The sequence below is a fragment of the Thermoanaerobacter siderophilus SR4 genome (assembly GCF_000262445.1).
Lineage (GTDB): Bacteria > Bacillota > Thermoanaerobacteria > Thermoanaerobacterales > Thermoanaerobacteraceae > Thermoanaerobacter > Thermoanaerobacter ethanolicus.
In genome coordinates this window covers 1,344,302-1,401,530 of record NZ_CM001486.1, presented here as the reverse complement: position 1 = coordinate 1,401,530, position 57,229 = coordinate 1,344,302, and the positions used below count along the sequence as shown (strand labels likewise).

Genomic DNA, 57,229 nt, shown 5'->3' with positions numbered 1-57,229 from the left:
AAAAGGCAGTGAAAAAAATTTATTCCTTTTAGTCAAGGGTTTTACATACTCTTTATTTATAATTATTTCATCTCCTTTTCGTACAGCTGTCGCTACGCTATTGTGTCCTCTCATCATAACTCCTTCAATTACTGCTTGACCACCTATATCGGTTTTCTTCATCTCTACACCTCTTTTCTATGTACGGGGAACTTCATGGCATTTTCGACACCTTGCTTCATAGGTTTCATGGGCCCCTACTAAAATGATTGGGTCATCGTATTTTGCAGGTTTCCCATTGATAAGCCTTTGAGTTCGAGTAGCAGGATTGCCACATTTCACACATATAGCCGTCAGTTTATCTACAGACTCCGCAATTGCCATTATATCAGGAGTAGGGCCAAAAGGTTCCCCCCTAAAGTCCATATCTAAGCCAGCACAAATGACTCTTTTGCCTAGATCTGCAATTTCTCTTACAACATCCACAATCGAATGGTCAAAAAACTGAATTTCATCAATTGCGATAACCTCTGTGTCTTCTTCTAAAAGCTCAATTATTTCAGAAGCCTTTACTACACTAATAGCATTTATATTAGTGCCATTGTGAGATACCACCTTGTCAATAGAATATCTATCGTCAATAGCCGGTTTAAAGACTTGTACTTTTTGTTTGGCAATTTGGGCTCTTTTAATCCTTCTTATGAGTTCTTCACTTTTACCGCTAAACATAGGACCAACTATAGCCTCTATAAAACCATGATCCAAAGAACCGTATATCATAAAAACCACCTTTCTTAATGTCAAATTAAAAACAAAAGGTTAGAGTCTTCACCACTCTAACCCCCAAATTATTTTTCTTCTAAATTAAATCTCTTTCTAAATCTCTCGACTCTTCCACCTGTATCTACAATCTTCTGCTGGCCTGTAAAGAAGGGATGGCATTTGGAACATATTTCTACTCTAATTTCTTTCTTTGTAGAACCTGTTATAAAAGTATTTCCACATGCACACCTTACAACCGCATCATGATAATAGGTAGGATGTATATTCGGTTTCACAGCTTTCACCTCTTTCAACCAAAACTCATACGGAGAAATTATAACACAAGTTATACACAATATCAAGATTTATATAATTGTGCCCTTATCATATTTATAAACTCCGCATTAGATTTAGTTCGTATTAATTTTTCAATTAACATCTCTGTAACCTCTGCAGGCGGTAAATTTGACATAGCTTTCCTTAATATCCACATGGCCTCCAATTCTTCTTTTGTAAGCAGCAATTCTTCTTTTCTTGTACCCGATTTGTATATATCAATAGCAGGGAATATCCTTCTTTCTTGTAATTTTCTGTCAAGATGAAGTTCCATATTGCCTGTTCCTTTAAATTCTTCAAATATAACTTCATCCATACGGCTTCCCGTTTCAATCAAAGCAGTAGCAAGGATAGTTAAACTTCCACCCTCTTCTATATTTCTGGCTGCTCCAAAAAATCTTTTCGGAGGATGTAATGCAGAAGGGTCAATGCCACCAGAAAGAGTTCTTCCTGAAGGAGGTGTAATAAGGTTATAAGCTCTTGCCAGCCTGGTAATACTATCTAAAAGAATTACCACATCCTTTTTATACTCCACAAGTCTTTTAGCGTGCTCTAATACCATTTCAGCCACTTTAGTATGGTGTTCTGGGAGTTCATCAAAAGTAGAATATACTACTTCTCCTTTTATAGAACGTTTCATGTCAGTTACTTCTTCAGGGCGTTCATCAATTAAAAGCACAATGAGAATAACTTCTGGATGGTTTTGTGAAATGCTATTGGCAATTTGCTTAAGTAAAGTGGTTTTTCCTGCTTTTGGCGGTGCAACAATCATACCCCTTTGCCCTTTACCTATAGGAGCAATGATATCTACCAATCTCATGGAAAATTCTGTAGGTGAAGTCTCTAATCTCAATTTTTCATTTGGGAAAATAGGAGTTAATTCATCAAAGGGAATCCTTTTTTTGGCATTTTCGGGATCTTCACCATTTATAGATTCCACATAAAGAATTGCAGAATATTTTTCCCCTTCTCTAGGAATCCTTGTAATACCTCTTACTTTGTCGCCAACTTTTAAGCCAAAGCGCCTTATTTGCGATTGAGAAATATATATATCTTTGGGTCCTTGGACAAAGTTTTCCACTCTTAAAAATCCGTAACCATCTGGCAAAATATCAAGAATGCCTTCTGCCACTACATCTCCTTGTGTCTGTATAAGTTCTTTCAACGGATCGGAAAGTTCTTTAGCAATTGGCAAGTTCCCTTTTGAAGAAGTTGATTGAGCTTGTAAACCATTTGCGCTATTTTCAGTAACAATAGACTTTGCATAACCATTTTTCGATATGTTAGAATTAGTATTTGAAGTATCATCTGTACTTTTCTCTATCGTACTTTCTTGTAATCCTTCTGTTTGCCCTTCATTTAAACCTTCCTCTTTTTTGTTATCCTCTTGAATTAAATTTTCTCCATTTAATTTACTAGCTTTTTCCAAAATTTTTTCTCTCAGTTCTTGTTTTCTGTATTTCGTAATACTTTTAATGCCTAGCTCTTTTGCAATTTCTCTTAGTTCCATCAAACTCAAATTTTCCAAAGTATTAATATCAAAACGCAAAGGTACACCTCCCAAAAGTAGAATTTTAACAAACTAAGTCCTCATTACCTCATTTTTAAAAAAGTATAAGAGGGAACTTACCTGGAGGATAAAAATGAGAATTTCTGCACAACACACTTCTCGCAAAGGATACTATTAAAAAGCACAAAAAGAAAATGCTAAAAGAAATGAATACGTATAATCTTACTCTATTTTATTTATATTTTTTTGGAATGTCAAGTAGTTATTTTCAGTCCCAAAATTTATAATTGACAATTTATAGAAAATTTATACATAAAATATAAAAAGCGGGTGAAACCCCGCTTTAACTTATGCTTTTCCTGCTGCTCCAAATAAAATCATCTTTTGTTTAATTACTTCTTTCATCGCATCTTTGCAAGGACCTAAAATTTTTCTTGGGTCGTATACTTCTCTATCTTTTTCTAACAAATCTCTTAGCCTTCGTGCAAAAGCTTGTCTTATATCTGTATCTATGTTTATCTTATTTATGCCAAGGCTTACAGCTTTTTTTATAGCCTCTTCAGGAACTCCTGAAGCTCCATGTAAAACTAAAGGAATATTGAGCATTTCTTTTATCTTTTTAAGTCTATCAAAGTCCAGCTTAGGTTCCCCTTTGTAAGGTCCATGAGCCGTCCCGATAGCTATAGCTAAATAATCTACTCCTGTTTCTTTTGCGAATTTTAAAGCTTCTTCTGGATCTGTCATGGCCGCTTCTCTTTCATCTACTGTGATATTATCCTCCGTACCACCGATTTTTCCGATTTCAGCTTCAACAGAAACTCCCATTCCGTGAGCAATTTGCACCACAGTTTTCGTCACTTTTATATTTTCTTCGAGAGGCAATTTAGAAGCATCCATCATTACAGAAGTCCAGCCATTTCTCAAGCATTTCATGACTGTATTGAAATCTGTACCATGGTCAAGGTGTAGAGCAATTGGAACTGATGCCTTTTCAGCCATTGTCCTGACGATCGCAGAAATCGTCTCAATACCAGCGTATTTCAATCCTCCCTCACTAACTTGTATTATAACTGGTGATTTAGTTTCTTCTGCCGCCTCCACAATGGCTTGGGTAATCTCTAAATTACTGGTGTTAAAAGCTCCAACTGCATATCCTTCTTTGTGGGCTTTTTCTAATATCTCTATACCTGTTACTAACATTGCCAACAACTCCTTTATTATAACTGGTTTTCAAAATACTACCTATATTATGTAACTTTTCTCTTTCATTATAACATTTGTTTAAAGTTAGCTCAAGGAAATTATAAAAAAAGGTACAAACGTACCTTTTTACACAGCCATTTCTTGCCTTAGATTATCATAAACTAAATTTTTTAGCGCTGTTATGTCAAAAGGTTTAGATATAAAAGGAAATTCCGTAAAAGGCTCTTGTGGCTCTTCCGCTGACATTATAATACTCTTCATATTGGGATAAATTTTTTTAATCTTTCTGATAATTTTTAACATATCGCTTGCCATGTGTAAATCAAACAAGCCTATATCAGGTCTAAATTTTTCTATCTCTTTGTCAAAATGGCTAATATCACTGTAAGTTCTCACTTCATGTCCATCCATCGTGAAAATTTCTTCTATTAAATTACAGATTCCCTTATTATCATCTAAAACTAAAATTCTACTCATTTTATGCCACCTTTTACACCCATAAATCTTTCTTTAGCACACACAATAATTAATATTCTACAAAAAAATAAATATTCCTCTTTTTAAATTAAAAATTTATTAAAAAATTTATGAATTAGTTTCCCCACTTACTTTAAATTCCTGTCTATCTCCTTCCATATTTCTCATCAAATTCCTCTTTTAATATGCTCATTATATACTCGTCGTAATATTTGCCATCTCTAAAAAGTCTCTGCCTCAACACACCTTATATCTCCTGTCCTACAAGCAGTTTAGCATATCCTAGGAAGCAGTTCCCCTATAGGTCTATCTATAATTCTCGAAGTTCCATAAACTGTATTGATTGTGACAAGTTTTGAATCATTCACTTCACCTATTATCGCTGCATTTTTTCCATATTTGTCTGATTTCATGATTTCTAGAGCTTCCTCCGCATATTTCCTGTCAACAACCGCAATTAACTTTCCTTCATTTGCTAAGTGCAAAAAGTCAAATCCCATCAAATCACAAGCAGATTTTACACTTTCTTTTACAGGCAACTTATCTTCGTATATTTTAATACCAACACCACTCATTTTTGATATCTCATAAAGAACTTCCGCAACGCCACCTCTTGTAGGGTCCCGCAATACCTTAACGGCTTTCCCCAAAGTCATGAGCTTTTCTATCAACTTGTTAAGAGGTGAAACGTCCGACAAAATAGGAGGGTCAAATTGCAATTCCTCTCTCGCACTCATAATAGCCATCCCGTGGTCTCCTATTGTTCCAGAAATTAACACTACATCTCCAGGTCTGGCATTTTTAATTGACACATCTACATTTTCATACACTACACCTATACCAGAAGTGTTTATAAATACCCCGTCAATTCCACCCTTTTCTACTACCTTTGTATCCCCTGCAACTATTTTCACACCTGCTTCTTCTGCTGCTTCAGCCATAGATTTTACTATTCTCTTCAAATCCTCAATAGGATAACCTTCCTCTATTATAAAAGCTGAAGTCAAATATAAAGGCTTTGCTCCTCTCATAGAGGCATCATTCACTGTACCACACACTGCAAGCCGCCCTATGTCTCCGCCGGGAAAGAAAATAGGTTTTACTGTAAAGCTATCAGTAGTAATGGCAATGTTTCCAAAGAGCAATGCTGCATCTTCCATTGCATTTATATGCTCATTGTCAAAGGCTTTGGCAAAAACTTCTTCAATTAATCTTTCCATCATTGTTCCGCCGCCGCCATGGGATAGCAAAACTTTGTCCATCCTTTTATCATCCTTTCATTAAGCACCGTACTTATAGAAAGCCGCACAAGAGCCTTCTGAAGAAACCATACATGGTCCCGCAGGATTTTCTGGAGTACATACTCTTCCAAAAAGAGGACATTCATTAGGATATATATTCCCTTTTAAAACATCGCCACATCTGCAACCTTTTATCTCGATTTCTTCTCCAATCGGTCTTATATCAAATTTTAACGCTGCATCAAAGTCCTTATACTTATCTCTTATCTTAAGTCCTGAACCTTTAATCTCTCCAAGACCTCTCCAAGTGCTGTCACAAGGTTCAAAAATCTCCTCAATTATTTTTTGTGCTTCAAGATTTCCTTCTTTTCTTACCACTCTTTTATACTGAATTTCAATAGCAGGATTTTTATAATTTTTAAGAAGCATTATAATGCTCATCAGAATATCCATTGCTTCAAAGCCAGAAATTACACCACCAACTCCAAATTCTTTAGGAATAAACTCATATATCTTGCTTCCAGTTATTGCACTCACATGTCCTGGAAGTAAAAAACCTTGTACGTTTGAACCTCCTTCAAGAAGTGCTCTTAAAGCTTCAGGCATTGTCTTATGAAGGCAGTATACACTGTAATTTTTTATATTTTTCTCCTTCGCCTCCTTTATAGTAACAGCAACAGTCGGAACAGTTGTTTCAAATCCTATTCCTATAAAAACTACCTCTTTGCTCGGATTTCCCTCAGCGTATTTTAAAGCATCAAGAGGTGAATAAAACACTTTTACCTCTTTGCCTGCTGCTCTCTCTAACTGCAATGATGACTTGCTACCTGGCACCCTTATAAGGTCCCCGAAAGTAGCAATTACAACATTTCTATTAGCAAGTTCTACTACACTATCTATTTCGTTCTGCGCTGTCACGCACACAGGACATCCTGGGCCTGATATAAGCCTTATATTTTTAGGCAAAAGCTGTCTTAATCCAAATTTTGAGATAGCCATTGTATGGGAACCACATACCTCCATGATATTAAAAGGACCACCCGGATTTAACGCTTCAATTGCTCTTTTTGCCTTTTCAATCATTTCTGTCTGCTGCATCATTTAAAACCTCCATAAGCTCTTCCCAAAGCTCCCTTTCCATCTCCGCTTCTTCTTTATCCACAATGCTTATAGCAAGACCTGCATGAACCATTACATAATCTCCCACTTTGACCTCTGGCACCATCTCTATTGATACCTTTCTGATGACACCGCCTAACTCTGTCTCTGCAACTTTACCTTCAATTTTTATCACTTTTGATGGAACTGCAATGCACATTTTTATCCCTCCAACTTTTTATTCGCAATAACAGCCTGACCTAAGGAAATCCCTCCATCATTGCAGGGAACTTTACTATTAGAAAAGGCTTCAAACCCTGAAGCAGTAAGCTTAGCCAGTAGTTTTTTTAATAAATACCTGTTTTGGAAACTTCCACCGCTTAATACTACTTTATTTATACCAAATTCCTTTCTCAACTCCAATGCCAAATAGTGTGTAAACTCTACAATAGAATTGTGAAATTTCGTCGCAATTATTTTTCTGTTAATTCCCTTTTTATAATCTTCATAGAGTTGGTGCAATATTACTTCTGGATTTATTATATATTCCCTATCTCGATAAACTTCAAAATCATAAAAATCATCATTCTCAACTATTAAGCTTTCTAATTCCATTGCACCCTGTCCTTCAAAAAGTACTTGGTCTCTCAGGCCAAGTAAAGAAGCTGCCGCATCAAAAAACCTTCCCATACTAGACACATAAGGTGTATTAATCTTTCTCTCAATTTGCTTTAAAATTATATCAATCTCTTTAGAATCAAATTTTTCTACAAAATCTTTATAAAAATTTATATCCTTTGAAATAAACCCCAAAGCTGTTCTGTATATCTTTTTTATTGCCAGTTCACCGCCGGGAAGCGGTTTATATTCTAAATGCCCTACTCTTAAAAAATCCTTTAAATCGCATATCAAAAATTCGGCACCCCATATGTTGCCGTCTGTGCCATATCCAGTCCCATCATAAGCTATTCCTATAACTTTTTCCTCAAGATTGTACTCAGCCATACAGCTGACAATATGGGCATGATGGTGTTGGACCTCAACTCGGGGCAAGTCACATGACAAGGCGTACTGAGTAGAAAGATAACCTTTATGCATGTCATGAGCTATTACCTCAGGATTTACTCTAAAAAGCCTCTTATACCTTTCTATTTGCTCTTTATAATATTCAAAAGTCTTTTCATTGTCCAAATCTCCTATGTGATGGCTTATAAAAGCATATTGACCGCGAGTCATGCAAAAGGTATTTTTGTAAAAGCCACCAACCGCCAGTACATTTACTTTGGCATCTTTTTTCAATAAAATTGGCTGAGGAGCATATCCCCTCGCCCTTCTTATAATCCTCTCAGCACCTCCATTAAAAGAAGTAACTGAATCATCTATTCTATTGACTATGTCTCTATTATTTAAAAGAAAAGCATCAGCTATATCCTTTAATTTTTCTAAAGCCTCTTCATTGTCTTTGCAAATAGGCTCTTCACTAACATTTCCACTTGTCATCACAATAGGAAAATCAATTTGATCCATTAAAAGATAATGAATTGGAGCGTATGGAAGCATTACTCCTAAAGTATCTAAGCCATCAGCAACGCCTTTCGCAAGTTTTTCTCCTTTTTTCTTCAAAAGCACAATCGGCCTTCTCTGGCTTAGAAGAAGCTTTTTTTCTTCATCACTTACAAAACAATACTTTTCTACTTGATTTATGTCTTTCATCATAACAGCAAAAGGCTTTCCATATCTTTTTTTCGGCTTCTCAAAGTAAAAACAGCCTCATCACTTAAGGCATTTACTGCTAAATGAAAGCCTCCGATTCCCTTAATAGCTACAATTTTACCTCTTTTGAGAGCATCAGCAACACACTTTATTTCATCCTCTTCGCAATTTCCTCCTACAAATTCCAATTTGGGTCCACAGTCAAAACAAGCAACTGGCTGTGCATGAAATCTTCTGTCATGAGGGTCGTTGTACTCTTTTTCACATTTTTCACACATAGGAAATACCTTCATAGAAGTCTTAGGCCTGTCATAGGGAATATCCTCTATTATAGAAAATCTAGGGCCACAATTAGTGCAATTTATAAAAGGATATTTGTACCTCCTGTCATTTGGGTCATTCATTTCTCTCAAGCAGTCCTCGCAAACTCCCATGTCAGGAGATACAGGTACAAATCCATCATTTTCTTGACTGGATATAATTTTGAAATCCTCATAATTCTTAATTTCTAAATCTTTCACTTTTATTTCATCTATGACGGCAAGTGGAGGAGGATTATCTTTCAGTTCCTTTATAAAACTATTTATATCCCCCTCTTCCCCCTCCACTTCTATATAAACTCCCGAAGAGGTATTATAGACTATACCCCTTAAATTATATTTTTGTGCAGTTGTAAATACAAAAGGGCGAAAACCTACGCCCTGTACAATACCAAATATATCTATTTGTTTTGCCTGAATTTTTGATACTCTTCTTCTAACCATTTTGCAAACTCACCAAATCCTTCTCCAGTCCTTGCAGAAACTTCAAAAATTGGTGCATCCGGATTTAAAGCCCTTATCCCATCATAGAAGAATTTCTTATCAAATTCAAAATAAGGAAGCATGTCAATTTTATTCAAAACTACAGCTTTCGCTTTAGTAAAAAGTGCTGGATATTTATAAGGTTTATCATCACCTTCTGGAACGTTAGCCATTGCCAATTTGAAGTCTTCGCCTAATTCAAATTCTGACGGACATATAAGGTTACCCACATTCTCAATAAACACTATGCCATTGTCAAAAGATAAACTCTGAAGCGCTCTGTTTACTGAGCCAGCATTTAAATGACAAGAGCCTCCTGTATTTATTTGAACGACAGGAATTTTTTTCTCCGCCATCTTTTTAGCGTCAATGTCTGAAGTGACATCTCCTTCAATAACACCACAAGGTACTTTGAGATGTTCTATTGCTCTTAAGATAAAGCTGGTTTTCCCTGCTCCTGGTGAACCTATTATGTTCACCATCAAAATATTTCGCTCATCTTTTATAGCTTTGTTCTCACTGGCAACATTGTTGTTTGCCTCGAGAACATCTCTAATAATTACAATTATTTCCTCCATACTACTCCACCTCTATACTTTCTATATAAAATTCTTTTCCCTTGTCCACTAATACCCCTGTTGCACCGCATACAGGGCAATTAAAAGTAAAATTTGTACGTTCAAAAATATTGCCACACTGTCTGCATTTAAATTGTGCCTTTATCATTTTAAATACTAATTCAGCTCCCTCTGCCACTGTGTTTTCAGAAAGTACATCAAAGTAAAACCGTATGCTTTCACTTTCAAGTCCTGTAAGCTCTCCTATCACAACAGTGACTTTTGTAACTTTTTTTACATTTCTTTTTTGTGCTTCTTCTAGCAAGATGTCTACCAAACTTTGAGTTACAGATAATTCATGCACTTTTATGCCCCTTCCTTTTTATCCTTATTAGGAGGGTTTTGTACCTCTTTTTTCTGCACTATTTCATACTTTTCATTAGAAATAGGTCTATATTCTTTTGCCATAGTCAAAGACTTTGTAGGACAACTTTCAACACATACACCACAAATTATGCACTCAAAGGGTTGAAAAGCCCACGTACCCTCTTTTCTGTTAACCTGTATGCAATTGGAAGGACAAACTCTTTGGCATATACCACATAAAATGCATTTGTCTATATCATTCTCTATATGTCCTCTTGCTTTTTCAAAGGGCTCTCGCTTTTCAAAAGGGTACTTCCTTGTAACAGGTTTGTGGGTAAGATTGCTGACAACATTTTTGAGCATATCTAACACCTATACCACCTACCTTTCAGTACAACTTATACAAGGGTCAATAGTTAACACTAACACTGGCACATCTGCAAGAGTACTGCCTGGCAGCATGTGCAAAAGGGATGCCAAATTCGCAAAGGTAGGAGTTCTTATTCTAAGTCTATCTAAGTTCTTGCCTCCACTAGATTTAATGTAATAAAACACCTCTCCTCTTGGCTGTTCTACCCTTGTTATAACTTCTCCAGCAGGTAGATTTGGTTTTACTTTTACATTTATTTCACCTTCTGGCATTTTATTTAGAGCCTGTCTCACAAGGTCTATGGACTGGAACATCTCTCTAACTCTAACAATCGTCCTCGCATAGGTATCTCCGTCAGTCTCTACAACTGGCTCAAAGTCTAAATTTCCATAAGCTGCATATCCTGTCGTTCTCATATCTATAGGAACACCACTTCCTCGTAATGTAGGCCCTACTGCTCCAAACATATAAGCATCTTCTTTAGAAAGTACACCAATTCCTACTGTCCTTTGCTTAATTGTATAATTGTTTTTTACTATTTTTTCTAATTCCTTTAACCCTTCTTCAACTTCCTTAAGTTCATTTAAGAGCCATTTTGCTTGTTCAGTGTCTATATCTCTTCTCACACCACCAACGATGTTTACAGAGATAATAACCCTGTTCCCTGCAGTAGCCTCAAGTATATCCATAATTTTCTCTCTTATTCTCCAAGACAACATAAAGAGATTTTCAAAGCCAAAAGCATCTGCTAAAAGACCAAACCAAAGTAAATGGCTGTGGATTCTGTGAAGTTCAGCCCAAACAACTCTCAAATATTTTGCTCTCTCTGGTACATCAATGCCAATCAATTCTTCTACTGCTTGGCAGTACGCCTGACCATGCATTGCACTGCAAATACCGCAAATATGATCAACAACATAGACCATTTGATTAAAATCTTTTCTCTGAACTAACATTTCAAGTCCTCTGTGAACAAATCCAAAAGAAGGATATGCTTCTACCACTTTTTCATCTTCAACAACAAGTTTTAGATGTATAGGTTCTGGCAAAACTGGGTGTTGTGGCCCAAACGGTATAGTACTTTTGTCACTCATTCTTATCACCTTTATCCCTTCTCATAATTTCTATACTCGCTTGCGGAGATATAGGAGCGTATTCTCCTAAAAATAATAATCCTTCAAAATCTATAGCCAAGTTTTTAAACTTGACGCCAAACAACTCTTGTATCTCATTTTCTACTAAAAGTGCAGCAAAGTATATTTTTGAAATGCTAGGCACTTCTTCTGCAGGATTTACATATACGTGGAAATTCTCCAATTCATATTCTCTTTCAAAAGTATAAATTATTTTGAATTTACCATCTTCTTCAAGGCATGTTTCTGTAACAAATCTATAACCATTGTCATAATAGTATTTTGCTTCTTTTTCAATCTCATCAACTTTTACTTCTCTACTGTTAATCATTTTAACACCTCTTCAGCTTTTCCCATTTTCTCATATTTTTCTTTTAAAATTTCCGCAGCTTTATACAATCCATCTATTATTGCCTCCGGTTTTGCAGGACAGCCTGGCACATAGACATCTACGGGAATCACCTTATCAATACCGCCTAGCACATTATAAGCCTCTCTGAAAATGCCTCCTGTAGCAGCACAAACTCCAACAGCTACTACCACTTTAGGTTCAGGCATTTGGTCATATATATTTTTCAAGACCTCTTTATTTTTGTGGTTTACAGTGCCTGTAACTACTAAAATATCCGCATGTTTTGGATTTCCTACATTTACCATTCCAAACCTCTCCATGTCATAGAGCGGAGTCATACAAGCTAAGATTTCAATATCACAACCATTACAACTGCTGCAGTTGTAATGCAAAACCCACGGTGACTTTTTAAAAGATTTTTCTACAAATTCTTTTAAACCCATACCAATCATCTCCTAAAATATATATAAGCTATATTCACAATTGTAAATAGAATACTTATACTCCAGCTAAAAGCTAACATCCATTTTACTGTCATTCTTGCTGTTATATTATCTATAACTATATCCACAAAGAATGCCGCCAAAGCAATAAGAGCACCTATTACAAGATTTTGAGACCATAATATAGCAATCATAGCTAATATCAAAACCAACTCATACCAATCAGCAATATGAATCAAAGCAAGGTAAGGACCTGAATAGTCCGTCAAAATGCCTCGTACCAACTCTTGATGAGCGTGTTCTGAAGCTGATAAGTCAAAAGGTGATTTCTTTAACTTGATTGTCAAAACCAAGCCCAAAAGTATAAACATCAAAGGCAAATCTAAAAGCAATTTGCCATGGGTCATTATTTGAGCTAAATTAAAGCTTCCGGTCACATTGTAGACTGCTATAGCAAAAAATATCAACATCGGTTCATATGCTAACATCTGCATAAGCTCTCTTTGAGCCCCAACTTGGCTGTAAGGAGATTTTGTTGAAAGAGCTCCCGCTATATAGAACACAAGTCCTACAGACATTATAAACAAAATCATCAAAAGGTCTGCTTTTATAGCAAAAAGCCCCACAGAAAGAATCGCTGATAAAAGATACATATAGGCAGAAAACACTTGAAAGTCATTTACTAATAGTCTTTGCTTGTATAAAAGTTTTATTACATCGTAAAAAGGCTGCCAGATGGGAGGCCCATATCTTCCTTGTATAAATGCTGTTAGTTTTCTGTCAATCCCTGATAAAAAACCGCCGATTAAAGGAGCTAAAATCACTGCAACAACAAATATCCCAATTTCTTTTATCATAGGATAGCACCTCCCAGAATCACAGCAATTAAAGCAACAGAAATATAATTAAAATATTTTGTCAATATCCCTTCAGTTGCAAAAGTCGTGAGATAGTAGTTTTTTACATCATACCCATCCTCTTCTACATAAGTAAGTCCTGCTGTATAAGGAGTAGTTTTTACAGCAACTCGTGTAGATTTTCTTATGGAAATTAGTGATAACACTATCGCTATACCAATTGTTATGAAAATAGGATAAATGGTAAATCCTCCGTTTGAAGTATATAAATAGCCTTTAACAGCTTTGAGAGCCACATCCATTTTCATATTCAATATTTGAGGCATTACTAACATATTATATAAAGTTGAAATTGCAAAACTTAATACAATAGCTATAGCTGTTAAGCTGTAGAGAGAAACACCAATTGTGGTATTCATATGCTCCTCTGAGCGCTTACTAAAATACGTTCCCGATAAAAGATTTCCTATCCATCTGGTGTAATAAAGTACTGTCAAAGCACTTCCTATCGCTAATATGACAGAGATCCATATTTGATTAGCTGCTACTTCTATTATAAGCCATTTAGATACAAGCATTCCAAAGGGTGCTGCCATAAGAGTTAAAATTCCTATAAAAGTTATTGCCGCTGTTACAGGCATCCTATTTACCAAACCCTTCATATCTTCAATATCTCTACTTCCAATATGTTGCTCTATCGTTCCAACGCACAAGAACAACAAAGCTTTAGACACTGCATGGAATATCAAAAGCAATATAGCTGCAGCAATAGCACTTGAAGTATTAATTCCAATGCTTGCTATCATAAGCCCTAAATTTGATACAGTAGAATATGCCAGTATCCTCTTGGCATTGCTTTGACTTATAGCAAGGAAAGCTGTAGCTAGAAAAGTAAACGCACCGTATATCGCTATAAAGTCGCTTAACAATGTACTCCTAAAAAGCGGTGAAAATCTCAATAAAACGTATATACCTGCTTTAACCATTGTACTGGAGTGCAAAAGCGCAGAAACCGGCGTGGGAGCCACCATTGCCCCAAGAAGCCAACTCTGGAAGGGCAGTTGCGCAGATTTTGTAAAAGCTGCAAATGCTATAAAGAACATTGGCAAAAGTATATACGCAGTATCTTTTATGCTTAATACATCAACTAAAGATATAGTGTTGTAGTTAGTGTAAATAAATATTATCCCCAGTAAAAGTGCAAAACCACCCATCATGTTAATCCATAAAGCTCTTGCTGCATTTCTAATAGCTTCTTCTGTTTGGTCATGGCTTATCAGCATGAAGGAACTTAATGTAGTTACTTCCCAGAAGAAATACATCCACATCAAATTATTAGAAAATACTACTCCATTCATTGCCCCTAGGAATATAAGTATAATAGCAAAAAATCTCGGCTGTCTTGTGGGTGATACATGTTTCTCTTCTTCATGATGGTCCATGTATCCAAAGGCATAAAGAGCTATTAGAGAACCAACAATTGATATAATCAAGTTCATTATAATAGACAGTTCATCTACTAAAAACATTGCAACTTCGTGTTCCTTTAACATAAAAAACTCAAAGTATATTAAAGGAACAAGTTGTAATACTGCAAAAAAAGTCGCTCTCCATTCTTTAATTTTAAAAGAAATATAAAGAACATAAAGCAAAAGAGCAAAGTCCCCTATCTTGATGGCCACATCCATACCATTGTAATAAGCCGGGGAATTAAAAATATCAGGTACTTTTAAGGTCGCCAACATAATTAAAGATAGTAAAACGATTACACCTAAAGATGCAGCAATAAAAGCCTTTCTAATAGAAGATTGCCTCAAAAAAAGAACAATAATACCCGCTATAATAGGAAATATAATGCTTAGCAGTAATAAATTTGACTGCATAAAAACACCTCTCTTAAAAATTTAACTAACTGCAACTTACATATTGTATACAGAATCCTAATTAATTGATAAACCTTCTACAATGATTATACGGTTTCATGTGTATAAAGTCAATAACAATAGATAATATTTATCATGAAATAATGATAATTTTTTCTGTTATTATTTTAACAAATTAGGCTTCTTCCTTTCTTAACTGTCTTTTAAATCTCCACTTATTAGAATTCATAATACTCTTATTTTTTCTTATGATTCGTTTTATTTTTATCATATAAAAGAAGCGCCTTTTATCAGACGCTTCTTTTATGCAAATCAAGCTATAGCAACTTCCTTTTCACCTATCAGTTCTCTTAGTTTCTCTCCTGATATAGTTTCTTCTTTTCTTAAAATATCTGCAATCGCTTTTAATACTTCCAGTTTTCCCTCTAAAATTTCTTTTACTTTTCCTTCTTGGACCTGAATAATTTTATTTACTTCCTCATTGACCTTTTCCTTAGGAACATCTTCCTTACTTACTATCCCTAAATCGGACAATCCAGTGTATACCATCTTCTTTGCAATATCAACCGCCTGTTCAAAGTCATTAGCAGAACCAGTACTTCTATTGCCCAAAACCAAAAGCTCAGCTACTGTACCGCCTAAAGCCACCATTATATCTTTTTCCAACTGTTCTTTTGTATAAATGAGCATGTCTTCTTTGTCTGTCTGCCTCACAAATCCAAGTGCTTTACCTCTTGGTACAATTGTCACAGTCGCAACAGAACCTGGATTTACTGTTTCGCTTATTATAGCATGTCCCGATTCATGAACAGAAACTCTAAATATTTCTTCTTCTGTAGGTTTTCTATCACTTTTTTCTCCCAATATAACTTTATCTACAGCCTCTTTAAAATGCTTTTGTAAAATAACTTCTGAATTATCTCGCATAGCAAGAATTGCTGCCTCATTGCAAAGGCTCTCTAAATGAGCTCCAGAAAAACCAAAAGTATCTTCAGCTATTTCTTCAAGATTAACATCTCCCCCCAAAGGCTTATTCTTTGTATGAATTTTTAAAATCTGCAGCCTTCCACTTTTATCAGGCAAGTCCACAACTACTTGCCTGTCAAATCTGCCAGGTCGCAAAAGAGCAGGATCTAATAAATCTGGCCTGTTTGTTGCAGCAATTACTAAAATATTTATTTCTCCATCGCTTTTAATCCCATCCATTTCCACTAGCAATTGATTAAGGGTTTGGTCGTATTCATGATGGCTTTCATTAGTTCCTCTTTTAGCACCTAATATGTCAATTTCATCAATAAATATTATTGCACTGTTTTTGCCTTCTTTTCTAGCAAGATTTTTTGCTGTTTCAAAAAGATTTCTAACTCTTTGAGCACCTACTCCTGCATACATTTCTATAAATTCACTACCTGAAGTAGCTATAAAGCTGGAATTTGTATATTTTGCAGCTGCTTTAGCTAATAAAGTCTTACCAGTTCCAGGAGGTCCTGTCAGTAATATGCCCTTGATAGGCCGTATACCCATTTTAGATATTTTCTCCCTATTTATTACAAAATCCAAGGCTTCTTTTAACTCAGAAATAGCAGTATTTTGTCCTCCAATATCTTCAAAGGATATTTCCGATTCGGGTTTTATAATATTTTTGCTCCCTGGTATTAACCCTTTATTTTCCATAATATAATTAAAAAGCAAAAAAGCACCTGCCAGAAAGAGTAAAGGAGTAACATTTATACCAAGAAAAGCTGCAAATATAGCAAACGCGATAGTTATTCCCAGTAAAATTTCTTTGACCATCTAGCTTTCCCCCTTGTAAGCCTCACGCGGTATTATTTTATATAAATAATGAGAACCATCTCTTAAATCTAAATAGATGTTTTGCTTATCAATATATACATAAGATATTACATTATTTTTACTTGAAATCTCTTTTATTGTATCATACATCTTCATATAATCGCCTTTTTGTATGCCTTCGTAAATTGAAAACTGACAGTTATAATAAACATTATTTAACTTCTCATTAGGATTGTCAATAAGTAAAATATTTATTTTAACAGGATATTTATTTACCTTATTTTCTATTTCTTTATAAGTTTCCATTAAATTTTCTACTTCTCCTAATCTAACTTTTATAGTATATCCATTGGTATCAGTTGAAATTGTTGCCATTTTAACAAATTTAACTGTACTTACATCTTTTGAAATCTTATCGGGCAGAATTTTATTTTGATACAATTGAAAGCTGGCAAATAAAAATCCAAAAACTACCACAAAAGTTATCAAAACAATCTGCCATTTTATCCCCTTGAGCAAAACTCTCACTCCTTGTCTATGATATACTTTATTATATCATAGAATATATATCGAGTACAATATTAAAAATTTTGTTTTCTCTCTTATAAGGAATATAATTAATTTATAGAAAATACGTAAAAAATAAGGAGGCAAATTTGTATGAGAATAGCTGCTACAATAACAGAGGAGGGCTATATTGAAAAACTTCCCGACGGGCCATATATAATTATTTTTGATACACAAAAAGAAAATACTGAAAAGTACGATAATCCGGGATACTTTCTAAAAGAAGGAAGAAGAAGTGCTATTGTAGATTTTCTCCTTGACCAAAAAACCGATGTAGTAATAACTGTGCCTGAAGCTTTTTGCAGTCTTTCTTATGGAAAGGCAAAGCAAAAAGGGCTAAAATTTATACGTCTTGAGAAAAGTTTGCCTTATGAAGAAGTTATAAAGAACCTCTCAAAATATGTTGAAAACTTGACTGATACAATTCCTGAAGATGAACTTGCCAAATAAAAAAGCCTCACAAAGAGGCTTCAGTTTGTCGACAAAGTTATTTTCTTTGAAGGAGGCATTTTGCATTGTTCGCTCCAGAGTTACAAAGCGACTAAACATAAGCTTCCCCTCGGACTCCGGCAGGGTTCCGGGCACATTCGGCGTCCTTGCCTCAGGTGCCCGCCTCCGCCCTCCTTGGCTTCGGCCCTGCCTCCGTTCCTCGGTCTCGCTAAGTTTAGTTGCCGCTTTGTAACAAGTCGCTTAGCCTATGCAAAATGCCTCCTTTATAAAAAAGTTTTGTCTACAGTCTGGCGCCTTACAAAGAGGCTTTTTATTTGATAGGCCTTACTTTCTCCACAACTTTTTCCGCCAGCTCAATATAGGGCAATCCCTCTGGTCCATCATCAAGAGCAGGTGGTATACCTACATCGCTTAATTCTCTGACTTTAACCATCATTGGAATCTTTACAAGTATTTCTGTTCCTAAATCTTGCGCTAATTTTTCTGTTTCCCCTTCACCAAAAATATTATATCTTTGGTGGCAGTTAGGACATTCAAAATATGACATGTTTTCCACAATACCTATAACTTCTAAATTAACTTTCTTAGCCATATAACCGATTCTTCCTGCTACGTGAGAAGCTGAAGCTTGTGGAGTTGTCACAAGCACAAATTTTGACTCGGGTAATTTTTGCATCACTGTAAGAGGTATATCTCCTGTTCCTGGTGGTAAATCCAATACTAAATAATCTAATTCTCCCCAATACACATCATTGAAAAACTGATCAAGCACTCCTGACAAAAGTGGACCTCTCCATATTAAAGGTGTATCTTCGTCAGTAAAATTACCCATCGAAATCACTTTTACCCCGAATCTTTCTAATGGCAAAATAGTATGCTCATCCAATGCATAAGGTCTTTCATCCACAATACCCAAAAGCCTTGGAACACTAAATCCTAATACATCAGCATCCAAAAGCCCTACTTTGAAACCTAATCTAGCAAGGCCCACAGCCAAATTAACTGCAACAGTTGATTTACCTACTCCACCTTTTCCACTACCTACTACTATTACTCTCGTATTTTCAAATATAGGTTTTCTGCCACCGCTAAGCTTTCTTGCTAAATTTTGTCTTTCTTCTTCTGTCATGCTACCTAAATTTACTATTACTTCTGAAACTCCTTCAAGTTTGGATACTTCTTCGATAGCATCTTTTTTAATAGTATCTTGAAGAGGGCAACCTTTCACAGTAAGGTTTATGTCAATTGTAACTTTATCCCCTTCTATTTGAATATTTCTCACCATATCAAGGTCAACTATACTTCTTCCTATTTCTGGGTCATAAACCTTTCTTAGAGCGTTTAATACTTGTTCTTTTGTAAGCAACTCTATACCTCCCATTGGTATTTTTTGTTGACATTTATATTATAATATATAATCATTATTAATAGAATACCCTCAAAAAATTTTGTCGATGCGAATAATATAGTGGGGTGGTTAAGTTGGATATAAACGACAGAGTATACGTAGCTAAAAAAGACCCCTCTGAAAGAGAAAAATTAATTGAGGAATATACCCCCTTTATCATAAAGCAATTGTCTTTATTTACAAACAAATACATAGATGAAAAAAATAGTGATGAATTAAGCATAGGACTTATAGCTTTTAACGAAGCCATAGACAGCTTTGATGATACAAAAGGCTCATTCTTAAGCTTTTCAAGTTTGCTTATTAAAAGGCGACTTATAGATTTTTTACGGCAAAATCAGCAAAATACTATTCCTTTAGAACTATATGTAGAAAAAAGCACTGATTATGAAGCGGAAAATAGAAAACTAGAAATGATTTCTTTTGTAAACTTGCTAAGTCTTTACAACATAACTTTAGATGATTTAGTCAAACAATCTCCCAAGCACGCAGACACAAGAAAAATAGCTACAAAAATTGCTTATACAATTTGTGAAAATAGGGGCTTACTGGAATATTTAAAAAGCAAAAAGAATCTTCCTATAAAAGATTTAGTAAATATTTTAAAAGTAAGCCGCAAGACTATAGAAAAACACAGAAAATACATAATAGCGCTAGTAATAATCATTTCTGAAGACTTGCCTCTTTTAAAACAATACATAAGCCCCGAAAGTGAGGTGTCAAAAATATGAAGGCCGTTGTAGTTCAAAAAGAAAAAATAAAACTTATGTAATGACTGAAAAAGGGGAATTTAAGTGTTTGAAAAATTTGCAAAATGTAGATATAGGTGAAACTATCGAACTCAATGAAAACTTTTTAGCTTTAAGGCATACTGCTAAAATTTTAATAGCTGCTTCTCTTCTTCTCGCATTAATATTTACTATTATTAATTTTAAATCACCAGAAGTTTACGCCTATGTGTATATAGATATAAATCCAAGTATTGAAGTTTTAATAGATAAAAACGCCAAAATAATAAGTGCCAATCCTTTAAATGAAGATGGAAAAAAAATCTTAAAAAATCTCTCTTATAAAGGCCTTGACATTACAACGTTTATAAATCAAACAGTAAAAGAATCACAAAAACTTGGTTTTTTGAAAGAAGAAGATACCATAGTAATAACTACCGTTAACATAAAAAATTCACATGTTATAAATGAAGATATACAAAAAGCCATCAATGACATAAAAAAAACAAATGCTAAAATTCAAATAGAAACTTTGAAATCCAATGAAGTACAAAGAGAAGAGGCTAAAAAAGAAAAACATCACCTGGCAGGCTTATCCTCTGGGAAAAAGCTAAAAATGAAGGAATAAACATACCAAAAGATAAATTAAATAGTCCCGAATTTTTTAAAGAACTAAAACAAGCTTATACAAAAATAAAAGAAAAACAGGATGAAAAAAAGATGAATACTACCTCTCAAGATTCTAAAGATAAAGGTATTCCTAAAGTTAAAATTACCACTGATAAACCTGCTAAAATAAATACAAAAGACCTTTATAAAGAAGAACCTACTCAAACTATAAAAAATGTAAAAAAAGAAGAAGCAAAAAATCAAAACAAATCAACTAAAAAAGATGAGAATATTGATAATAAACCTACACAGAAAGATAGCGGAGCCACAGAAAATACAGAATCAAAAAAAAGCAACACCAATAATGTTTTTGATCAAAAAGAAGAAAATAAAGTAAAATCCAATTCTGATAATAAAGAATTGAATAATTCTGATAAAAGTCTTGATAAAAGCTTTGATAAAAATCCTTACAAAAATGTAAAAGAAATTGAAAACTACCCCCAAAAAGATGACAAAAATAGCGAAAAATATAATGAAAAAATGATGGAGGTGAAAGATTAAATGCTAAAAAAATCTCGTTTTTTTATTTCAGTAGTTTTAATCTTTTTACTATTGTTTTCCACGACAGCATATGCAAAATCGCAGCCAAAATACTCTTTTGACGACATTCAACAATTCACATGGGCAGTAAAAGCAATTGAAAAAATGTATGCAAAAGGTTTTATAAAAGGAGTTGGAGATAAAAAATTTAACCCTTCAAAGCCTGTCACTCACTTAGAGGCATTAGTAATGATTTTACGGGCGATGGGTTATGAAGAACAAGCTAATAAAATAACTGAGCTACCTAAAGAGTACAAAGGCCCAAAACTTAGTTGGGGAAAAGGCTTTATTACGCTGGCATACCAAAAGGGCATATTAACTTATGACGAGTTAAAAAGGTTTAATCCAAATGAAAAGGCAAAAAGATACGAAATAGCAAAATATTTAGTTCGCGCTTTAGGCTTGGAAAACCAAGCTCAGCAAAATATGAATAAAGTTTTGAACTACAAAGACTGGGATAAGATCCCTAAAGATGCTATAGGTTATATGTACGTAGCTGTAGAAAAGAACCTCATCAAAGGAGATGGAGAAAAGCTCAAGCCAAACGAACCCATCAAAAGAGTAGAAATGGCTGTTTTATTGGAAAGGCTTGACGAAAAGGTACAAAATAACCTCAATGGCCGTGATGTCGTTGCTACTGTTTATGCTATAGATAACAATACTATAACTGTAAAAGTCAATGGTGGACTAAAGACTTTCAATATATTAAAAAATGTGCCAGTTTACAACGGAAATGAGTATGTAGGAATAGATTATCTAAAGCCCGGCTATCAAATAAGATTAATATTAGATTTCAAAAATAATATAATATTTGTGGAAGTGTTAAACAATAAAAGTGAGGAAGTGATTCCTATAGAACTTAAAGATGTTAAAAATCCTCCTGAAAAAGTATCATCAGCTGTGGAAGCTATTAAAAATAAGCCTGCTGTTAAACTAGTAGAAGAAAATGGAATATATTATGTAATCGCAACTCGCGGTATGATGCGAACAGGTGGATATATCGTAAATATACAAAAGGCTCAAATAATAAAAACGTCAAAAGATACCATATTAGAAGTTGAAGTAAAATATATAGACCCTTCTCCCGATGCAATTGTGACACAAGCTATAACTTATCCATATGACATAAAAAGTTTTACTTACGATGGTAAAATTACACAAATAAGTGTTAAAACAGATAAAAATATAAATGTTTCTGTTGATATTGATTTAGCCTCAGATGTTAAGTAAAATCCCTCATTGGAGGGATTTTACTTTTGAAAACAATTACTAAAATAAGCATAAAATTTTTGTGAAAAAAGCTAATTGATAAAAGTCCACAAATCATATACGATAAAGTTAAATCCATAAAAGGGGGAATTATCCGTGAAAGAAATAAAAGTAAAATTAACTACAATTGAAAGTGTCAAAAATTTTGTAGAAAAAACTTCAAAATATCCTTTTGACATAGACGTGACTTCTGGTCGCTATGTAATAGACGCAAAATCAATAATGGGCCTTTTTAGCCTTAATTTAGAAAATGTCCTTACAGTAATACCTCACACAACTGATGAAGAAAGCTTGAAAAAATTAGAAGAAGATTTAAAAGAATTCATAGTATAATAGTATAAAAATAAAAGCGTAGAGACTACGCTTTTATTTTTATATCAAAGGCGGTGGAGTTGGTTCTATAGGCACAGCAATTTGTCCTGTCTTTGCATCAATATGCAAAATCCAATATCCCTCATCCCTCGCGCCTCTTAAATTTTCTTTAACTGGCTTCCAAACTACAAACCCTGTCATACCACCAAAAGGCTGGTCTGCAAGAGTAAAAAATCCTGGCATTCCATACACAATGTATTTTAATTCACCCTCCTCATCATTTACAAATCCCACAAGATAATGGTCAAAGCTTCCCTCCCTGTAACCCGTTTTAACTTTCCACCACCTATAACCTTCAAAATTTTTTTCAAAAGGCTGAACTTCCTCCAAAAAACTCACTATATTGTTAACATACTCTCTTAAATATTTTATATATCCTTCCTCTACTTCCTCCTCAAACTTAAAAGAAGTTTTCTGTTGTTGAGTATTAGAAGAATGCATCAATGGCTTAGGAGTTTCTTCAGGGGCAGAAATATAAAAATTGGTTTCAAATTGAGTCTCTTCCAAAACATTTTGTAAAGTTTCATCTTTTTTAGTAAATTCATTTTTAATATTTTCATCTTCCGCACTTTCATAGTCTTGGGGTATCGCAGTTTCAGTTTCCTCTTGCTTAATTTCCCTATCATTCTTATCACTCTTCTCTGTTAATGTTTCTTCTTGTTTTACCTTTAACAGATATTTTTTATAAGCAGCCTTCCAGTTTGTAGTTTTCTTGTTTATAACAGATGCCAAAGGTACTAAAGTTTTTATGCCATCATGGGCTTCTATAAATGCTACAGAAAATTCCTCCCAACTAATTCCCGAATCTTTTACATTCTCTACATTAAAAGTCCATTCTCCTCCACCGCGTCCTTTATCATCTACTTTTATTGCTCCAAAATCTACAACAGTAACTTCTCCCTCGCCTTTTAGCAATTTCACATTATAGGAATACGTGGGATTAAGATTTTGCAAAGCCGCTGTTATTCTTCCTCTGCTTCCTCTAAACTCCACTTTTAAATAACCTGTCACTTCTTTTCCTTCAATAGAACATCCCTTGTCTTCTTGATTATAAACAATATAAAACCTTTTATATATATTTATTGGCATTTATTCTTCCCCCTCATTTATCTTAAATATAACTTTGCAATATATATTATGAAAAGAGGGGGATTATTATTACTGCTTTGTCAAATCATAAATAACATTTGCCAAAGCAGCAAACTCCTCTATACTAAGAGTTTCTCCTCTCCTTTGAGGTGATAAGTTTGAAAGAGTAAAAGCTTTATCTATAATTTCTTTTGGAAGTCCTAAAGTTTTTAAAGCATTGGACAAGACTTTTCTCCTTTGTCCAAAAGCAGCTTTTACCACGTTAGAAAATAACCTTTCATCTTTTACCTCAACTAAAGATTTATCAAGTATCTCTAATTTAACCAGAGAAGAATCTACCTTAGGTGGAGGAACAAAAACACTTGGTGGTAGATTAAAAAGTATCTTAGGCTTTGCTTTAAAATTTATAAAAACTGTAAGTATCCCATAGTCCTTAGTACCCGGCAGAGCACAAATTCTTTCAGCAACTTCTTTTTGCACTAGCACAGTTATCTCTTTCACAAATTTACACTCTAAAAGCATCATTATTATAGGAGAAGTTATGTAATAAGGAAGATTAGCAACCACTTTAAAAGGCTTCCCTTCAAAATATTCATTAGCTATTTTATTTAAATCCACCTTCATTATATCTTCATTTATGATAATCACATTGTTATAAATGTTAAGTTTTTCTTTTGTTGCTTCATAAAGCTCTCTGTCAATTTCAAAAGAAATTACCTTTTTAACCCTTTTAGCTAGTTCTTCTGTCAAAGTCCCTAATCCTGTTCCAACTTCTAGTACAAAATCTTCAGAAGCAACTCCCGAAGCAGTCACAATTTTTGCTAAAATATTTTTGTCAAATATGAAATTTTGTCCCCATTTTTTCTTTACATTAACCCCTTTTACTTTCATAGCTCCACCTCAAAAAATAAGACAGGGAAACCCTGTCTACTTTAAAATATAAACTTTCACGTATCTTCTTCCCCATTTAATTGTTTCCTCAAGAGTCGGGAAAAAAACATCAATTTTATCCCCTTTAATAGCTCCACCTGTATCTGCAGCAATTCCAAATCCATATCCTTCTACGTAAAGTCGTGTGCCCAAAGGTATAACCCTTGGATCTACAGCTATTACTCCCCTTGTAGCTTTCGTACCAGTAGCAGTTATCCCATAATTGGGATCTCCTGGTTTTTTACCGGTATCTGTTACGCTATTAGTATAAGCAGTAGCAACCATAGTTCTAATTTCCCTATACCTAAAAGTCTCTCCTCTTGAAGTAGTAAAAACTCCTAGTGTTCCAACATGCACAATTTGGTTTATCGGATTTTTTATTATCTTTTCCTCTATTATATTTTTTGCTACCTCTTTGCCGTTTTCATAAGTAACTTTCATCACAATTTGTTTTTTCCCAACTTCTCCTTGTTGAACTACTCTTACTTGTCCTCTTTCCATATTGTCATTCTTTACTGTCTCTGTTTGATATGGTATATCTACTTCTTGAGTAACAATTTTTTCTGTTACTTTTGTAACGTCGATGTACATGTACCTAAACACAGGCGTATCTAAACTCATATTTACTTTGTCTTGTGGTCCTAAAGTTATACTATTTTGTTGAAATACTTCTTTTACATTAGATGCAGCAGTGTAAATATCTTTTGCTTTTCCACCCACACAGATAGTGATAGGAACTGCTCTTTTGATAGTCACCTTCATGCCATTTTTTAAAGCAGTGTCTAAAGAAGGCGTTACTACATCTTCTTTTCTTAGCTTAATTCCTTTCTCTTCTAACAAATCCTTAACTGTTGATTTAAATGTTGTAACAACCATTTTTTTATCTTCATCCTGAAGGGTTATTTCCTTTTTTAAGCTTGCGTATGTTATAGCTCCGACAATCAATAGGAATACTGCAGCCAACGTTAGAAGAGCAACTGGTTTTTTAACTATTTCACCAAGTCGCTTTCTAAACTTGTCTGTATCCATCCCATAGCCTCCTGTTAAAAATTTAATTTAGGGGAGTCGTAAGTAATTTTAATCCAATTAAATTGATTTGTCAAATTTTTATACACAATTTTTCATTTATGGGGAAACCAAACTCAATGATATTATACGCATTTTTTTGACTTTTGATACCTCCCCTCAAAACAGGAGGTTGTTTTTTAAAACTTTTATTTGAGAGGGATGTTAAAAAGTTTTATAGCATTTTCAGCAGTAATCCTACAAACCTCCTCATAAGGCATCTCTCTTAATTCTGCAATTTTTTTCGCTACAAATTTCACATACACCGGTGTATTCCTTTTTCCTCTATAAGGCTCAGGAGTAAGATAAGGGCTATCTGTCTCAATTAAAAGTTTTTCAAAGGGAACAGCTTTTGCTACTTCTTTAGGTTTTTTTGCATTTTTAAATGTCACAGGCCCTCCTAAAGAAATGTAAAAATTCATTTCAATTACTTGAAAAGCCATTTCAACACTTCCCGAATAACTGTGAAAAACCCCTCTTAAATCTTTTGTCCATTCCTGTTTTAATATATCTAGTATATCTCCATGAGCATCCCTATTGTGTATTATTATTGGAAGATTTAGCTTTTTCGCAAGCCTTATTTGTTTTATAAAAATCTCTTTTTGAAACTCTTTGGGAGGGTCGTCGTAATAATAATCTAACCCTATTTCTCCTATTGCTACAACCTTTTCCTGTAAAGCTAATCTCTCTATTTCTTCCACTTTGTCAAATTCCCTTTGTGCATCATGGGGATGAATTCCAACAGAAGCATATATAAAGTCATAGTTATGAGCTAGCTCAATAGACTGTTTAGAAGTTAAGAGGTTAGACCCCACATTTATTAAAAATGTGAGGTCTTTTTTACATTCTTCAATAACTTTTTCTCTATCTCTATCGTATTTCTCATCTTCAAGATGAGCGTGAGAATCTACCAACAATTTTATCACTCCTTAGCTTATCTTTGCCCCACTTTCTATATCCCTGTCCACTGTAAGAAGGGACATTTTTCCTTCGGTAGATGCTGCTAAAAGCATTCCTTGAGACTCAATACCCTTTAGTTTCTTTGGCTCCAGATTATATACAATAATTATTTTCTTTCCTATAAGCTCTTCAGGAGTGTAATAACGAGCAATTCCTCCTACAATTTGCCTTGTCTCCTCTCCCACTTTAAGCTTCATCTTTATAAGCTTGTCAGAGCCTTCCACTTTTTCGGCTTCCAAAATCTCTGCAACCCTAAGCTGAATTTTTGCAAAATCCTCAATAGTGATATAATCTATCTTTTTCTCTTCCTCCTCTGCTTTTTCTTCTATAGCACTCAGTTCCTTATTTACATCTATTCTCGGGAAAATAATTTCTCCTCTTTTTACTTTTGTACCTTCTTTTAACAAGCCAAACTTTAAGCTCTCCCAAGTCGTCAAATCTTTTTCTATTCCTAATTGTTCAAACATTTTTTGCGGGGTATTTGGCATAAAAGGAGATATAAGTATTGCAATAAATCTCAAAGCTTCCGCTAAATTATACAAAACAGTACCCAATCTTTCCTTTTTGCTTTCATCTTTCGCTAAAATCCAAGGCATTGTTTCATCAATGTACTTATTAGCTCGTCTTACTAATTTCCATATTTCAATTAAAGCGTTGGAAAACTGAAGTTTATCCATGTACTCTTCAACAGTTTTAGGTAGATTCTGTGCAGTATTTATAAGGTCATCATCTACTTCTTCTTTTTGTGAAGGCTTTGGCAGAATGCCCTCAAAGTATTTTTCAATCATTGTAACAGTCCTACTCAGCAAGTTTCCAAGGTCATTAGCAAGGTCTGAATTTATTCTGTTTATCAAAGCTTCATTAGAAAACACTCCATCCGCCCCAAAAGGAACTTCTCTCAAAAGAAAATATCTTACAGCATCCACGCCATATTTCCTAACCAGCTCTTTAGGGTCTACTACATTGCCTTTAGATTTTGACATCTTGCCTCCTTCCAGTATAAGCCAACCGTGTCCAAACACTTTTTTAGGAAGGGGCAAGTCAAGAGCCATAAGCATTGCTGGCCATATTATTGTGTGAAACCTCATTATCTCTTTTCCAACCAAATGAACATCTGCTGGCCAGTATTTTTTAAAGTCGTCGTCATGGTCTGTAGAATATCCTAAAGCAGTTATGTAATTTGACAAAGCATCTATCCAAACATAAATCACATGTCTTGGGTCAAAAGGTACCTTTATACCCCAGTCAAACGAACTCCTTGAGACAAACAAATCCTCCAAACCTGATTTTATAAAGTTTATCATCTCATTGCGCCTTGACTCCGGCTGTATAAAATCAGGATGTTCATCATAATATTGTAACAGCCTATCCCCATATTTAGACAATTTAAAAAAATACCCTTCTTCTTTTACCCTTTCTACTGGTCTACCACAGTCTGGGCATTTCCCATCTACAAGCTGGCTTTCTGTCCAGAAAGATTCACAAGGAGTACAGTACCATCCCTCATATTCGCTTTTGTATATATCTCCTTTTTCATACAATTTCGTGAATATTTTTTGTACTATTTCCTCATGATATTTATCGGTTGTGCGAATAAATTGGTCATTACTTATATCCATTGTCTTCCATAAATCTTTTATCCATTCAACTATCCCGTCTACATATTCTTTAGGAGACATCCCTTTTTCTCTTGCTATTCTTTGAATTTTTTGCCCATGTTCATCAGTACCGGTCAAAAACTTGACATCATATCCGGTAAGCCTTTTAAACCTTGCCATCGCATCTGCAGCAACTGTAGTATATGAATGACCAATATGTAATTTATCACTGGGATAATAGATAGGTGTCGTAATGTAAAAAGTCTTTTTCATATCCATCCTCCTCTTTTTTTGTAAATAAAAAACTCGCCTCCACATAAGGGGCGAGATTGTCGCGGTACCACCCTTCTTCACATGCGCCTCACGACGCATGCCTCACAGAGTGCTAACACACTCCTACCCTGTAACGGGAGTTCCCGGTAAAACCTACTAGCCTTCGGCAGTACGGCTCCGGAGCCATCTTCAAAAGCCCAAACTTTATCGGTTCGCACCTCGCCCGACTCTCTGTGAAAGTTCAAGCTTTTTACTCTTTCCTTCATCGCCTTTTACTATATCTATTTATTCTTTAATATACCCTTTATAAAAAGTATTGTCAACTACCTTTTTAGTATATTTTCTGCATTAGTATAGCTTTTACAATTACACTCGTCGCAATATATCACATTTATGAAATCAAACCTCAAAAAAATGAACAACTTTTTGATATAGAAGCCGCTTCAGATGTAAAATATTTTACAAAAAGTAAAAACTATTCTTTTGATGTTTTAATCGAAATAGGTAAGGGTCAAAAAAATCCAAAAGAAAAAAGCAATTATACAAAAATAAAAGCTTTTTCATTTTCCTCTCTATCCCAAAAATGCTAACAATATTATATAATTGATTTTTAGTAATTGTCATCATAAATTTTTCTTATAATTTGGTTTCTTACACAAAAAAGTGTTAAAATAAATATCGAGAACATCAAAAAAATATAGAAAGGAAGGATTGCAATGCCTTTTATAACAATTGAAGGACCTGACAATTTAAGTAAGGAAACAAAAGCAAAACTTATTTCTGAACTTACAAAAGCAGCTTCACAAGTACTCAATATTCCTATAAATGCATTCTCAGTGATTATAAAAGAAAATAATCCAGACAATATAGGCGTAGGAGGAACCCCTCTCTCTGAACTACATAAAAAATAACTCTTATAAAAAAGAGATGCAGCGAAAATTTTTGCATCTCTTTTTAAATTATATTTTCTCTATTTTCATTCTTTCTTTTACAAACTCTACAGCATCTTCTTTATCTTGAATTTCTCCGTAAAATCTATTTTTCCTTATTTCATATAAAATCTGTCCTAATTTTTTCCCATCTTTTACATCAAAATTTATTATTATATCCAGCGGCGAAAGTAATGGTTTTTCTGTTTCTTTAAATTCTACATATCTTTTTAAAAGCTTGGTAATATAATCTGTAAACTTTGGTATCTCTTCCTCTTTACCTAAATTAAGCCTTGTAGCAGTAAAATCAGCCTGAGATAAAAGTAGAATCGCTATTGAATCATCCTTAAGTTCGGAAAAAAATCTAAAAAGAGATTTATTCGTTGGTCCGCCATTTACATAGTACATTAAAGGCTTCATGTGATAAAGGACAAGCTTCTTTAGCAAAGAAGACTCTTTTTTGGGCATTTTCATCCTTGATGCTATCTTTTTTACGATTTCTGCTCCTTTTGTCTCGTGGTTGTAAAAATGTACTCTATTTTCAGTATCAATGTATATGGATTCTGGTTTGCCTATATCGTGAAAAAGAGCTCCAAGTTTTATTATGTCCTTTACTTTGTTGTCAGAAGAAAGCTTTCTATCTAAATACTCCGAAACTATATCATATACGTCTTTGGGAAATCTCATAGAATTTATGATATTTTCGTATTCTTCTACAGTTTTTAGTGAATGTATCCAAGCATTTGTAAGGTGATAATAGCACTTTCCTACTTCTTTCATTTTAGCAACTTCTTCAAATATATTTTCCATAAGCTTTAAATCTTCCATCATTCTTAAATATTTGTGAGAATTCTTTTCTTTTAATATTATAAAAATTTCATTCATTATTCTCTCTGGCGCCACTTGTTTTATAAGCTCTGCTTCTTCTCTTATTTTAGCCTTTGTGCCCTCATCAATATCAAATTTGTAAGTCGCAGCAAATCTCACAGCTCTCAAAGCCCTTAAAGGGTCTTCTTTAAAAGTCATCACACCAACATGCTTTATTTTCCTGTTTTTTATGTCCGTCACGCCACCAAAAGGGTCAATAATATATTCAAATTCAAAATAATCCGTCAGTTTTATAGCCATAGCATTCATTGTAAAGTCTCTATGAGCCAAATCGATGTATATGTCTTCACCTCTTAAATTAGTAAAATCCAATATTTCATCTCCTACCACAACCCTATATGTGCCTTTTTCAGCCATAAAAGGCACAAAAGTACCCCCTAATTTTTCTGCCGCTAATTTGGCAATTTTCTCTGCATCTTCCTGAACTACAAAATCATAATCTTTAGCTTCTCTATTTAAAATCCTGTCCCTTATGTATCCCCCAACAATATACAAATTATATGCTTCTTTTCCTAATTTTCTTATTAATTTTGGTATTGTTGACACAAAAAATCATTCCTTTCCTTTTAAAAGGCAAAACAACATTACACTATATAGTATAACAAAAGTGAAAAAGTATACAAGTATTAAAAAAATAATCTGCTATAAAATACACACGAAAGTATTGCAACAATATCTGCAAAAATTCCAGAGATAACAGAATGTCTCATCTTTTTTATTCCCACTGCCCCATAGTAAACAGCAAGAACATAAAAAGTGGTCTCAGTAGATCCATACATAGCAGAAGCCATTTTCCCGATTAGAGAATCGGCACCATGAGTTTTTATAATCTCAGTCGCAATCCCCAAAGCACCACTTCCCGAAAGGGGCCTTATTAAAGCAAGAGGCACAAGCTCCTGTGGCATGCCTATTTTATTTGTAAGAGGCATTAAAAATTTCCCTAACAAGTCAAGGGCGCCTGACGCTCTTAATACGCCTATTGCCACAAGCATCGCTACAAGAGCTGGAAATATTTTTACAACTACAGAAATTCCTTCTTTTGCCCCATCAACAAAAACTTCATACACTTTGACATTTTTTATGATTCCATAAAAAGGAATAATAAAAACAAGTATGGGGATAATCCATTCAGATATAATTTTAATCATTATTATTTTCACTCCTTAAATATAGGCATTTTTTCAAGGTATTTATTCAAAATAAGGCCAGCTACAAGAGCAGTGCTGGTTGAAAGTACGCTGACAATCACAAAATCCGCAGGATTTTTAGCTCCCAAAGAAGCCCTTATTCCAATCATCACTGCAGGTATAAGCTGTATTGAAGCTGTATTTATCACTAAAAAGCGGCACATAGCATTTGAAGCACTGTCTTTTTTATTAAGCTCTTGAAGGTATTCCATAGCCTTAATCCCAAAAGGTGTTGCTGCATTACCTAATCCCAACATATTAGCTGATATATTCATTATCATCGCTGAAATAGCTGGGTGATCTTTTGGCACATCAGGAAAAAGCCTTATAATTGTAGGTTTTAGTAATTTTGCGATAATATCTGTAAGGCCTGACTTATCTGCAATTTTCATTATTCCAAGCCATAAAGACATTACACCAACTAGCCCTATCGAAATAGCAACAGCAGTCTGTGCTGAATCAATTATAGCTTTGGATACTTCTGCCATTCTGCCATTTATTATTCCTACTAAAACTCCTATCGCTATCATAAAAAACCATATGTAATTTATCATGGTATAGCCCTCCCAAATTACCAAAAAAACTTCGTTTATGCTTTTCTTCTTATGTAATAAAATTTATGTTATTAACCTTAAAAAATTCCAAAAAAGGTGTTGACTTATTTTTCAAAACTTGGTATTATTATAAGTGAAGTTTAGTTGTCGAATTTTGTAACTCAGGAGGGGAGAAAAATGTTGAAATCCACAGGTATTGTAAGAAAAGTAGACGAATTGGGAAGGGTAGTAATACCAATCGAGCTCAGGAGGACACTTAACATAGCAGAAAGAGATGCTCTTGAAATCTATGTTGATGGGGAACAAATAGTCCTCAAAAAGTATGAGCCTGCTTGCATTTTCTGCGGCAACGCTGAGAATGTAATAAACTACAAAGGCAAAAATATATGTAAAAATTGCCTTGAAGAGTTAAAGAAATCTGTAGACTAATAGCAGGATAAATAATAGGAGGGTGTGTCCTCCTATTATTTATCCTCTTCTTTTTTTCTTTCCGGTTCTACATGGATTATCACATGGGAATCAGGGAATTTATCAGTTATTTGTTTTGAAACCTTATGGGACAATTCATGGGCGTCTACTATGTTGTAATTTCTGTCCACTCTCAAATGAACGTCTATTTCTCTTCGAGGCCCCGATTTTCTCGTTCTCAATTTGTGAAAACTTGTAATTTCAGAATTTGATTTTATTATATTCTCTATTTCTTTAACTTCCTCTTCTGGAAGACTAGTGTCTGTCAAATCTTTTAAAGCTTCCTTTGTCAACTCAATTGATGCTTTTATAATAAGCAATGCAACAAAAATAGCTATGATTGGATCCAAAATATCCAATTTAGTGACTTTTATGGCAACAAGTCCTAGTGTAACTCCCAAAGACGTAAATACATCAGTTAAAAGGTGCATTGCATCTGCTTTTAAGGCAATAGAATTTTCTTCTTTAGATACTTTAAACAAAAAATATGATACTACTCCATTTACAAAAGATGCAAAAAGCATGACAATAATGCCCATTCCTAAATTTTCTACATAAGTACCAGTAATTATTCTTCGCACTGCCTCATATATGATAAGTATAGCTGCAAAAAAAATTAAAATAGCTTCCACAAAGCCAGAAACGTTCTCATATTTGCTGTGTCCAAAAGGGTGGTCCTCATCTGCGGGTTTTACTGCTACTCGTATGGAGAAAAAGGCAATTAGACTAGCAATTAAATCAATTGAAGAATGTATGGCTTCAGAAATTACCCCTACTGAATGCATTAGTATACCTGCCAACAATTTTATAGCTATCAATACACTGTTAGAAACCACAGATAGCAAAGCTGCGTTTTGTTTATTCATAACATCCTCCATATTCTCAATTGAAATTTCACTGTTGATATATATTATAGTTTATTGGTGAAAAATATGCAAATATTTTTAATTTGGGATATTGAAAATCAAATTCAATTGATAATAACTATTATTTCCAACTTCTTTACTTTTTTCCTATAGTAAGTTTATACACTTGACTTTTGGGTATTCCCAATTCCTTAGCAACTTTTTTAATAACCTCTTTTTTATCCATTCCTTCCTCAAGGTATTTTTGAATTAATTTTTCTGGTTTTTCTTCAACTTGTTGTTTTTGTGCTCCTTCAATAATTAGTACAATTTCACCTTTTATTTCATCCCCCAGTTTCGTTAAAACCTCATCTATTGTCCCTCTTATAAATTCTTCATGAATTTTAGTAAGTTCTCTTGCTATGACAATCTTTCTTTCAGCTACATAAGATTTCAATTCGTGGAGAGTTTCTTTTAAACGATGAGGTGCCTCATAAAGTATGACAGTTCTCTCTTCTTTTGAAATACGGTTTAGCCTTTCTTCTCTTTCTTTATTTTTTGTCGGCAAAAAACCTTCAAAAACAAAGGAAGAAGTATTTAATCCTGAAGCAACTAAAGCGGTAATTGCAGCAATTGGACCAGGCAATGACACAACTTTTATGTCTTCTTCTATGCAAAGTTTCACAAGGTCTTCCCCAGGGTCTGAGATTGCAGGTGTACCTGCATCTGTAACTAAGGCAATTGACTTCCCTTTTTTTAATTCCTCTATAAGTTTTACCCCTTTTGTCCTTTTGTTATGTTCATGGTAACTGGTAAGAGGTTTTTTTATGTCAAAATGATTTAAAAGTTTAAGAGTTTGCCTCGTATCTTCGGCAGCTATAATATCAACTTCTTTTAAAGTTTTTAAAACTCTTAAAGTTATATCTTCTAAATTACCAATAGGAGTGGGACATAAATATAATACCCCATAATTTTCCATCTTTATTCCTCCTCTAATTGCGTTTTAGAGTATATTTCTATAATTTCTTTTGTATACTCTCCACTTTTTTCATACACATAAAGGGGAGCCAATATGTTTAAACCTGGCTGAGAACCTTTTTTTGATTCTATTAGCAAAAGATTGGGTTTACTATCTACATAAGGATGCACAAATCTCAATTTTTTAGGTTCTAAATTGTATTTTCTCAAAAAATACAAAATGTCAACTAATCTTTCTGTTCTATGAATCATAAAAAATTTTCCTCCAAATTTTAAAAGTTTCGAAGCAGCCTTTATAAATTCCTCAAGTCCTCCATATATTTCGTATCTCGCGATATTTTCTGACTTTTGTTTTTTATCAAATCCCGTTTTTACTGGCATATAGGGAGGATTTGAAGTCACTATATCAAATTTTTCATATCCTAATATCTTTTCTAATCCTCTTACATCGCCTTTTATTATTTTTATTCTTTCTTCCATTTTATTAATAACTACACTTCTTGTAGCCATATCCGCCATATCTTCTTGTATCTCAACACCGTAAATAAAGGTATCTTGAGTTTTAGCAGCAATTAAAATAGGTATTATGCCAGACCCACATCCTAAATCTACAATTTTATCTCCTTTTTTAGCAGTAACAAAATTAGCAAGCAATACCGCATCCATTCCGAATTTAAATTTATCCTTGTGTTGAATTATAACTAAATCTTTCAAGTTTAATTCATCTAATCTTTCCCCATCTCTTAACATTTTATCACCTCTATAATATTCTTGATTTATTTTATCACAATTGCCAAAAGTTTTTATTAACTTTTTAAATACGTATTGAAAATTGAAGTAGTGCACAGTATACTATATAAAGAATTTAAACATTAGGAGGATGAAAAGTTGACAAAAGTAGTTACTGCTCCCCGCGTAAATTCAGAAATAAATAAATTAAAAACAACGATTTTGCACAGGCCAGGGAAAGAATTGGAAAGATTGACCCCTCAAAATTTATCCGAGCTTCTTTTCGACGATATCCCTTGGGTTAGAAGGATCCAAGAAGAACACGACAACTTTGCAAAAGTATTGCAGCAAAATGAAGTCCAAGTACTGTATTTACAAAATCTCTTAGAAGAAATATTAAAAGAAGAAGATGTAAAAGAAAAATTTATTGAGGAATTACTTCAAGTAAATGGAGTTACCTCTCCAAAAATCAATAACTATTTAAAAGAATTCCTTAAAGAAAAATCTTCAAACGAGGTTGCCGAAATAGCAATTGCAGGTTTGGCTCTAAATGAAATAAAGATAAAAAAATCTATGATGGGTTTAGCAGAATACATATACCAAGATAATTATTTTTATATAAAGCCCTTACCAAACCTTTATTTTACAAGAGACCCCGGAGCAATGATAGATGGCGGCTTAATGATAAGTTCTATGAAAACAGCAGCGCGAAAACCAGAAACTCTAATATTAAAATACATTTATAAATATCATGAAATTTTTAGAAAAAATAATATTCCTTGGTGGTATGATGATAGCTATCCTCATTCCATAGAGGGCGGAGATGTGCTGGTATTAAGCGAAAAAGTAATTGCAGTAGGATGTAGTGAAAGAACAACTCCTCAGGCAATAGAACAATTAGCCCATAATTTATTTGAAAAAGGTTCCTCTGTCGAAAGAATATTGGTAGTGCAAATCCCTATAAACCGTTCTTATATGCATTTAGATACAGTTTTCACCATGGTTGACACAAACAGATTTGTTTTTTATCCAGGAATAAAAAACGAGTTGAGAGTATTTAGCATCATAAAAGAGGAAAAAGGTTTCTCTATACATCAGGAAAAAGATTTGCAAACAGCATTAAAAAATGCGCTAAATCTCTACACAATAGATATAATACCAACTGGCGGGTTAAATGCAATAACTTCTGCAAGAGAACAATGGAATGACAGTACAAACACTTTAGCTATCGCTCCGGGAGTTATTGTAACCTATTCTAGAAATGAAATATCTAATAAAATAATGGAAAAAGAAGGAATAAAGGTAATCCCTATTGAAGGGTCGGAACTTTCAAGAGGAAGAGGCGGCCCTCGTTGTATGACTATGCCCCTTTTAAGAGAATAAATTAAATCACAGTCCCCTTTTTATGCACAAATTTAAAGCATAAAAAAGGGGATTTTTTAATTTGCATTGAAAAGTTATTAACAAATTAACAGATTTAACCTTTCTGTTGTTAATAAATTTTTAATAATTTAATGGTATAATGTTTGGGTGTCAATTTACTAATTGAAAAGGAAGGATAATCTATGAAAAAGTTTTTTGCAATTTTTTTATGTCTTGTGTTTATTTTCTTTGCAGTTTCCCCTTCAATTTCTTTTGCATCTCCAACAAAGAATAAAATAGCAGTGCTCTTTATTTTAGATAGGACAAGTATTAATGACCTTGCTAAATACAATCTTCCAAATATAAAAAAGTTATTAGACATAGGTTCCTTAGCACTTATGAATACAAGAGCAGCCGGAAGTTATTCAGAACCTTCTTCTTATCTCACCATAGGAACAGGTAGCCGAGCTTCGGCTGGTGAAATGGGTAGCTTATGTTTTAACAAGGATGAAGTTTATGGCTATACTTCTGCAGAAAAATTATATCACCTTTACACTGGGAAACTTCCACAAGAAGGTAATATAGTTAACTTAGGAATACAAGATTTAATAAATCAAGCTTCTACTTTAAATTATACTGTTACGCCGGGATTGTTAGGTGAACTTTTAAAAAGAAATGAAATTAACGTGTACGTATTAGGGAACTCTGACATAAAGACTCCCTCAGGAATATCCTATAAAAGATATGCCCCTTTAATTGGCATGGACAAAAACGGGATATCTGAGGGAGATATTAGCGAAGATTTATTAGTAAAAGATGACAATAGTCCTTACATGGTAAAAGCCGATTATGAAAAACTTTACAATAAATTTGTAGAATACAGTAAAAATGGTGGCCTCATTATTATAGACCCTGGAGATATTTTAAGGGCAGATGTATTTTCTAAATATACTTCCCCTTCCTTGGCTCAGCGTTACAGAGAAAAGGCATTATATGAATCTGATAAACTTATAGGTAAAATATTATCTGATTTGGATTTGTCTAAAGATTTATTTATTGTCGTGACTCCTTATCCTTCTAATCAAGATATACAAATTAACAATTTAATTACCCCTGTAATAATAGCAGGTCCTTCTTATTCACAAGGCTTTGCGACTTCTAATACTACAAAGCGCCAAGGAATTATTACAAATTTAGACATAGCACCAACAATATTATCATACTTTAACATAGAACCCCCTGTAGAAATGTTGGGACATCCAATTGAAAGCATCAAATACCAAAACGCCCTTGGTTATCTTATCAACGCAGATAAAATGATAGTTTCTGTCCACAATGCTAGACCATTGGTATTGAAAAGTTACGTTTTGTTTTTAGTCATTGTGCTAATACTTTATATAGGCCTATTGTTCTTGAAAAAAGAATATTTAAAGTATTTGACACCTATAATTTTAGGAGTAATGACTGTTCCTCTGACATTTTTAATTCTGCCTTTATTAGGCCCCTTATCTCTTTACTTAAACATTGTGGCTGTTGTTGTTTTAACTGGATTAATTGACGGGTTAATCATGTATTTTGTAAAAAATGATTTAGATAGACTAATGGTAATAAGTTTGGTAACCACAATCACAATAATAATAGATTTGTTACTTAATTCTCCTTTGATGAAAAACTCTATATTAGGATATGACGTCATAAGCGGAGCTAGGTTCTATGGAATAGGAAATGAATACATGGGAGTCTTGATAGGTTCTTCAATTATGGGAACTATGGCATTAATTGAAAAATATAAAACCAAGAGCGTAAAAATTTTAGGCTTTATTCTTTTTACTGTTGCATTTTGGTTAATGGTTCTACCACAATTTGGAGCAAAAGTCGGTGGATTTATAACTGGTTTTATGGCTTTTGGTTCCACAATTTTGATGCTCTTTGGAGTAAAAATAAATAAAAAGACCTTTTTAATAATGTTTATCTCTATGGTAATATTACTATTTTTGATGTTTATAGCTTCAATGTTTTTTGGAACTACTACCCATATGGCCCAAACAGCTATTATTGTAAAAAGTGAAGGTATAAATTCTTTGTTCCAAATTTTTACAAGAAAGCTTCAAATGGAGCTTAACCTTATAAGATACACTATATGGTCATGGGTACTTATAATATCTATTTTAGTACTATTTATACTATCTTATAGACCAACGGGAGTACTTAAAAACATCTTCAAAAATTATAAATACGTGTATTACGGATTTTTTGGCAGTATCGTAGGTATGCTTTTTGCTCTTGCCTTCAACGATGCTGGCATTGTAGCAGCAGCCACTACCTGTATATACGCAATACCTCCTATTTTACTACTCCTTTAAAGGAAGGTATAATAAATAATCACTGTAGCCTTTATATTTGGCTCCTTTTAAAGGGTATGTTATAATTGTTATTGTAGCAATTGACCCAACAAAAACAAGGAGATGATAATGTGGTTTTAACCTCTCTAGAAATTCTCGCCTTTTCTTTTATAGCAGGAATTTTTGGAGCCCTTTTAGGATTAGGAGGAGGAATAATTGTAATTCCAGCTCTTACTTTGTTATTAGGTGTAGATATCAAATACGCTATAGGTGCAAGTATAGTTTCAGTCATCGCAACTTCCAGTGGGGCAGCAGTTGCATATGTGAGAGACAAAATTACAAATTTGAGAATAGGGATGTTTTTGGAAATCGCTACAACTACAGGAGCTATAACAGGAGCTTACATTGCAGGATTGATAAGCCCAAAATATCTTTATATAATTTTTGGCATTGTGCTTTTGTATTCGGCTTTGGCTATGCTTAGAAAAAGGCATGAAGAATTGCCTCAAAATGTCGTATCTCACCCTTTAGCTAAAAAATTGAAATTAGAAGGGTCTTATTTTGACAAAGTGTTAAATAAAGAAGTAAAATACAAAGTAGCGGGAGTTTACAGCGGTTTTGGAACAATGTATGTAGCTGGCGTTTTATCAGGACTTCTAGGAATAGGAAGTGGTATTTTTAAAGTTATGGCAATGGATTTATTTATGAAATTGCCTATGAAGGTCTCTACCGCTACAAGCAATTTCATGATTGGAGTGACTGCTGCAGCCAGTGCAGGTGTGTATTTAATGAGAGGTTATATAGACCCAAAAATAGCCGGTCCAGTAGCTTTAGGAGTTCTATTAGGAGCAATGTTGGGAACAAGAATAATGGAAAAACTTAAAAATACTACTATAAGGAAAATATTTATACCAGTGCTCGCCTATATTTCTATTCAAATGCTTATAAAAGGCTTAGGGGTGTAAAACCATGGAAAGAGAAAGTAATAAAGATTTAATGTTAAAAAAAGAAAATAAAGAAAATGAAAAAATAATGGCTATGGAACTTATAATAAGCAAGGCTTTAAATATAGGGGTTACCACCAGCGCAATTGTCATTCTTATAGGCCTTTTAATGCTTATAATAACAGGGAAAAGTGGATATCCTATTGGTTATTATCCCACTTCACCAGGTGAAATTTTAAAAGGTTTCATCTCTTTAAAGCCTTATGCTATCATCCTTACAGGACTTTTATTACTTATATTAACGCCTGTATTTCGGGTGGCCGTATCTATAATTACTTTTTTGTACGAAAAAGATTATTTGTATGCGGGTATCACTACACTCGTTTTTATAATTTTAATAATAAGCTTCATACTTGGAAAAGTAGAATAAAAATAGAGGAAATTTATTCCTCTATTTTTTCTAAGTCCTCCTCAAATAGTTCATCCTCGTAGGTTCCTTCAATTTCTTCTCTTTCTTCTATAACTTCCACTTCTTCAGGATCGTACTCTTTTATTATCTCTATTCCTTCTACATTTTTCATTTTTACTTTGAGTTTTCGTCTAATCACATCTACTTCTGCAATCTTCATTTCTTTATCTCCAACTCTTATTATGCTGCCAACCTTAGGAAGCTCTGCTCTAATTTTTTCATACATCTCCTGTTCATACTTTAAGCAGCACATCAATCGCCCGCAAATACCCGATATTTTGGTGGGATTTAAAGATAAATTTTGGTCTTTAGCCATTTTGATAGAAACAGGCTCAAATTCCCCTAAAAAGGCGGTACAACATAGAGGCCTTCCACAAGGTCCTAAACCTCCTATGATTTTTGCCTCATCCCTTACTCCTATTTGCCTTAGTTCTATTCTCATCCTAAAAACTGCAGCCAAATCTTTCACTAATTCTCTAAAGTCTACTCTGCCTTCTGCAGTAAAATAAAATATGACTTTGGTGTTATCAAAAGTGTACTCTACATCAATTAAATTCATTTCCAAACCATGCTGTTGTATCTTCTGAAGACATATTTCAAAAGCCTCAGCTTCTTTTTTCTTGTTTTCATAATAATGTTCTACATCTTCTGGTGTCGCAATCCTTATTACTTTTTTTAAAGGAGCCACAATCTCTTCTTCTGGCACCTCTTTTATACCGACAACTACTTCGCCAAATTCTATCCCTCTTATTGTTTCAACTATAACTTTATCTCCTACTTTTATTGGCAAATCCCCTGGGTCAAAATAGTATATCTTCCCTGCTTTTTTAAATCTCACACCCACAACAGTAACCAAAATTATAAACCTCCCGCCATATCTAAAAGTAGATTCTCTACTGCTAATTGATAGTTTATATTTGAATTAATCTGTGAATTAAACTGCTCTATTCTATTAATTATATTATTAAGCTTATTGATAGTCAATCGAGATTCCATTTTCTGTATTCTATTTAAAAAATCTATATTTTTTATGAAAGAGGCATCTTTTGTAGCCTTAAAAACTAACAAATCTCTCATATAGGAAAGTAGAATTTTTAAAATTTCTTCTATATTGTCTTTATTCTTATCAAAAAACTCAAACTCCTCTATCACTTCAAATCCCTTCGTAGCAAGAATTTTTTCTATTTCTTGTATTGCCTCTCTTCTAAAATTTAAATATTCCTTATTAGCTAATTTGTTAGCTTGAGCAAAATTACCATCAGCAATATGAGCTAACACTTCCGCTTCTTTTTCAGGAATATTGTGTTCAAACATTAAATAGTTCTTTATCGTATTTTTATTTTCCTTATTAAAACGAATTATATTACAGCGAGAGACAATCGTAGGCAAAAGCTCTTCTTGTTGTGGTGCAATCAATATAAAAAGGCCATATAAGGGAGGTTCTTCTAAAGTTTTGAGAAAGGCATTTTGAGCTGCTACAGTCATTTTATCAGCTTGGTCTATAATAAAAATCTTTTTGTTAGCTTCATAGGGTCTTATATTGATTTCATTAGTTATATATCTTATAGTATCTACTTTTATAGAATTCTCCTCCGGCTCTATAAAAAACACATCTGGATGATTTTTATCCATTATCTTTAGGCAAGAACTACACCTAAAGCAAGGCTTTGCAGTTTCCCCTTTGCAATTTATCATCATGGCAAAATACTCTGCCATAAATCTTTTCCCTAATCCTTCTTCTCCTACAAACAAATAAGCATTTGAAATTTTATTTTGAGATATTACATTTTTAAAAATATTTAATACGGCTTCATGCCCATAAATCCTATACACGCTATCACCTATGAATATATGTCTATTAATAATCCTCTTATATCATCTATCATTTTCAAAAGTTCCAAGTGCTTGGAATCTTTTAAAAACTCCTCTGTAAGCTTTTCTAGTTTGTCATTTACTTTTTCCACTAGAGAATAAATTTTCTTCCTACCTCTTAAGTCGACGTATTCTTTTTTGGTGTATTTTAACATGCCATTTGTCGCTTCCTGTAAAAACTTCTTTACAAGTTTTTTGTAATTAATTAAGTCCTGCAAAGTTAAATTTTCTTTTAATTTTTGTGCTGCACTGTCTATCTCTGATAAAATCCCATTCAATTTATCTTGATGAAATTGCTCTAATTCTTCGTCAAAGGTATCAATAAATTTTTTAGAAACTCTATAAGACTTATTGTACTCACTTTTTATATCAGATGAAATCTTTGGAGATTTTACCTCTTCAATTCTCATGTCAAACACCCTAAATTCTAAGGAATTTTTCTACATTTAATACAAAAACTGTAGCTCCACCAATTGTAACTTCAACGGCTTGTGGCAGGAAAATGTCTGTAGCACCACCCATAGGTGTAGGAGAAGTAATTATTCTATCGCGAGTTTTACATTTTTTCTCTATTATGCTGATAACATCATTTAATTTTTCGTCTTCTACACCTATTATCAAAGTTGTATTGCCAGACCTTAAAAATCCACCAGTAGATGCTATTCTCGTAAAGCTAAATCCCCCTTCAGTCAGGCCATCCATAAGTCTTCTTACATCCTCGTCCTGCACAATAGCTAACACTAATTTCATGTTATTGCCCTCCTTATAAATATTTTTTTACTACATCAATTATGTCTTGGTGCACTTTCATAAGCTCTTGCATTCCATCTATAAATACAAACCTTTTAGGAAATTCTTTAACTAATTTAATATACCCCTCTCTCACTTTTTTGTGAAACTCCCAACTTTCTTTTTCTAATCTGTCTGCTTCTCTTTTTCCTCGCCTTTTCATTGCTTCTTCAGGAGTAATGTCTATATAAATTGTTACATCAGGCAAAATCCCCATTGTAGCTATTTCATTAACTAACTTAACTTTTTCTATCCCTAAACCTCTTGCATATCCCTGATACACATATGAACTGTCTACAAAGCGGTCTAAAATTACAATTTGGCCTTTTTCAAGGGCGGGCAAAATTTTCTCCTCCACTAGCTGAGCCCTAGAAGAAGCGTATAAAAGCATTTCTGTAACTGGAGAAATAAAATTATTTTTATCTAATAAAATATCTCTAACTTTTTCTCCAACTTTTGTGCCTCCAGGCTCCCTTAATACCAAAATATTATAACCCTGTTTTAAAAGATACTCCTCCAGAAATTTTATCTGAGTAGTCTTACCGCATCCATCTATTCCTTCAAAGCTTATAAATTTTCCTCTCATATTTCACACACCAATAGGCTGTTATTTTTAAGACCTAATATCTTAATACCTTTATTATATAATACATTTATATATTTTACCATATCTTTTTTTATGCGCTCTCCCGGACAAATAAGTGGAACACCTGGAGGATAAGGGATAATAAAGTCTGCAGAAACACGGCCTTCTGCTTCTTCTAAAGATATTAATTTAGTCTTTTGCCTTACTGCTTCAGAAGGTTTTAAAACCATTTCTGGAGTATCAGGATAAGCTGCTACTTCTTCAGCTGTTTTTTTATCTTTTTTTACATTTGCAAGCCCTTTTATCCCCTTTATTAAAAGGTCAACCTTTTCTTTATCATCCGCTAATGTAACCATAGCAAGTATATTAAAAGTATCGGCCATCTCTACCTGTATATTAAAATTCTCTCTCAAAAACTTTTCTGCTTCAGGCCCTTTTATACCTAAGTTCTTTACACTTATAGTAAGTTTGGTTTTGTCAAAGTCAACAATGGCGTATTTGCCTACTATTTCTTTACCTAAACATCTTATTCCCTCAATGGTGTTTATCTCATATCTTGCATAATCAGCAAGAATAATCGCTTTTTCTAATCTATTTTTACCTTCTTTCTCCATGTAATCTCTTGCAATGTCAAGGGAGGACATGAGAATATAAGAAGGAGATGTTGATTGAAAAAGGCTTAAAGAATATTTTAGTCGATTTGTATCTACTCTATCAGAATTCAAATGAAGTATAGAGCTTTGAGTAAAAGAAGACAAGGTTTTGTGTACACTCTGTACCACAATATCTGCTCCTGCCTGTATAGAAGAAAGAGGCAAATTATTAGAAAAAGGAAAGTGAGCTCCATGGGCTTCATCTACAATTAAAATTTTATTGTATTTATGAACAATGTCAGAAATTCCTGTGATATCGCTACAGAACCCGTAATAATTGGGATAAGTCATCACAACTGCTTTTATAGCCTCATCTTTTTTTAAATATTCTTCCAATTTGTTTATGTCAATTCCCATTGGAATACCGTCTTCATAATCAATTTCCGGGTTTATATAGACAGGCACTGTTCCTGTCAATACAAGGCCATTGTACACAGATTTGTGAGAATTTCTCATTATAAGTATTTTATCGTCAGGATTTAACACTGCATACATCGCTGCATATATGCCGGATGTCGTCCCATTTACAAGAAAAAAAGACTCTCTTGCCCCAAAAGCTTTTGCTGCAAGTTTTTGTGCCTCAAGTATGGGACCTTCAGGGTTGTGAAGATTGTCAAGTCCTGGTACCTCTGTTAGATCAATCTTTGCCAAATTAACAAGATATTCTCCTGGAAAAGTCCTTCCTTGTTTATGACCTGGCATGTGAAAAGGTATAATTTGGTTTTTTGCATAATCCATAAGTGCTTCATATAATGGAGCTGTCATACAATACCTCCGTATAATCATAATTTTTCGTTATTTTGATTATACCATAAAAATATGAAAACCGGATTCATATCCGGTTTTCATATTTTATGTCTTTCATATAGCCTTCCCATATGTCTATCATTTTTTGCCTGTAAAAATCATAACCTTCATCAAAAGGAGATAAGTTTATCAATTTTTCTTGGCAATTTGTACAAAGAAATTTTCCTAACACTTCTATTCCATCTTGTGATTCCTGTTCGCATATAAAGCATTTCCTTTTCGTTGCTATACTTTCCATATGCAACACCATCTTTCAAAATTTTCTAATGTAATTATTCCCTTTTGTGCAAAAATATATTCACCCTTTTTTGTATTTCCTAATTTCATTATATTTTTTCGTAAAAGAAAAAAAGCAAGTCTCAATGCAAATTGCACCAAGCCCTGCCTGTATTATTTAAAAGTCTCAACTAACTCCTTATATCTAAAGCAACTTATTAAATGATCATTTACTATTCCAACCGCCTGCATATAGGAATATATAATAGTAGAACCTATAAAAATAAATCCTCTCTTTTTAAGGTCTTGGCTGATTTTATCTGATAATTCAGTTTTAGAAGGTATATCTTCAATTTTTTCCCACGCATTTATTATAGGTTTATAATTTACAAAACCCCAAATATATTGATCAAAACTTCCAAATTCCTTTTGTATTTCTATAAACCTTTTTGCATTGTGTATTGAAGCCTCTATTTTCTTTCTGTTTTTTATAATTCCACTATTTTTTATGAGTTCTTCTACTTTCTTTTCGTCATATTGTGACACTTTTATAGGGTCAAAGTCAGCATAGGCCTTTCTGTAATTTTCTCTTTTTCTTAAAATAGTAATCCAACTAAGACCTGCTTGTGCCGATTCTAAAACCAAAAACTCAAAATGTTTTTTATCCTCATGAACAGGCACTCCCCATTCTTCATCATGATATTTTATGTAAATGTCGTCACTAAGACACCAAGGACACCTATTCATATTTCACCTCTTATAAAAGTAATGCTGCCGCTCCTAAAACACCCACGTTTTCTCCAAGCTCTGCTTTTACTACTTCACATACTTCGGCATTAGGCTTTAAAGCTTTTTTCTTTATTGTTTCCATCATTTTATCATAAAGCATCTCCCATTGAGTGGATACGCCACCACCTATGGCAATTCTTTTTGGATTATAAAAAGCCATGATATTTGAAATTCCCACTCCAAGATAAAAAGCTTCATTGTCAACCAATTCTTCCGCAAACTCATCTCCCAATTTTGCCGCTTCAAATACATGTTCCGATTTTACTACTCCATCTTTGGCTAAATCCCTTATCATTGTATCTTTCCCATTTTGAATTCCTTCTTGAGCAAATCTCGCAATAGCCGTACCAGAAGCAAAAGCCTCAAAGCACCCATAATTTCCGCAATTACATCGAGGCCCATTAAAATTTATAGTATGGTGCCCAATCTCAGCTGCATTAGAATTTTCTCCGCTATAAAGTTTTCCTTGAATTATCACGCCACCACCAATCCCAGTACTTACAGTTATATAAACAAAATTGTCTATACCTCTTCCTGCGCCAAATAAATGTTCTCCAATAGCTGCAGCATTTGCATCATTCTCTAATTTTACTTCAACTCCCAGCTTATGAGATAAAATATCCACAATGGGAACATTGTCCCAACCTGGAAGATTAGGTGGGCTTATAACTACCCCCCTTTTGGCATCAAGGGGCCCTGGAGATCCAATCCCAACTCCTTTTAAATCAGATATTTTTAATCCTGCTTCTTTTAAAACGTCATAAACACTTTGTTCGATTCGCTTAATTACTTCTTCTGGCCCTTTTTCTGCCATAGTAGGTATTTTGATGCTCTTTATGATATTGCCCTTCTCATCTACAAGCCCTGTACTTATCTTTGTCCCCCCTAAGTCCACACCGCATAGGATTTTCACCATTTTTATCCCTCCATTGCCATATTCTTACCTTTAAAGAATTATATATACCATTCTGGATAAAAAACCTTTAAATAATTATAGCATTACTAAAATTATTAATAAAGTCAATCGAGTAGGAGCTGAATAATTATTTTATTCAGCGTCCTCTCACACCACCGTACGTACCGTTCGGTATACGGCGGTTCATTAGGAATTGTGTACAATTAGATATCTTTGGGATAAACTCTTATAACCTATGCTTTCAAAGTATTTATTTGTAAGAGTCTTATTTAGGATTGGGCTATTGGATATTCTCCAGTAGCCTTTCCTTGTATTGGCGTATTCCCAGGCTTTTTGTTCTTCTACTCCTAGTTTTACTAAGTTATCATGCTTCGTTTTTATCTTCTTCCATTGTTTCCATATACATGCCCTTAGTCTTCGCCTTATCCATTCGTCAAGGGTTTTCATTATGCTTTTCGCGTCTGCTAATCCAAAATAGTTGACCCATCCTGTTGTTATTTGATTTAGTCTTTTTATTCTGTTTTCCATGCTTATTCCCTTGTTCCGATTGGTTATTTCTCTTACTTTTTCCTTAAACCTTTTGATGGATTTTTCATGGATTCTTATTCTTACTTCGTTTTCTTTTGTGTAGAATGAAAATCCAAGAAATTTTCTTCTCCATGGTCTATCTACAGCACTTTTTGCTTCGTTGACTTTTAGTTTTAATTTGCTTTCTATGAATTTCTTTATGCTCTTCATTACTCTGTTTCCTGCAGACCTGCTTTTTACATATATGTTGCAGTCATCTGCATATCGGCAGAATTTGTGCCCTCTCCTTTCAAGTTCTTTGTCTAGTTCGTCCAACATTATGTTTGCTAATAGGGGACTTAATGGCCCTCCTTGGGGTGTCCCTTCTTCTGTTGATATTTTGATTCCGTTTATCATTACTCCTGATTCTAGGTATCTTCGTATTAACTTTAGTACTCTTTTGTCCCCTATCCGCTTTTCTAGTTTGGACATTATTATGTCGTGGTTTACTCTGTCAAAGAACTTTTCTAAGTCCATATCTACAACCCATGTGTATCCTTCATTTATGTATGCTTCTGCGGCTTTTATTGCGTCTTTTGCACTGCGTCCTGGTCTGAATCCATAACTGCTATCTGAAAATGTATGGTTGTAGACTTTATTCAGTATTTGGGCTATTGCTTGTTGTATTAGTCTATCTAGTGCTGTAGGTATTCCTAGTAGTCTTACTCCTCCATCTGGTTTGGGAATTTCTACTCTTCGCACTGGTTGTGGTTTGTATTTCCCCTCCAGCAGTTGTTGTTTTATGGTTGGCCAGTTTTCTTTGAGATACGGTAGAAGTTCATCTACTTCCATCCCATCGACTCCATGGCTTCCTTTATTTGCAACAACGCGCTTGTATGCTGCTTCCATGTTCCCTCGTTCTACTATCATTTCAAGCATCTTGCCGGTATATCTTTGTACCTCGTTTCTTCCATCTTCCGACGCCGATGATATACTATGCACTTCCGTTGTCTTTTGAAATTCCATTTCTCTATTCAACGGATAGCCTCTTTGTTGAGTTGTCTGCAGTCTCTGCATATCTTTCGAGTCCATAAGATTTCCAAAACCTCCTAACGTTCGGTCCTTCCTTATCTATTCATGTCTAGATAAGTACTATGACCTCTGCTGACTTCTCAAGGTTCAACCATACATCACTGTATGGGTTGTCACTTCAGATTTTACTTCCATGACTTATCCTTGAGACCTCCCCGGGTAAGAACGATAACTTTCATCTCATATATCTGCCAGATTTACTGTATGGGATTCGGGTAGTGTTGGACTTCGTTTTGTTACGCAAACTCATCCATCCCAATTCAGCCTCTTATCTGGTTCTTGTTCATCAGACCGAGATTTTGCCTTAAGCTTCCTTCAGATTCCACCTCACGATGGACACCCTTGCTCTTGGCTAGTGGTTCCCACTACCAAGCCCACAGCGGACTTTCACCGCCTAGTTATCGCCCATGCCGGGCGCACGCACACAAAAAGAGAATGCCCTTTCAGGCATTCTCTTTTATCCTTTTTCCAATAATTTCTTATATTTTTCGGCTGTCATTAAATCCTCAAGTTGTGATTTGTTTTTAAGTTCTACTAATACAAGCCAACTACCATAAGGATCACTGTTTACTAGAGAAGGGTCATCAACAATATTGTTGTTTACCTCAACCACTTTTCCATCCACTGGTATATAAACGTCAGAGGCTGCTTTTGCTGATTCTAGAACTCCAAGTACATCGCCAGCAGTGAATTCCGTCCCTACTTCTGGCAATTCAATGTATTCTATATCTCCTACAGAATCCTGTGCATAGTCAGTTATTCCTATATATGCTTTATCTCCCTCTATTTTGAGCCATACATGGTCTTTCGAATAGTACAATCCTTCCAAAACTTCCACTTTGGAAAACCTCCTATTTCATGAAATATTTTGTCCATTTAAAAAACTACCAAACTTTAGTTTTTAATAATAGTTGTATTTAAGAAAATTACACTTTGTGTATAGACTCCCCAAAGATGTCCTTAGCAGCTTCCATAATAGTTTCACTTCGGGTAGGATGGGCATAAACCGCTTTCTTCAAAGCTTCTGCATCCACACCTTCTTGACAAGCCGTTGAAAGTATGTGAATAAGTTCAGAAGCTCCACTACCTACTACCCATGCACCAACTACTTCTCCATTTTCATTTGAAATTATCTTTGCAAAGCCCTCTGTTTCTCCATAAGTTTTAGCTCTTCCATTGTGTTTGAAATCAAATCTTCCTACTTTTATTTCTTTAAATTTCTTTCTCGCTTCTTCTTCGGTATAACCAAAATATCCAATCTCTGGTTCTGTAAATACTGCAGCAGGTATTTTCATATAATCTATGGTAGATGATTCACCAAAAATGTTGTCAACTGCTACTTCCCCTTGTGCTGAAGCAACATGAGCTAACATCATCTTGCCTGTGACATCACCTACTGCATAAACTCCTTCTACATTTGTCTTCATGTGCTCATCAACTTTAATAGCTTTTCCTTCAAATTCTAATAGTTCTACAATTGGACCAATATCCGTATTTAACTTCCTCCCTATAGACACAAATACCTTGTCTGCGTATATGCGCTTTATATTTTCACCATTTTTAACTGTTACTATACTCCCACCGTTTTCTTCTTCATCTATTCTCTCAACCGTTGAAGAAGTATATATCTTGATTCCTCTTTTTTGTGCAACGAATTTAATAGATGAGCTTATCTTTTTATCAAGTGTAGGAAGAATATTAGGCATCATTTCAATAACTGACACTTTTACTCCAAATTGATTCATTATAAAAGCAAATTCCATGCCTATTACTCCGCCACCTATAATGCATAAACTTTGAGGTAAAGAGGTCATTTCAAGAATAGTATCGCTATTCATGACATTTTTGGAGTTAATGCCTTCAATAGGAAGTTCAGCAGGTGATGACCCAGTTGCAATAATAATGTTTTTCGCTTTGATTTTGTTTTCTCCAAATAGTACATTCTTTTCTTTGTCAACTTTTGCTTCAGCATTAAAAACATCTACTCCATTAGCCTTCAGCAAAGCATTAATGCCTTCAACAAGCTCCCCTACAATATCATCTTTTCTCTTTACAACTTGAGTATAATCAAAAGAGTTCACTTTTACATCAAATCCAAATTCTCCAGCTCGTTTTAAAATGTCATACACTTCTGCAATTCTTGCATAAGCTTTTGTCGGTATACATCCTCTGTTTAAACAGGTACCACCTAATTTATCTTTTTCAAATAAAGCTACTTTTGCACCTTTTTTAGCAGCTTTAATAGCAGCAACATATCCTCCAGGACCTGCCCCTATTACAGCTAAATCATATTCCTTGACATCTGAGAATTCAGCCACTTTTATCTCTCCATTCATTTGACATACCTCCAGCGTGATAGCCAATCATACCTCTAAGAAATTATTTTCTCATCCCTTTCTATAAGATCAGCCCATCCCTCATAATCTATCAAAGGAATTTGGCTTTCACTCTCTTCAAATCCTCTTGCAATAAAATCTTCCTTAAGCGCGAAGAGCTCAACCCCTTCTTTTACAAGGCCCTTTAGATTTTTTTCAATTGCAAAAATGACCCCATCCTGTATGAAAATAACTTTATCCTGAGGCAGTGCAAGTTTCAACAAAAATTCTGAAAGTTTATCAGCTGGACTTTTCTTAACAATTACTAACGCCATATCTTTTCCCTCCTAAAAGAATACTACCTTATCGAAAGAATGTACAAACTCTGGAAGTTCTTCTTTTATTATCGTCTTTAAATTCCAATGAGGTTCAATCTCATTTTCTTTTATGCTATATTTTTCAAGGTCTTCTTTTACTGCATATACTTGAGTATTGTATTTCTCCAAATATTTAAATGTAATAGAGAGCGGTAAACATCCAGTTATTTCTGGTTTGCATTGTTTACGAACTGCAAGAACTGCTTCGTTTACAAAAAGTACAACCGGTTCAAGGTCTTCTCCATACATGCCAAAAGCACTTCTGAAAGCCTCATTTATCCAGATGCTCCCAACAGGCGAATTGTACACTGCAAATAAAACTTTTTTCATTCTTTACACCTCCTATGGCAGTAAATTGATGTATCTATCGGAATTGTAAATAAGTGCTGCCATCTCCGGCACTCCGGAAAAATCTGCACCTTCAATTTTCATATCTTCTGTAATTCCCCTATACTGCGCACAAAGGCCGCAAATGTGAACCTCTATCCCTTTAACGGAAAGTTCTTGAAGTTTTAACGGAATATTCCTATCAATTTTCATGGGCTTTACCAGTTTATTTGTTGCAAGAACAGAATCAGCAAACAAAAATATTGAAACTTTATGCCCCCTATTCACAAGGGTTTGCGCTAAATTAATGGCTGTATCCATATCCTCATTTGTATAAGGTGGTACATTTACCTGTATTGTTATATGCATATTTATCCCCTCCTCTTAAAATTTCGTGGGAAGGGCAAAGCCCTTCCACAATTTATCTTCTTTCAAAAAGGTACCACACCATAAACCAGTTTCCGAGCACTGCAAATACCGCAAAAACAATTGAGCTTATAGCTAGATGGGGAAGTCCAGAAAGAATGTGCCCTATATTGCATCCTCCTGCACTTCCTGCACCAAGTCCCATTAGAACGCCACCTATTGCAACTTGTACAAAAGTTTTTGGGTCTTTTGGAGCTCTTAATCTAAATTCTTTTGTAAGAAGAGCCGCTATAAATGCACCAATTATAATCCCTAATACTTCCATTCCTTCCCAGTTGTACGGAATTGGTTCTGTTGGATTAATATTTGCAGTTGTAGTTCTAAAAAGATTTACCCAACCCCCAGTAATTCCAAGAGCATAAGTTTTTTGTGAAATATATCCTATAGTTCCTACAAGGCCAAGAGCAATGCCACCTGTAATCCAATCAAGTCCTGACACTTTTCTCTCTGTTGTTTTCCACACAATAACTATGATCAAAAGTATTACTGCAAAAATGATTGCAACAATCCATGGATTAATATTAAGCAGATTTGCAACAGTTAGATTTACAGCTCCATCTTTTGCCCCATACAATCCACCGGGATTGTTAGTGGTAGTGATAGGCTTCCCCAGCCAATTGTTTACAAATGATAGAGGACCACCTTTTACAGCTGCTGCAGTGATTCCGTAGAAGACTGCTGCAATAAATGCTGTTATATATCCCTCGCCTATCCTATAAGTAACACCGCTGGCACAACCACCTGCTAGAACCATGCCCATACCAAATAAGAAACCGCCTATGATCTGAGCGAGAGGAATCAAAGGTTTTGGATTTAATTTAATCCAACCCAGTTGCGCCGCCAGATGAAAGCCAATCGTCTCTACAAGTATTGCAACCAGAGCCATTTTCATGAGATAATTATCTTTTGTCATTTTGACATCCCTAATAGCAGAGTTAAAACACATCCTACCTCTTTGCAAAACAATTCCAAAAAGAATCCCAACTAAAAGCCCCTGTAACCTCGGATCCATAAAATCTCCCCCTCAACTTATCAAAGCTTTTTAATGAGAATTCTCCACTCACTGGGTCCAATTTCCTCAATAGAGATGACTTCCCCTCCTACTTCTTTAACTCCAGCTGGGATTCTTTCTTTGGAAAGCGCATAGTCAATAAGCACTTCAAGAATTTCCCCTGATTTCATCTCCTTAAGCTTCCTTCTCGTGTCTACATCTGGAACTGGACACACTTCACCTCTTTCGTCTAAAGTATAGGTAGGTTTAACATCATTACCCATTTTACATTCCTCCTCACTTTGTTATCATTTTAACATTCTAGTTTCATTATACTATAAAATTTTCTTCTCATATCATTTGAAATTCTTATGTAATATTAGTTTTACTTATAACAAACTTTGTAGTATAATAAAACTTAACGAAACGAAACGTTGTATTGCGATAGCTTTTTAACAAACAGGGGGGGGTATTGTGAATATTGAAAATTTAAGAGCATTTTATAAAACCGTATACTACAAGAGCATTTCTTCCGCAGCAAAAGAATTGTATCTCTCACAACCTGCTATAAGTCAACAAATAAAAGCGTTAGAGAAAGACTTAAAAGTTACTCTTTTAAAGCGCAGTAACAGAGGAGTCATTCCTACCCCAGCTGGGGAATTGGTGTATCAGTATGCAGAGAGGATATTAAATCTATGCGATAATATGATTAAGGACTTAGAGTGCTGCGAAAACGACTGCATAAATAGGCTTACAATTTCTTCTTGCCCCACTATTGGCCAATATGCTCTCCCTTGCACTCTTCACGAATTTAAGAGAAGGTATAAGAATGTGACAGTTCATGTAGAACACAATTTCACACCAGAAGTAATCTATAACATCAAAGAAGGAGGAATAGATATTGGGTTTATAGAAGGCTGTTATGTCGATGAAAATATTTCCTGTATACCTTTGGGAGAATTCAAAATGCATTTTGTTGCAAGCGGTAATTGGGAAGAAAAAAGCTTGTTAAAAAACAAATTATTACGTTATAATTTTTTTATAATACACAAAAAGTGCGCTCTAAGAAAAGTAATTGAAGAAACACTTCTAGCCAATGGAATTGACATCAAAAAACTAAAAATTGAAATTGAATCTCCCTCTATTGAGTCGATAAAGTCCTCTGTAGCAGCAGGACACGGTCTGTCTATTTTACCTTATATAGCCATAAAGAAAGAATTATATACTAAGACCTTGTCCATAGTTCAGGTTGAAGACATAGAATTTAATTACACTTATTCAATCATATACAATAAAAAGATTTACAAAAAATCCAAGTCTGATTTCATCGACTTTATAAAAAACAGCGGTAAAAAATTTTTCTGCTAAAGGTGATGCAAATGGTTCATGAAATCATGTGTATGGGGGAAATCTGTCCTTTGCCTCTTTTAAAAACCAGAAAAAAATATGAAGAAATGAAAGAAGGGGATGTATTAAAAGTAGTTGTAGACCATCGCTGTAGTTTGGACAATATAGAAACATACTTTTCTAAAATAGGTTGCACTTTAAAAATAGAGGAAGTGTTAACTGGCGTCTGGGAAGTATATATAAAAAAATAAACTCCTTTACAGGAGTTTCATAAAGGGGGCTTTATAAAATTTTACCGGCAGCGACCTACTCTCCCGCGAAAGCAGTACCATCGGCGCTGGAGGGCTTAACTTCCGTGTTCGGAATGGGAACGGGTGTTTCCCCTCCGCTATCGCCACCGGAAATCTAGACCCTCAAAACTGCACAAAGCCTTCTCGGTCAAGTCCTCGACTGATTAGTACCGGTCAGCTAAGAGTGTTTCCACTCTTACACCCCCGGCCTATCTACCTCGTGGTCTTCGAGGTGTCTTACCCCTCTCGGGTGGGAAACCTAATCTTGAGGCGGGCTTCACGCTTAGATGCTTTCAGCGTTTATCCCCTCCGAACTTGGCTACCCAGCTGTGCACCTGGCGGTGCAACTGGTACACCATCGGTTCGTCCACCCCGGTCCTCTCGTACTAAGGACAGCTCCTCTCAAGTTTCCTTCGCCCGCGACGGATAGGGACCGAACTGTCTCACGACGTTCTGAACCCAGCTCGCGTACCGCTTTAATGGGCGAACAGCCCAACCCTTGGGACCTACTTCAGCCCCAGGATGCGATGAGCCGACATCGAGGTGCCAAACCTCCCCGTCGATGTGGACTCTTGGGGGAGATCAGCCTGTTATCCCCGGGGTACCTTTTATCCGTTGAGCGACGGCGTTCCCACTCACTGCCGCCGGATCACTAAGCCCGACTTTCGTCCCTGCTCGAGATGTCTCTCTCGCAGTCAGGCTACCTTCTGCCTTTGCACTCTCTCGCGCGATTCCCGTCCGCGCTGAGGTAACCTTTGGGCGCCTCCGTTACCCTTTAGGAGGCGACCGCCCCAGTCAAACTGCCCACCTGCCATTGTCCCTACGCCGGTTCCACGGCTATAGGTTAGAATTCCGGTAATCCCAGGGTGGTATCCCAACGCCGACTCCAGTAAGGCTGGCGCCCTACCTTCTCCGTCTCCCACCTATCCTGTACAAGAATTACCAAAATCCAGTGACAGGCTACAGTAAAGCTCCACGGGGTCTTTCTGTCCAATCGCGGGTAACTCGCATCTTCACGAGTACTACAATTTCACCGGGCCCCTCGTTGAGACAGCGCCCAAGTCGTTACGCCATTCGTGCAGGTCGGAACTTACCCGACAAGGAATTTCGCTACCTTAGGACCGTTATAGTTACGGCCGCCGTTTACCGGGGCTTCGGTTCAGAGCTCTCACACTTCCCCTTGACCTTCCGGCACCGGGCAGGCGTCAGCCCCTATACGTCGTCTTCCGACTTAGCAGAGACCTGTGTTTTTGGTAAACAGTCGCTTGGGCCTCTTCTCTGCGGCCTTTCGGCACTCCTTCTCCCGAAGTTACGGAGTCATTTTGCCGAGTTCCTTAATGAGGGTTCTCCCGCTCGCCTGTGGATCCTCTCCTCGCCTACCTGTGTCGGTTTGCAGTACGGGCACCTTGGACCTCGATAGCGGCTTTTCTCGGCAGCTGCTTCGGTGGCTTCGCCTTCCGGCTCCCCTTCTCAGGCCCCTGCCAGTACGCGGATTTGCCTACGTACCCTTCGGTGCCTGATTGGACGTGCTCTACCAACCGCACGCTCCACCTATCTCGCTGCGTCCCCACTTCTCTTTGCGGCCCTCGGTGGTACCGGATTCTCTACCGGTTCCCCATCGCCTACGCTTTCGCCTCGGCTTAGGCCCCGACTTACCCTGGGTGGATTACCCTTCCCCAGGAAACCTCAGGCTTCCGGCGGTAAGGTTTCTCACCTTACTCTCGTTACTCATGCCGGCATTCTCTCTACTGTACAGTCCAGCTTAGCTTACGCTTTGCCTTCTACCCGTACAGTACGCTCCCCTACCCCACCGCTTCCGCGGTAGCCCCAGCTTCGGTGGCATGTTTGAGCCCCGTTCATTTTCGGCGCAGGACCTCTCGACCAGTGAGCTGTTACGCACTCTTTAAATGTATGGCTGCTTCTAAGCCAACATCCTGGTTGTCTTCGAAGTCCCACTTCCTTTACCACTTAACATGCCCTTTGGGACCTTAGCTGGAGGTCTGGGCTGTTCCCCTCTCGACTACGGATCTTATCACTCGTAGTCTGACTCCCAGGTTCCTTCCTATGGCATTCGGAGTTTGATAGGGTTCGGTAACCTACTTGGCCCCTAGCCCATTCAGTGCTCTACCTCCATAGGTTCTACCCTGAGGCTAGCCCTAAAGCTATTTCGGGGAGAACCAGCTATCTCCGTGCTCGATTGGCATTTCACCTCTACCCACAGCTCATCCCATGGCTTTTCAACGCCAACGTGGTTCGGGCCTCCACCAGATCTTACTCCGGCTTCACCCTGGCCATGGGTAGGTCGCACGGTTTCGGGTCTACGGCAGCAAACTCCCGCCCTCTTCGGACTCGCTTTCGCTTCGGCTCCGCTTTACGCTTAACCTCGCTTGCTACCGTAACTCGCCGGCCCGTTCTACAAAAAGTACGCCATCATCTGCT

The 57,229-nt window shown here is 35.2% G+C and carries 62 protein-coding genes, 2 rRNA genes, 1 pseudogene and 1 other annotated feature (2 of these 66 cut by a window edge); of the genes and pseudogenes, 14 read left to right on the top strand and 51 right to left on the bottom strand.

Annotation, left to right across the window (positions count from 1 at the left end; translation table 11 throughout):
• The 20 genes and pseudogenes from THESIDRAFT1_RS06815 to THESIDRAFT1_RS06720 all read right to left on the bottom strand — a co-directional run.
• Window positions 1-162: the 5' end (the start) of a DUF1385 domain-containing protein gene (locus THESIDRAFT1_RS06815; protein WP_006569911.1), read on the bottom strand. It extends 765 nt beyond the left edge of the window; the window shows 162 of its 927 coding nt (coding positions 1-162); its start codon is at window positions 160-162; the stop codon falls past the left edge of the window.
• Between the two features lie 15 nt (window positions 163-177).
• The gene (locus THESIDRAFT1_RS06810; protein WP_003868954.1) at window positions 178-759 is read right to left on the bottom strand and encodes a thymidine kinase; all 582 of its coding nucleotides are present in this window, start codon (window positions 757-759) and stop codon (window positions 178-180) included.
• Between the two features lie 68 nt (window positions 760-827).
• Window positions 828-1,037 (bottom strand): 50S ribosomal protein L31, encoded by a 210-nt coding sequence (gene rpmE / locus THESIDRAFT1_RS06805; protein ID WP_003867319.1) that lies wholly within the window; start codon window positions 1,035-1,037, stop codon window positions 828-830.
• Window positions 1,038-1,099: 62 nt separating this feature from the next.
• Window positions 1,100-2,626, bottom strand: a complete 1,527-nt coding sequence (gene rho / locus THESIDRAFT1_RS06800; protein WP_006569910.1) for a transcription termination factor Rho — start codon at window positions 2,624-2,626, stop codon at window positions 1,100-1,102.
• A 309-nt stretch (window positions 2,627-2,935) separates the two neighbouring features.
• Entirely contained in the window at window positions 2,936-3,787 is an 852-nt protein-coding gene (locus THESIDRAFT1_RS06795; protein ID WP_003868951.1) for a class II fructose-1,6-bisphosphate aldolase, read from the bottom strand.
• A gap of 129 nt (window positions 3,788-3,916) precedes the next feature.
• Complete coding sequence (locus THESIDRAFT1_RS06790) at window positions 3,917-4,267, bottom strand: response regulator (protein ID WP_003868949.1); 351 nt, start codon at window positions 4,265-4,267, stop codon at window positions 3,917-3,919.
• A gap of 272 nt (window positions 4,268-4,539) precedes the next feature.
• Window positions 4,540-5,529, bottom strand: a complete 990-nt coding sequence (gene hypE / locus THESIDRAFT1_RS06785) for a hydrogenase expression/formation protein HypE (RefSeq protein WP_006569909.1) — start codon at window positions 5,527-5,529, stop codon at window positions 4,540-4,542.
• Window positions 5,530-5,547: 18 nt separating this feature from the next.
• Window positions 5,548-6,609 carry a hydrogenase formation protein HypD gene (gene hypD, locus THESIDRAFT1_RS06780; RefSeq protein ID WP_006569908.1) on the bottom strand — a complete coding sequence of 354 codons (1,062 nt, stop codon included), beginning with the start codon at window positions 6,607-6,609 and terminating at the stop codon, window positions 5,548-5,550.
• On the bottom strand, window positions 6,584-6,826 hold the full coding sequence (locus THESIDRAFT1_RS06775) for a HypC/HybG/HupF family hydrogenase formation chaperone (RefSeq protein WP_004399982.1): 243 nt from the start codon (window positions 6,824-6,826) through the stop codon (window positions 6,584-6,586). The genes hypD and THESIDRAFT1_RS06775 overlap by 26 nt, the downstream gene beginning before the upstream one ends.
• A 2-nt stretch (window positions 6,827-6,828) precedes the next feature.
• Window positions 6,829-9,083 (bottom strand): annotated as a pseudogene (gene hypF / locus THESIDRAFT1_RS06770) (carbamoyltransferase HypF).
• Window positions 9,041-9,700: a hydrogenase nickel incorporation protein HypB gene (hypB, locus tag THESIDRAFT1_RS06765; RefSeq protein ID WP_006569906.1), complete on the bottom strand. Its 660-nt coding sequence runs from the start codon at window positions 9,698-9,700 to the stop codon at window positions 9,041-9,043. Before hypB ends, hypF begins: the two are co-directional and overlap by 43 nt.
• Before the next feature lies 1 nt (window position 9,701).
• A complete protein-coding gene (gene hypA, locus THESIDRAFT1_RS06760) occupies window positions 9,702-10,043 on the bottom strand; it encodes a hydrogenase maturation nickel metallochaperone HypA (RefSeq protein ID WP_004399985.1) in 342 nt (113 codons plus the stop codon).
• Between the two features lie 2 nt (window positions 10,044-10,045).
• A complete protein-coding gene (locus THESIDRAFT1_RS06755) occupies window positions 10,046-10,417 on the bottom strand; it encodes a 4Fe-4S binding protein (protein ID WP_004399986.1) in 372 nt (123 codons plus the stop codon).
• Between the two features lie 9 nt (window positions 10,418-10,426).
• Entirely contained in the window at window positions 10,427-11,509 is a 1,083-nt protein-coding gene (locus THESIDRAFT1_RS06750; RefSeq protein WP_039929514.1) for a hydrogenase large subunit, read from the bottom strand.
• Entirely contained in the window at window positions 11,502-11,879 is a 378-nt protein-coding gene (locus THESIDRAFT1_RS06745) for an NADH-quinone oxidoreductase subunit C (protein WP_004399988.1), read from the bottom strand. The genes THESIDRAFT1_RS06750 and THESIDRAFT1_RS06745 overlap by 8 nt, the downstream gene beginning before the upstream one ends.
• Complete coding sequence (locus THESIDRAFT1_RS06740) at window positions 11,876-12,343, bottom strand: NADH-quinone oxidoreductase subunit B family protein (RefSeq protein ID WP_004399989.1); 468 nt, start codon at window positions 12,341-12,343, stop codon at window positions 11,876-11,878. Before THESIDRAFT1_RS06740 ends, THESIDRAFT1_RS06745 begins: the two co-directional genes overlap by 4 nt.
• Before the next feature lie 5 nt (window positions 12,344-12,348).
• Window positions 12,349-13,200, bottom strand: coding sequence for a respiratory chain complex I subunit 1 family protein (locus THESIDRAFT1_RS06735; RefSeq protein WP_006569904.1), 852 nt, complete (start codon window positions 13,198-13,200; stop codon window positions 12,349-12,351).
• The gene (locus tag THESIDRAFT1_RS06730) at window positions 13,197-15,083 is read right to left on the bottom strand and encodes an NADH-quinone oxidoreductase subunit 5 family protein (protein ID WP_006569903.1); all 1,887 of its coding nucleotides are present in this window, start codon (window positions 15,081-15,083) and stop codon (window positions 13,197-13,199) included. Before THESIDRAFT1_RS06730 ends, THESIDRAFT1_RS06735 begins: the two co-directional genes overlap by 4 nt.
• 312 nt (window positions 15,084-15,395) lie before the next feature.
• Complete coding sequence (locus tag THESIDRAFT1_RS06725) at window positions 15,396-16,877, bottom strand: AAA family ATPase (RefSeq protein WP_006569902.1); 1,482 nt, start codon at window positions 16,875-16,877, stop codon at window positions 15,396-15,398.
• Window positions 16,878-17,396 carry a hypothetical protein gene (locus tag THESIDRAFT1_RS06720; protein WP_006569901.1) on the bottom strand — a complete coding sequence of 173 codons (519 nt, stop codon included), beginning with the start codon at window positions 17,394-17,396 and terminating at the stop codon, window positions 16,878-16,880.
• Between the two features lie 141 nt (window positions 17,397-17,537).
• Here THESIDRAFT1_RS06720 and THESIDRAFT1_RS06715 point away from each other — a divergent pair, with 141 nt between their 5' ends.
• Entirely contained in the window at window positions 17,538-17,894 is a 357-nt protein-coding gene (locus THESIDRAFT1_RS06715) for a NifB/NifX family molybdenum-iron cluster-binding protein (RefSeq protein ID WP_006569900.1), read from the top strand.
• Between the two features lie 310 nt (window positions 17,895-18,204).
• On the opposite strand, the gene THESIDRAFT1_RS06710 is transcribed toward THESIDRAFT1_RS06715, so the two are convergent.
• Window positions 18,205-19,260, bottom strand: coding sequence for an Mrp/NBP35 family ATP-binding protein (locus THESIDRAFT1_RS06710; RefSeq protein WP_006569899.1), 1,056 nt, complete (start codon window positions 19,258-19,260; stop codon window positions 18,205-18,207).
• A 116-nt stretch (window positions 19,261-19,376) separates the two neighbouring features.
• Between THESIDRAFT1_RS06710 and sigI the strand changes: the two genes are divergently transcribed.
• The 5 genes from sigI to THESIDRAFT1_RS06690 all read left to right on the top strand — a co-directional run bounded on the left by sigI (window position 19,377) and on the right by THESIDRAFT1_RS06690 (window position 22,841).
• Window positions 19,377-20,033, top strand: a complete 657-nt coding sequence (gene sigI, locus THESIDRAFT1_RS06705; protein ID WP_006569898.1) for an RNA polymerase sigma factor SigI — start codon at window positions 19,377-19,379, stop codon at window positions 20,031-20,033.
• A gap of 40 nt (window positions 20,034-20,073) precedes the next feature.
• Complete coding sequence (locus THESIDRAFT1_RS13965) at window positions 20,074-20,658, top strand: anti-sigma-I factor RsgI family protein (protein ID WP_425274153.1); 585 nt, start codon at window positions 20,074-20,076, stop codon at window positions 20,656-20,658.
• 92 nt (window positions 20,659-20,750) lie between these two features.
• Window positions 20,751-21,200, top strand: coding sequence for a hypothetical protein (locus THESIDRAFT1_RS13960; RefSeq protein ID WP_244262583.1), 450 nt, complete (start codon window positions 20,751-20,753; stop codon window positions 21,198-21,200).
• Window positions 21,201-22,469 carry an S-layer homology domain-containing protein gene (locus THESIDRAFT1_RS06695; RefSeq protein WP_006569896.1) on the top strand — a complete coding sequence of 423 codons (1,269 nt, stop codon included), beginning with the start codon at window positions 21,201-21,203 and terminating at the stop codon, window positions 22,467-22,469.
• A 135-nt stretch (window positions 22,470-22,604) separates the two neighbouring features.
• Complete coding sequence (locus THESIDRAFT1_RS06690; protein ID WP_003867338.1) at window positions 22,605-22,841, top strand: HPr family phosphocarrier protein; 237 nt, start codon at window positions 22,605-22,607, stop codon at window positions 22,839-22,841.
• Window positions 22,842-22,880: 39 nt separating this feature from the next.
• Here the strand turns inward: THESIDRAFT1_RS06690 and THESIDRAFT1_RS06685 are convergent, their stop codons facing one another.
• The 5 genes from THESIDRAFT1_RS06685 to metG all read right to left on the bottom strand — a co-directional run bounded on the left by THESIDRAFT1_RS06685 (window position 22,881) and on the right by metG (window position 28,840).
• Complete coding sequence (locus tag THESIDRAFT1_RS06685; RefSeq protein WP_006569895.1) at window positions 22,881-23,969, bottom strand: hypothetical protein; 1,089 nt, start codon at window positions 23,967-23,969, stop codon at window positions 22,881-22,883.
• A gap of 69 nt (window positions 23,970-24,038) precedes the next feature.
• Window positions 24,039-24,860: a 16S rRNA (adenine(1518)-N(6)/adenine(1519)-N(6))-dimethyltransferase RsmA gene (gene rsmA, locus THESIDRAFT1_RS06680; RefSeq protein WP_006569894.1), complete on the bottom strand. Its 822-nt coding sequence runs from the start codon at window positions 24,858-24,860 to the stop codon at window positions 24,039-24,041.
• A gap of 36 nt (window positions 24,861-24,896) precedes the next feature.
• Window positions 24,897-25,928, bottom strand: a complete 1,032-nt coding sequence (locus THESIDRAFT1_RS06675) for a ubiquitin-like domain-containing protein (protein WP_003868927.1) — start codon at window positions 25,926-25,928, stop codon at window positions 24,897-24,899.
• A 185-nt stretch (window positions 25,929-26,113) separates the two neighbouring features.
• Window positions 26,114-26,881 carry a TatD family hydrolase gene (locus tag THESIDRAFT1_RS06670; RefSeq protein WP_006569893.1) on the bottom strand — a complete coding sequence of 256 codons (768 nt, stop codon included), beginning with the start codon at window positions 26,879-26,881 and terminating at the stop codon, window positions 26,114-26,116.
• Window positions 26,882-26,893: 12 nt separating this feature from the next.
• Entirely contained in the window at window positions 26,894-28,840 is a 1,947-nt protein-coding gene (metG, locus tag THESIDRAFT1_RS06665; RefSeq protein WP_074592786.1) for a methionine--tRNA ligase, read from the bottom strand.
• Window positions 28,839-29,070 (bottom strand) — a binding site (T-box leader). Its footprint overlaps the gene before it by 2 nt.
• A 441-nt stretch (window positions 29,071-29,511) precedes the next feature.
• Here metG and dmpI point away from each other — a divergent pair.
• The gene (gene dmpI / locus THESIDRAFT1_RS06660) at window positions 29,512-29,706 is read left to right on the top strand and encodes a 4-oxalocrotonate tautomerase DmpI (protein ID WP_003868924.1); all 195 of its coding nucleotides are present in this window, start codon (window positions 29,512-29,514) and stop codon (window positions 29,704-29,706) included.
• A gap of 48 nt (window positions 29,707-29,754) precedes the next feature.
• Here dmpI and THESIDRAFT1_RS06655 read toward each other — a convergent pair whose 3' ends face one another.
• From THESIDRAFT1_RS06655 to THESIDRAFT1_RS06645, 3 genes are all read right to left on the bottom strand, one after another.
• On the bottom strand, window positions 29,755-31,158 hold the full coding sequence (locus THESIDRAFT1_RS06655) for a CCA tRNA nucleotidyltransferase (RefSeq protein WP_006569892.1): 1,404 nt from the start codon (window positions 31,156-31,158) through the stop codon (window positions 29,755-29,757).
• Window positions 31,159-31,238: 80 nt separating this feature from the next.
• Window positions 31,239-31,760, bottom strand: coding sequence for a spore maturation protein (locus THESIDRAFT1_RS06650; protein ID WP_006569891.1), 522 nt, complete (start codon window positions 31,758-31,760; stop codon window positions 31,239-31,241).
• 8 nt (window positions 31,761-31,768) lie between these two features.
• Complete coding sequence (locus THESIDRAFT1_RS06645; protein ID WP_003868921.1) at window positions 31,769-32,353, bottom strand: nucleoside recognition domain-containing protein; 585 nt, start codon at window positions 32,351-32,353, stop codon at window positions 31,769-31,771.
• A gap of 177 nt (window positions 32,354-32,530) precedes the next feature.
• Here THESIDRAFT1_RS06645 and THESIDRAFT1_RS06640 point away from each other — a divergent pair, with 177 nt between their 5' ends.
• Window positions 32,531-32,782: an AbrB/MazE/SpoVT family DNA-binding domain-containing protein gene (locus THESIDRAFT1_RS06640; RefSeq protein WP_003867347.1), complete on the top strand. Its 252-nt coding sequence runs from the start codon at window positions 32,531-32,533 to the stop codon at window positions 32,780-32,782.
• Window positions 32,783-32,817: 35 nt separating this feature from the next.
• On the opposite strand, the gene THESIDRAFT1_RS06635 is transcribed toward THESIDRAFT1_RS06640, so the two are convergent.
• From THESIDRAFT1_RS06635 to THESIDRAFT1_RS06625, 3 genes are all read right to left on the bottom strand, one after another.
• The gene (locus THESIDRAFT1_RS06635) at window positions 32,818-33,687 is read right to left on the bottom strand and encodes a cation diffusion facilitator family transporter (RefSeq protein ID WP_003868920.1); all 870 of its coding nucleotides are present in this window, start codon (window positions 33,685-33,687) and stop codon (window positions 32,818-32,820) included.
• A 136-nt stretch (window positions 33,688-33,823) separates the two neighbouring features.
• Entirely contained in the window at window positions 33,824-34,645 is an 822-nt protein-coding gene (gene rsmI / locus THESIDRAFT1_RS06630; RefSeq protein WP_006569890.1) for a 16S rRNA (cytidine(1402)-2'-O)-methyltransferase, read from the bottom strand.
• Window positions 34,646-34,647: 2 nt separating this feature from the next.
• A complete protein-coding gene (locus THESIDRAFT1_RS06625; RefSeq protein ID WP_006569889.1) occupies window positions 34,648-35,394 on the bottom strand; it encodes a tRNA1(Val) (adenine(37)-N6)-methyltransferase in 747 nt (248 codons plus the stop codon).
• A 138-nt stretch (window positions 35,395-35,532) separates the two neighbouring features.
• On the opposite strand from THESIDRAFT1_RS06625, the gene arcA reads away from it, so the two are divergent.
• From arcA to THESIDRAFT1_RS06605, 4 genes are all read left to right on the top strand, one after another.
• Window positions 35,533-36,756 (top strand): arginine deiminase, encoded by a 1,224-nt coding sequence (arcA, locus tag THESIDRAFT1_RS06620; RefSeq protein WP_003868916.1) that lies wholly within the window; start codon window positions 35,533-35,535, stop codon window positions 36,754-36,756.
• A gap of 182 nt (window positions 36,757-36,938) precedes the next feature.
• Window positions 36,939-39,098 (top strand): alkaline phosphatase family protein, encoded by a 2,160-nt coding sequence (locus tag THESIDRAFT1_RS06615; RefSeq protein WP_006569888.1) that lies wholly within the window; start codon window positions 36,939-36,941, stop codon window positions 39,096-39,098.
• A 110-nt stretch (window positions 39,099-39,208) separates the two neighbouring features.
• The gene (locus THESIDRAFT1_RS06610) at window positions 39,209-40,042 is read left to right on the top strand and encodes a sulfite exporter TauE/SafE family protein (protein WP_003868914.1); all 834 of its coding nucleotides are present in this window, start codon (window positions 39,209-39,211) and stop codon (window positions 40,040-40,042) included.
• A gap of 4 nt (window positions 40,043-40,046) precedes the next feature.
• On the top strand, window positions 40,047-40,451 hold the full coding sequence (locus THESIDRAFT1_RS06605) for a DUF1634 domain-containing protein (protein ID WP_003868913.1): 405 nt from the start codon (window positions 40,047-40,049) through the stop codon (window positions 40,449-40,451).
• 13 nt (window positions 40,452-40,464) lie between these two features.
• On the opposite strand, the gene THESIDRAFT1_RS06600 is transcribed toward THESIDRAFT1_RS06605, so the two are convergent.
• The 17 genes from THESIDRAFT1_RS06600 to THESIDRAFT1_RS06520 form a co-directional block, all read right to left on the bottom strand.
• Window positions 40,465-41,346, bottom strand: a complete 882-nt coding sequence (locus THESIDRAFT1_RS06600; RefSeq protein WP_003868912.1) for a PSP1 domain-containing protein — start codon at window positions 41,344-41,346, stop codon at window positions 40,465-40,467.
• A 2-nt stretch (window positions 41,347-41,348) separates the two neighbouring features.
• Window positions 41,349-42,323 carry a DNA polymerase III subunit delta' gene (gene holB / locus THESIDRAFT1_RS06595; protein ID WP_004402257.1) on the bottom strand — a complete coding sequence of 325 codons (975 nt, stop codon included), beginning with the start codon at window positions 42,321-42,323 and terminating at the stop codon, window positions 41,349-41,351.
• 8 nt (window positions 42,324-42,331) lie between these two features.
• Entirely contained in the window at window positions 42,332-42,772 is a 441-nt protein-coding gene (locus THESIDRAFT1_RS06590) for a YaaR family protein (protein ID WP_003868910.1), read from the bottom strand.
• A gap of 10 nt (window positions 42,773-42,782) precedes the next feature.
• Complete coding sequence (locus THESIDRAFT1_RS06585) at window positions 42,783-43,112, bottom strand: cyclic-di-AMP receptor (RefSeq protein ID WP_003868909.1); 330 nt, start codon at window positions 43,110-43,112, stop codon at window positions 42,783-42,785.
• Between the two features lie 13 nt (window positions 43,113-43,125).
• Window positions 43,126-43,737, bottom strand: coding sequence for a dTMP kinase (gene tmk, locus THESIDRAFT1_RS06580; protein WP_004402260.1), 612 nt, complete (start codon window positions 43,735-43,737; stop codon window positions 43,126-43,128).
• Window positions 43,734-45,155 carry an aminotransferase class I/II-fold pyridoxal phosphate-dependent enzyme gene (locus THESIDRAFT1_RS06575; protein WP_003868907.1) on the bottom strand — a complete coding sequence of 474 codons (1,422 nt, stop codon included), beginning with the start codon at window positions 45,153-45,155 and terminating at the stop codon, window positions 43,734-43,736. Before THESIDRAFT1_RS06575 ends, tmk begins: the two co-directional genes overlap by 4 nt.
• Window positions 45,156-45,222: 67 nt before the next feature.
• Entirely contained in the window at window positions 45,223-45,447 is a 225-nt protein-coding gene (locus THESIDRAFT1_RS06570) for a sigma factor G inhibitor Gin (protein WP_003871545.1), read from the bottom strand.
• Window positions 45,448-45,587: 140 nt separating this feature from the next.
• Window positions 45,588-46,160 carry a DNA-3-methyladenine glycosylase I gene (locus THESIDRAFT1_RS06565; protein ID WP_003871546.1) on the bottom strand — a complete coding sequence of 191 codons (573 nt, stop codon included), beginning with the start codon at window positions 46,158-46,160 and terminating at the stop codon, window positions 45,588-45,590.
• A 10-nt stretch (window positions 46,161-46,170) separates the two neighbouring features.
• A complete protein-coding gene (locus THESIDRAFT1_RS06560) occupies window positions 46,171-47,118 on the bottom strand; it encodes an ROK family protein (protein ID WP_003871547.1) in 948 nt (315 codons plus the stop codon).
• 186 nt (window positions 47,119-47,304) lie between these two features.
• Window positions 47,305-48,717, bottom strand: coding sequence for a group II intron reverse transcriptase/maturase (gene ltrA / locus THESIDRAFT1_RS06555; RefSeq protein WP_006569145.1), 1,413 nt, complete (start codon window positions 48,715-48,717; stop codon window positions 47,305-47,307).
• 457 nt (window positions 48,718-49,174) lie between these two features.
• Window positions 49,175-49,555 (bottom strand): glycine cleavage system protein GcvH, encoded by a 381-nt coding sequence (gcvH, locus tag THESIDRAFT1_RS06550; protein WP_003871391.1) that lies wholly within the window; start codon window positions 49,553-49,555, stop codon window positions 49,175-49,177.
• Between the two features lie 88 nt (window positions 49,556-49,643).
• The gene (lpdA, locus tag THESIDRAFT1_RS06545; RefSeq protein ID WP_006569885.1) at window positions 49,644-51,053 is read right to left on the bottom strand and encodes a dihydrolipoyl dehydrogenase; all 1,410 of its coding nucleotides are present in this window, start codon (window positions 51,051-51,053) and stop codon (window positions 49,644-49,646) included.
• A gap of 35 nt (window positions 51,054-51,088) precedes the next feature.
• A complete protein-coding gene (gene tusB / locus THESIDRAFT1_RS06540) occupies window positions 51,089-51,367 on the bottom strand; it encodes a sulfurtransferase complex subunit TusB (protein WP_004402266.1) in 279 nt (92 codons plus the stop codon).
• 12 nt (window positions 51,368-51,379) lie between these two features.
• Window positions 51,380-51,739, bottom strand: coding sequence for a DsrE family protein (locus tag THESIDRAFT1_RS06535; protein WP_006569884.1), 360 nt, complete (start codon window positions 51,737-51,739; stop codon window positions 51,380-51,382).
• Window positions 51,740-51,751: 12 nt separating this feature from the next.
• The gene (locus tag THESIDRAFT1_RS06530) at window positions 51,752-52,105 is read right to left on the bottom strand and encodes a DsrE/DsrF/TusD sulfur relay family protein (RefSeq protein WP_003871395.1); all 354 of its coding nucleotides are present in this window, start codon (window positions 52,103-52,105) and stop codon (window positions 51,752-51,754) included.
• Window positions 52,106-52,157: 52 nt separating this feature from the next.
• A complete protein-coding gene (tsuA, locus tag THESIDRAFT1_RS06525) occupies window positions 52,158-53,174 on the bottom strand; it encodes a thiosulfate transporter TsuA (protein ID WP_004402267.1) in 1,017 nt (338 codons plus the stop codon).
• Between the two features lie 20 nt (window positions 53,175-53,194).
• On the bottom strand, window positions 53,195-53,437 hold the full coding sequence (locus THESIDRAFT1_RS06520; protein ID WP_003871397.1) for a sulfurtransferase TusA family protein: 243 nt from the start codon (window positions 53,435-53,437) through the stop codon (window positions 53,195-53,197).
• Between the two features lie 190 nt (window positions 53,438-53,627).
• Here THESIDRAFT1_RS06520 and THESIDRAFT1_RS06515 point away from each other — a divergent pair, with 190 nt between their 5' ends.
• Together THESIDRAFT1_RS06515 and THESIDRAFT1_RS06510 are read left to right on the top strand one after the other, a co-directional pair.
• Complete coding sequence (locus tag THESIDRAFT1_RS06515) at window positions 53,628-54,521, top strand: LysR substrate-binding domain-containing protein (protein ID WP_003871398.1); 894 nt, start codon at window positions 53,628-53,630, stop codon at window positions 54,519-54,521.
• Window positions 54,522-54,532: 11 nt separating this feature from the next.
• Window positions 54,533-54,751, top strand: coding sequence for a sulfurtransferase TusA family protein (locus THESIDRAFT1_RS06510; RefSeq protein ID WP_003871399.1), 219 nt, complete (start codon window positions 54,533-54,535; stop codon window positions 54,749-54,751).
• A gap of 42 nt (window positions 54,752-54,793) precedes the next feature.
• On the opposite strand, the gene rrf is transcribed toward THESIDRAFT1_RS06510, so the two are convergent.
• Window positions 54,794-54,902 (bottom strand): 5S ribosomal RNA (rrf, locus tag THESIDRAFT1_RS06505).
• Between the two features lie 32 nt (window positions 54,903-54,934).
• Window positions 54,935-57,229: ribosomal RNA gene (locus tag THESIDRAFT1_RS06500) — 23S ribosomal RNA — on the bottom strand; it runs 587 nt beyond the window's last position.

What these genes read in the sequence shown, in the direction of transcription:
- THESIDRAFT1_RS06810 (WP_003868954.1), bottom strand. Translation starts at nt 759, where the DNA reads ATGATATACGGTTCTTTGGATCATGGTTTTATAGAGGCTATAGTTGGT.
- THESIDRAFT1_RS06795 (WP_003868951.1), bottom strand. Translation starts at nt 3,787, where the DNA reads ATGTTAGTAACAGGTATAGAGATATTAGAAAAAGCCCACAAAGAAGGA.
- THESIDRAFT1_RS06790 (WP_003868949.1), bottom strand. Translation starts at nt 4,267, where the DNA reads ATGAGTAGAATTTTAGTTTTAGATGATAATAAGGGAATCTGTAATTTA.
- hypE (WP_006569909.1), bottom strand. Translation starts at nt 5,529, where the DNA reads ATGGACAAAGTTTTGCTATCCCATGGCGGCGGCGGAACAATGATGGAA.
- hypD (WP_006569908.1), bottom strand. Translation starts at nt 6,609, where the DNA reads ATGATGCAGCAGACAGAAATGATTGAAAAGGCAAAAAGAGCAATTGAA.
- THESIDRAFT1_RS06775 (WP_004399982.1), bottom strand. Translation starts at nt 6,826, where the DNA reads ATGTGCATTGCAGTTCCATCAAAAGTGATAAAAATTGAAGGTAAAGTT.
- hypB (WP_006569906.1), bottom strand. Translation starts at nt 9,700, where the DNA reads ATGGAGGAAATAATTGTAATTATTAGAGATGTTCTCGAGGCAAACAAC.
- THESIDRAFT1_RS06750 (WP_039929514.1), bottom strand. Translation starts at nt 11,509, where the DNA reads ATGAGTGACAAAAGTACTATACCGTTTGGGCCACAACACCCAGTTTTG.
- THESIDRAFT1_RS06745 (WP_004399988.1), bottom strand. Translation starts at nt 11,879, where the DNA reads ATGATTAACAGTAGAGAAGTAAAAGTTGATGAGATTGAAAAAGAAGCA.
- THESIDRAFT1_RS06740 (WP_004399989.1), bottom strand. Translation starts at nt 12,343, where the DNA reads ATGGGTTTAAAAGAATTTGTAGAAAAATCTTTTAAAAAGTCACCGTGG.
- THESIDRAFT1_RS06735 (WP_006569904.1), bottom strand. Translation starts at nt 13,200, where the DNA reads ATGATAAAAGAAATTGGGATATTTGTTGTTGCAGTGATTTTAGCTCCT.
- THESIDRAFT1_RS06730 (WP_006569903.1), bottom strand. Translation starts at nt 15,083, where the DNA reads ATGCAGTCAAATTTATTACTGCTAAGCATTATATTTCCTATTATAGCG.
- THESIDRAFT1_RS06725 (WP_006569902.1), bottom strand. Translation starts at nt 16,877, where the DNA reads ATGGTCAAAGAAATTTTACTGGGAATAACTATCGCGTTTGCTATATTT.
- THESIDRAFT1_RS06715 (WP_006569900.1), top strand. Translation starts at nt 17,538, where the DNA reads ATGAGAATAGCTGCTACAATAACAGAGGAGGGCTATATTGAAAAACTT.
- THESIDRAFT1_RS13965 (WP_425274153.1), top strand. Translation starts at nt 20,074, where the DNA reads ATGACTGAAAAAGGGGAATTTAAGTGTTTGAAAAATTTGCAAAATGTA.
- THESIDRAFT1_RS13960 (WP_244262583.1), top strand. Translation starts at nt 20,751, where the DNA reads ATGAATACTACCTCTCAAGATTCTAAAGATAAAGGTATTCCTAAAGTT.
- THESIDRAFT1_RS06695 (WP_006569896.1), top strand. Translation starts at nt 21,201, where the DNA reads ATGCTAAAAAAATCTCGTTTTTTTATTTCAGTAGTTTTAATCTTTTTA.
- THESIDRAFT1_RS06685 (WP_006569895.1), bottom strand. Translation starts at nt 23,969, where the DNA reads ATGCCAATAAATATATATAAAAGGTTTTATATTGTTTATAATCAAGAA.
- rsmA (WP_006569894.1), bottom strand. Translation starts at nt 24,860, where the DNA reads ATGAAAGTAAAAGGGGTTAATGTAAAGAAAAAATGGGGACAAAATTTC.
- THESIDRAFT1_RS06675 (WP_003868927.1), bottom strand. Translation starts at nt 25,928, where the DNA reads ATGGATACAGACAAGTTTAGAAAGCGACTTGGTGAAATAGTTAAAAAA.
- metG (WP_074592786.1), bottom strand. Translation starts at nt 28,840, where the DNA reads ATGTGGAGGCGAGTTTTTTATTTACAAAAAAAGAGGAGGATGGATATG.
- dmpI (WP_003868924.1), top strand. Translation starts at nt 29,512, where the DNA reads ATGCCTTTTATAACAATTGAAGGACCTGACAATTTAAGTAAGGAAACA.
- THESIDRAFT1_RS06650 (WP_006569891.1), bottom strand. Translation starts at nt 31,760, where the DNA reads ATGATTAAAATTATATCTGAATGGATTATCCCCATACTTGTTTTTATT.
- THESIDRAFT1_RS06645 (WP_003868921.1), bottom strand. Translation starts at nt 32,353, where the DNA reads ATGATAAATTACATATGGTTTTTTATGATAGCGATAGGAGTTTTAGTA.
- THESIDRAFT1_RS06640 (WP_003867347.1), top strand. Translation starts at nt 32,531, where the DNA reads ATGTTGAAATCCACAGGTATTGTAAGAAAAGTAGACGAATTGGGAAGG.
- THESIDRAFT1_RS06635 (WP_003868920.1), bottom strand. Translation starts at nt 33,687, where the DNA reads ATGAATAAACAAAACGCAGCTTTGCTATCTGTGGTTTCTAACAGTGTA.
- rsmI (WP_006569890.1), bottom strand. Translation starts at nt 34,645, where the DNA reads ATGGAAAATTATGGGGTATTATATTTATGTCCCACTCCTATTGGTAAT.
- THESIDRAFT1_RS06625 (WP_006569889.1), bottom strand. Translation starts at nt 35,394, where the DNA reads ATGTTAAGAGATGGGGAAAGATTAGATGAATTAAACTTGAAAGATTTA.
- THESIDRAFT1_RS06615 (WP_006569888.1), top strand. Translation starts at nt 36,939, where the DNA reads ATGAAAAAGTTTTTTGCAATTTTTTTATGTCTTGTGTTTATTTTCTTT.
- THESIDRAFT1_RS06605 (WP_003868913.1), top strand. Translation starts at nt 40,047, where the DNA reads ATGGAAAGAGAAAGTAATAAAGATTTAATGTTAAAAAAAGAAAATAAA.
- THESIDRAFT1_RS06590 (WP_003868910.1), bottom strand. Translation starts at nt 42,772, where the DNA reads ATGAGAATTGAAGAGGTAAAATCTCCAAAGATTTCATCTGATATAAAA.
- THESIDRAFT1_RS06585 (WP_003868909.1), bottom strand. Translation starts at nt 43,112, where the DNA reads ATGAAATTAGTGTTAGCTATTGTGCAGGACGAGGATGTAAGAAGACTT.
- tmk (WP_004402260.1), bottom strand. Translation starts at nt 43,737, where the DNA reads ATGAGAGGAAAATTTATAAGCTTTGAAGGAATAGATGGATGCGGTAAG.
- THESIDRAFT1_RS06575 (WP_003868907.1), bottom strand. Translation starts at nt 45,155, where the DNA reads ATGACAGCTCCATTATATGAAGCACTTATGGATTATGCAAAAAACCAA.
- THESIDRAFT1_RS06570 (WP_003871545.1), bottom strand. Translation starts at nt 45,447, where the DNA reads ATGGTGTTGCATATGGAAAGTATAGCAACGAAAAGGAAATGCTTTATA.
- THESIDRAFT1_RS06565 (WP_003871546.1), bottom strand. Translation starts at nt 46,160, where the DNA reads ATGAATAGGTGTCCTTGGTGTCTTAGTGACGACATTTACATAAAATAT.
- THESIDRAFT1_RS06560 (WP_003871547.1), bottom strand. Translation starts at nt 47,118, where the DNA reads ATGGTGAAAATCCTATGCGGTGTGGACTTAGGGGGGACAAAGATAAGT.
- ltrA (WP_006569145.1), bottom strand. Translation starts at nt 48,717, where the DNA reads ATGGACTCGAAAGATATGCAGAGACTGCAGACAACTCAACAAAGAGGC.
- lpdA (WP_006569885.1), bottom strand. Translation starts at nt 51,053, where the DNA reads ATGAATGGAGAGATAAAAGTGGCTGAATTCTCAGATGTCAAGGAATAT.
- tusB (WP_004402266.1), bottom strand. Translation starts at nt 51,367, where the DNA reads ATGGCGTTAGTAATTGTTAAGAAAAGTCCAGCTGATAAACTTTCAGAA.
- THESIDRAFT1_RS06535 (WP_006569884.1), bottom strand. Translation starts at nt 51,739, where the DNA reads ATGAAAAAAGTTTTATTTGCAGTGTACAATTCGCCTGTTGGGAGCATC.
- THESIDRAFT1_RS06530 (WP_003871395.1), bottom strand. Translation starts at nt 52,105, where the DNA reads ATGCATATAACAATACAGGTAAATGTACCACCTTATACAAATGAGGAT.
- tsuA (WP_004402267.1), bottom strand. Translation starts at nt 53,174, where the DNA reads ATGGATCCGAGGTTACAGGGGCTTTTAGTTGGGATTCTTTTTGGAATT.
- THESIDRAFT1_RS06520 (WP_003871397.1), bottom strand. Translation starts at nt 53,437, where the DNA reads ATGGGTAATGATGTTAAACCTACCTATACTTTAGACGAAAGAGGTGAA.
- THESIDRAFT1_RS06510 (WP_003871399.1), top strand. Translation starts at nt 54,533, where the DNA reads ATGGTTCATGAAATCATGTGTATGGGGGAAATCTGTCCTTTGCCTCTT.